The sequence below is a fragment of the Halomicrococcus pelagicus genome (assembly GCF_051917725.1).
In the GTDB taxonomy this organism is placed as follows: Archaea; Halobacteriota; Halobacteria; order Halobacteriales; family Haladaptataceae; genus Halomicrococcus.
Genome location: NZ_JBQBLX010000005.1, coordinates 326836 through 380624 on the forward strand (window position 1 = coordinate 326836; position 53789 = coordinate 380624).

The following is a 53789-nucleotide window of genomic DNA, read 5'->3' on the forward strand; positions in this document are numbered from 1 at the left end:
CGAGCGGGTCCGCGAAGCGGTCGGGGGATTTTTTGCCCCTGCCCCCGTCCGGTACCAGCATGGACGAGGGCGAGGAGGACGGTCGCTGGACGCCGTCGGGTAGCGTCGGGACGAACCCCATCGCGTCCGACGGCGGAACGGAGGGCATGAAGGCCCACGTCGAGGAGTACATGACCCGCGAGGTGGCGACCGTCTCCCCCGACGCGACCGTCGAGGAGGTCGCGCGACGCATCGCCGAGAGCGACGGACACAACGGCTTCCCGGTGTGCGACGGCCGGCGGGTCGAGGGGTTCGTGAGCGCCCGCGACCTGCTGCTAGCCGACGACCAGGAGCCGATTTTCAAGGTGATGAGCCAGGAGCTCATCGTCGCCCACCCCGAGATGGACGTCGACGACGCGGCGCGCGTCATCCTGCGGTCGGGCATCCAGAAGCTCCCGGTCGTCGACGACGCGGGCAACCTGGTGGGCATCATCAGCAACACGGACGTCATCCGGAGCCAGATAGAGCGCGTCACGCCCGGCAAGGTCAGCAAGCTGATGCGCACCCTGGAGTCCATCCACGGGACGGAGGTCTCCCAGGAGCGCCGGAAGGTGCCGCTCGCGGAACTCACGCCGACCCAGGGGAAGGTGTACGCCGACGAACTGGAGGGCCGCGTCTACGAGATGGAACGCGGCCTCGCCGAACCGCTGGTCGTCATCGAGAACGGCGACAACCTGCTCCTCGCCGACGGCCACCACCGCGCGAAGGCGGCCGACCGCCTGGACATCGGGCGGATGGACGCCTACGTCATCGTCACCGACGACCACGTCGAACTCGGGATGGCCGAGACCGCCCGCAAGGAGGGGCTGGAGACCATCGACGACATCGACGTGGTCGACTACGCGCGCCACCCGCTCGTCGAGACGACGAAGCGACTCCAGTAGCGACGCCCTCTCCGTTCTCGCGACGGCCGGTCTCCGTCGAGTAGAACCCGTGGACGGCGTTCCGCAGAAGCGTCGCCCCGAAGCCGTTCCGGACGCAGGTCGGTGCGGTGTCGCGCTGACGCCGACAGAAGGGGAGGGAACCGGTCAGCCGAACAGCTTCTTCGCCCAGTCGCTCGTCGAGAGCCCCGAGAACTTCTCGTACAGCAGGTCGCGGTACTTCGCCGGGACGAAGCGGGCGTACTCGGCGACCTGCGCGGCCGTCCCGACCGGATAGCGCGGGTCCGGGTCCTGGACGTTGGCGGCGTCGAGGATGGTGTCCGCGACCTCCTTCGGGTGGACCGCGCCGGGCATCCCCCCGTCGATGGCCCGGCGGTCCTCGTACATCTCGTAGAACCGCTCGTACGCGCCGGAGCGTTCGACGCCCTCTATCTCGTCGTTCGCCCGGTCGTAGAACTCGGTGTCGACCGGACCGGGTTCGACCAGCACGGCGTCGACGCCGTACTCCGCGACCTCGGAACGCAGCGAGTCGGTGATGCCCTCCATCGCGAACTTCGACCCGCTGTAGATGCCCATGCCGGGGACGGCGAGGCGCCCGACGGCGCTGGAGACGTTGACCACGGTGCCTTTGCCCCGCTCGCGCATGTGGGGCAGGGCCTCTCGAATCAGTCGGAGGGGGCCGTAGACGTTCACGTCGAACTGCGCGTGGACCTGCTCGCCGGGCACGTCCTCGACGGGACCGGGCTGGGCGTACCCGGCGTTGTTGACGAGACAGTCGAGGTGACCGTGTTCGTCGACGATGTTCGCGACGACGCGCTCGACGTCGTCGTCCTCGGTCACGTCCAGCGTGGCGATGTTGCACCCCTTCTCGCCCAGCGTCTCCACGTCGGCGGGGTTGCGCGCCGTCGCGTACACCTCCCAACCGTCCGCGAGGAACGACAGCGCGGTCTCTCTCCCGATTCCCGACGAACAGCCCGTAATCAGCACCGTTTCGACCATGGAATTGCTTTCGAAGCCGCCCGGCTAAGAACCAACGGTTTCCGACTCTCACCCGTCCGACCGAACGCGCGCTTTCACCTCGTCGGCGTAGGCGTCGGCGCGCCGCGTGGGCTCAGGTAGCTTGTACCCCGCCGATAGCTGCCAGGCGAGGTCGGCCGCCGTCTCCGCGCCGACGCGATGGCCGGGACTCACGTAGAGGGGGTTGACGTGGCGCTTCTCGGGGTTGTCGTACTGGCGGGACTGGAGCGCGTAGCCGATGACGGTCCCGTCCGGCGCGGTCACGTTCCCGTCGGCGACGACCGGCGCGCGCTCGCCCGCCGCCATGTACCCCTCCGGTTCGTCGCGCAGGTGGCCACAGAGCAGGTTCTTCGCGACGCCGACCGTCGGCAGGTCGAGCATCACGCCGACGTGCGTGGCGATGCCGGCCTCGCGGAAGTGGATGCGACCGCTGCCGTCGACGAGCGCGAGGTCCGGGTCGACCGACAGCTCCTCGAACGCCCGCAGGATGGCGGTCCCCTCGCGGAACGAGAGCAGGCCGGGAATGTACGGTATCTCGGTGTCGGCGACGGCGTGAACGCGCTCTACCACCTCGCCGTCCCGGAGCGCGACGATAGCGCTGACCGCCCGGTCGTCGACGAACGCCTGGTCGACGCCCGCGACGACCGGGGCCGCCTCGTTCGCGCTCCCGTCGCCCGACGCCTCGCCCAGTTCGGTCTGGGCGTCGTCGGCCGACGTCGCCCGGACCGTCCCGGGGTCGACCGGCAGGTCGTCCGCGAAGGCGGCGAGGTCGGCGAGGTCGCGCTGGAGGGTCTCCATCTCCTCGCGCGACAGCGACGCGTCCGGCGCGAACTCGGGGTGGACGACCTCCATCAGAAGCGACCCCGACCGGGACCGCCCATCCGGCCGCCACCGCCGCCGCCGAGCTGGAGCTCCTTGGGCGCGCTCTCGCCGTCCTTCCGCAGCTTCGCGCCGTACAGCAGGCCGAGTCCCAGGCCGGTGAGGTGGGCCAGCTGGGCGACGCCGCCTGCGCCGACGCCGCCGGCGACGCTGACGAACGCCGAGTAGACGGCGAAGGCGAGCGTCGCGACCCACAGCGGCATCGGGATGATGAAGTAGAGGTAGATGCGCAGGTTGGGGTTCAGCACCGTCAGCACGCCCATGATGGCGGCGATGGCACCGCTCGCGCCGAGCACCGGGACCAACGTGCCCGGTTCGGTCAGTATGGTCGCGCCGACCTGCGCGAGCCCGGCAATGGCGCCGGAGAGGATGAACAGCGCGGCGAACTTCTTGCTCCCGATGCGCCGTTCGACCACCGGGCCGAAGAAGTACAGCACGATGCTGTTCAGGAAGATGTGGGCCGGCCCGCCGTGGGAGAACACGGAGGTGACCCACGTCCAGACGTAGAGCGGATTGGCTGTGTTCAGCGTGAAGATGTTAAGCCACGTCGGCGAGTACTTAGGGTAGCCGACGGTGGGCAAGATGAGGAACTGGAACGCGAACGTAATCCACATCAGCGCGAGGAAGACGTACGTCATGTTCCCGCGGAAGTAGCCGAGTGGGCCGCCGGGACCGGTGCCGATGCTGAAGCTCCGGCCCTCGTTCTCGACGCTGTCGTCGAAGCCGCTGTCGAAGACGCCGTCCGGGTCGTTCCACTCGTTCAGTCCCGGACACGAGTGGCTCTCCGGCAGACGGTGTTCCGCACAGTAGGTGCCGTTGCAGCGCCGGCACTGGTACGGCATGTTCTCTTCTTTGCCACACACGTCACAGTTCGCCATTGGTGCGCTCTTTGGCCCGGCACCTGAAAGGGGTTTGGGTGATTCGCCGCGCGAACGCGGCGTAGACGCCGCCGAGCGCGTTTCAACCGGTCTGCGGTACTCGCGAGCGGTGCGTCGGGACATCCGTCGTGGAACCGGCACCCGACGCGCGGACGGTGACGCCGTCGGCCGCGAACGCGGACCCGTTGCCGGACGCCGCGAAACGAACCGTTACCGGCGGGGAGTACGCCTTTACCCCCGGCGCACCTACGCCCGACCCATGCGAGTCGCCGTACTCGGTGCTGGCTACGCCGGCCTGACGCTCGCCCGAAAGCTACAACGAGACCTCCCCGACGACGCGGACCTCGTCGTCGTCGAGCGGACGGGCGAACATCTCGTCCAGCACGAACTCCACCGGCTCGTCCGCCGGCCGTCCCTCGACGACGAGGTCCGGATTCCGCTGGCGGACGTGCTGGACTGCGAGATTCGAGAGACCAGCGTCGAATCCGTGGTCCCCGAGGAGACCCGCGTCGAACTGGCGGACGGGGACCTGACGTACGACTACGCGGCCGTCTGTCTCGGCGCGGAGACGGCGTTCTACGACCTGCCGGGGGTCGAGGAGCGCGCGACGCCGCTGAAGCGGGTCGAGGACGCCCGCGAGATACGGTCGGACTTCCGGACGCTGCTCGACGGACGGGGCGACGGGAGTGCGTCGGCCGGCGGTCGCGTCGTCGTCGGCGGTGCGGGGCTGTCGGGGGTCCAGGTAGCTGGCGAACTCGTGGCGATGGCCCGCGAGGAGGGGGGTGACCCCGACGCCGGTCGTCCCGGAGTCGTCCTGCTCGAACAGATGGACAGGGTCGCCCCGTCGTTTCCTCGAACCTTCCAGGACGCGGTGCGCGACCAGCTGGAGAAGCGAGGCGTCGAGGTACGGACGGGGACGGCGGTCGAGCGCGCGACGGACGAGGCGGTCGAACTCGAAGACGGAACGGAACTCGGCTACGACCAGTTCGTCTGGACGGGCGGTATCCGCGGGCCGGCGGCGTTGGGCGGCGACCGCCCGGAGGTGAGGGGGAACCTCCGACTCGACGGCGACACCTTCGTCGTCGGCGACGCGGCGCGCGTGGTCGACGCCGAGGGCGAGGCGGTGCCGGCGAGCGCGCAGGCGGCGGTCCGGGAGGCCCGCGTCGCGGCCACGAACCTGCTCCGACTCGTCGAGCACGACCGCGACGGGTCGGGCGTGTTCGAACCGCGACTCGACCCGTTCACCTTCGACTCGCCGGGGTGGCTCGTCTCGGTGGGCGACGGCGCGGTCGCGCAGGTCGGCCCCACCGTCCTCACGGGCCGGGCGGCGAAGGCGCTGAAGACGACGGTCGGAGCGGGATACCTCTCCTCGGTCGGCGCGGTGCGGAACGCGGTCGACCTGGTGGGAGAAGAGGTCGGGTGGGAGGATTAGACCGCGGGGATGCCCAGCGCGTCGAAGGTGACGACGCCGAGCACCGCGAGGACGTACAGCACGACGACGACGGCTATCCACGCGATGAATCCGATGGCGATGGCGTTGCCCCAGCCGCCGGGGTAGCGGACGTTGATGACCCATATCCACGCGACGAGCGCGAGTAGACCGCCGATCAGCGGTATCCAGCCGACCAGTACTGCGACGATCCACCAGACGAGCGAGCCGACGATTGCGGTGATGACCGCGTATCCGTAGTCGTCGGTGTCCGTGACGACCCGTGCGCCGACGTAGATGCCGAGCGCACCGATGAGCAGGCTGACGATGAACCCGACGACAGAACCGATGATGGATGCCATACGTAGTCGTCTACGTCAGAGATGTTTTTATAAGAACTGGTTGCAAACGCGTCGAACCGTCCGACCCAGACGGGGTGACCGATTCCCGTCGTCACGGAGAGAACAAGTTTAATATACCTAACTTTGCACCATCTTTAAGTTACTGGCCTATCCTTGGCTGTCCATGGCACGCGAGACTACATTTGACAGAATGTTTATGGGGGCGGTCGGAATCGGCGCAGCGGCCGCCGTCGGGACTCGTGCACTCGAATACTACCGGGAACGCAGCCGGCAGAACGGAGCACGTATCATCTGCACAGACTGTGGGGAGTCGATGCCCGTCGACGACGTTCTCGACCCGGTCGTGACCTGTTCCTGCGTCCCGGGCGTGCGCACCGAGTAACGAACGCCGAACGGGAGAGGCCCCGGCCGCAGTACTCACACCGGGAGCGTCTACTCCCCGAGTCCGCGTCTGGTGACGAACCACCGGACCGCGAGGTATCCCGCGACGGCGGAGAGCGCGTAGACGGCGACCATGGCGTGGGTGAACCGCGTCGGCGTGCCGATGGCCAGTTTCGCCACGGTGTTCGCGGGCGACTCGGGGAGCAGGTAGGTGGCGCTGAAGACGACCAGCAGCCCCAGCGAGAACAGCAACTGGGCTCGCTTGCGGTCGCGGAACCCGAGCGCGAGCGTCGCGGCGAGCGCGACGACCGCGAGCGCGAACGCCGTCACGAGCAGCAGTATCTCGACGGGGTTCGCGACGCTCGTCCCGTTGAACGACAACAGCGCCAGCCACGCGCCGGCCTGGAGTGGAGCGAGGACGCCCATCGCGAGCAGCTTTCCGTCGACGATGTCGATGCCCGAGAGCGGCGTCACCCTGAGCAGTTCCAGCGTCCCGCGGTCGTACTCCTCGGTTATCGCGTCGACGGCGACGCTCCCGCTGATGAACACCGGCAGGAACGTGAGCAGGGGGACGAGCACGGTGTACGTGAACCCGAAGTAGGGGCTCGAACGCGTCTCCGGCGGCAGTTCGACGGGCTGGCGTTCGAGCCGCGAGGCGAGCCGCCCGCGCTCCTGGCTCTCGAAGGCGTCCAGCAGCTCGCGGAGCTGGGTGACGACGAGCGTCGTCCGGACGTTGCCGTCGGGCGCGACCGCCGTCACCTGCGCGCGGTCGTCCGGCCCGCGCTCGACCCGGACCACCGCGTGCACCTGCCCACGCCGGAAGTCGTCCATCGCGGCCTCGAAGCTCGGGTACCGGACCGCCTCCCAGCCGTCCTCGTGCTCGACGACCGGCGCGAGGTCGTCGCCGGCCTCGCCGGTCACGGCGAACTCGACCGTGAACTGGTTGCCTGCCGCACCGGGGTCGTACAGCGAGACCAGTCCGACCGCGAGGAACGACGAGAACGCCGCGACGAACAGCTGGATGAGGACGGCGAGCACGATGGTCTTCTCGCTGCGGAGCGACGCGAGTTCGCGCCGGGCGACGACGAGGCGCTTATCCAAGACTGCTCACCACCGTTACGTTGTACGCGGCGTGAACCAGCGTCGCGGTGACGAGCGTTCCGAGGTACCACTCGCGGCCCTCCCGTGCGCCGTAGGCCGTCACGGTCGCCGTGGCGGTGTGGAGCGCGAGCGGCGCGAACAGGAGGCCGACGAGGACGAGCGGCGACGCCTCGACGCCGAGCCCGGTCGCGGTGCCGAACGCGGCCTTCCCGAGTTCGAGGTTCGGCAGGCCGACGAGTTGCGCCACGGCGGTCGCCTTCTCGCCGAGGAAGAACCCGAGTCCCGAGAGCGCGCCCAGGACGCCGACCGTCGACGGCGAGCTATCGAACCGCCCGTGGGCGTACCCCGCGTAGACGTGGACGCTCTTCGCGACCTCCTCGATGCCGGCGATGGCGACCAACAGGACGGGCACGGAGACGTCGACGGGGAGCGCGAACAGCAGCGCGACGGCGAGCAGTTCGCCGATGAAGACGAACGGGATGGAGAGCGCGCTCAGCTTCGCGACGCTGCGACGGCCCGATATCTGTCCGTCGAGCGCGTCGAGGAACTTCAGCGGCACGGAGCGCTGGGTGAACATGTCCTCCTCGCGGTAGACGCCCAGACCGAGCGCGAACAGGACGCCCGCCGAGAGGACGAGCGGGAGCGTCGAGAACGCGTAGTCGGCCAGCGGGACGGCGTCGCCCCGGAGCGCCCTGACGACCAGCGTCAGCGGCGAGATGGCCGCGACGGGATGCACGTCGGTGAAGATGGCGGGGACGAACGCGTACGCGGTCAGGAAGACGGACAGCGACACGGTCACGAACGTCAGTTCCTTGAACGACCGGGCGAACATCCCGCCGACGAACGCACAGGCGAGAAAGAGCAGGGCGATGGGAGCGACCGCCGCGACGGCTGTGGTCGCGGTCGCCGCGACGGACAGCGCTCCCGACCCGCCCGCGCCGGTCAGCCCGACGATGCCGACCGCGGTCGCGGACGCGATGGCGACCATGCCCGCGAAGTACGGCAGCGTCTTCCCGGCGACGACGTCGACGCGGGAGACGGGCGAGACGAGCAGGAGTTCGCCCCGCCGGTTGATGCGCTCGTCGAGGACGGAACTGGCGTACGCCTGGATGACGAAGTTCATCGGCAGGACGAACGCGAACGCCAGCACCAGCGACTCGAAGGGGAACGGCGGCGTGATGTCCGAGGGCGTCCCCCGGCGCTGGTCGCTCCCGAACAGCGACGACCCGCCGCCGACGGCCGGCGGTTCGACCGCGCCGCCCGTCTCCCCGCCGGAACCGCTCCCGGCGTCCCCTTCGGGCGCGTCGCCGGCGCTGCCGCCGGTACCGCCGCCGAGGCGCTTCTCGCCCGCCGCCGTCGTCCGGGTGGTGAACCGGTCGACCGTGCGGTCGCCGTCGCTCGCGCCCGGTCCGACTCCCGTCCGGTTCTGCTCGGCGTAGAGCAGCGTGACGTTGACCGGGAACGCGGCGGCGCGGTCCGGTTCCTCGGCCATCGCGCGGTCGTTGTACGCCCGGACCGTCGCGCGGAGTTCCGCGAGCGCGGCCCGCCCCTTCGGGTCGTCGTCCCACGCTATCTCGCCGGGCGGGCAGGCCGCGAGTCCCTCGGGGCAGACGAACACCTCCACACGGTCGGTGCGGTAGTTCGACGCGGTCGGTTCGACGACGACGAACTTCGACTCGGGGTCCTCGACGGCCGGTTCGTAGTACGGGCTGTCCTCCGGGATGGCGACCCGGTAGATGCCGTCGTCGACGGTGTTGCCCTGGCTGGCGACCATCGGGGCGAGCGCCCCGATCAGCAGGACGACGGCGGCGAGGACGGCCAGGGTCCGGCGGTCCAGTCGACCGGCGTTCGAGCGGGCCTCCCAGCGCGCGATGCGCAGCGTCTTCCGGAGCTTCACGGCCGCCCCTCCACGCCCGGCGACTCCGTCGCGATGTCGAGGAAGATGTCCTCGAGGCTCGGCGTCTTCGTCTCGATGTCGGCGACCTCGCCGCCCGCGGCGGTCGCGAGTTCCCGGGTCTCCTCGACGGCGTCCATGCTCTCGACGACCCGGCGGTAGACGCCGCCGGCGTCGGCGGTCGCTCCGGCGGCGGCCCGGACGGTCGCCCTGGCGTCGTCCACCGGGACCGCCCCGGCAACGTCGACCGTCGTGTAGACGTGGTACTCCGTCCGGCCGTACTCCTCGCGGATGGCCTCGACGCTCCCGCGGGCGACGATGCGGCCGTCGTTCATCACGGCGACGCGGTCGCAGACGCTCTCGACGTGGAAGAGGTTGTGTGCGCTGAAGACGACGGTCTTGCCGGACTCGGCCAGGTCGCGCGTGAACTCGACGATGTAGTTCGTCGTCAGCGGGTCCAGGCCGCTCGCGGGTTCGTCGTAGACGAGCACGTCCGGGTCGTTGACCAGCGAGCGGGCGATGGCGACCTTCCGTTTCATCCCCTTCGACACGTCGCCGAGGGGCCGGTCGCGGTGGTCGAGGTCGAGTTCGTCGAGCGTGTCGTGGATGCGTCGCTCGGCAGTCTCGTCGGGAACGTCGTAGAGGTCCGCGAAGAAGTGGAGGTAGGACGTGGCAGTCATGTCCTCGTACAGCGGGGACTCCTCGGGGAGGAAACCGAGGTGCTCGCGCATCTCGGCGTCCCGGGCGTCGTAACCGGCGACGCGGGCCGACCCGCTCGTCGGTTCGACGAGGCCCGCGAGCATCTTCAGGGTCGTCGTCTTCCCCGCGCCGTTCGGGCCGACGATGCCGAACACCTCGCCCTCCGGGACGGTGAAGTCGCTCCCCTCGACGGCGACGAAGCCGCCGTATTCTTTTCGCAGGTTTTCTACTTCGATCATCGAGATATACGTCACTCGACACTGGGAGGACTTCAGAGTATGGGGACGACTCCGACACCCTCCGTCGGTTTTCGCTCCGAGGCGGCTGCGGACGACGGATAGCTACTTGGACGGTGCGGACGTAGGATGGTACCATGCAACTGCCAGACGTGAAGTCCGCGCTCGCCAGATCGCTCGGTGCGACAGCACTGCTCGGGGCGGCGTGGGTCGGGTGGGGCCTCTACGTCCGGACGACCACCGAATCGGTGCCGTACGACACGGTCGTCACGCTGGACGGCGTCGAAGTGCGGCGCTATCCGGAGACGGTCGTCGCGACGACGACGGCCGGCAGTCCGAACGAGGCGTTCGGTCGCCTGTTCCGGTACATCGAGGGCGAGAACCGCGCAGACGAGGATATAGCGATGACCGCGCCGGTCGCCACGCGCCCCGACGCGGTCCTCGCCAGGCCCGAGTCGATTCCCATGACCACGCCGGTCGCCACCGAGAGCGCCAACGGCGAGACGGAGATGGCCTTCTTCCTCCCGACGGAGTACGTGGTCGAGTCGGCGCCCGCGCCGACCGACCCGGAGGTACGGGTCGAACGGCTCCCCGAGCGAACGCTGGCGGTGTTGCCGTTCTCGTGGTACGTCACCGACGAACGCGTCGACCGCCTCGAACGCCGCTTGCTCGACGTCCTCGACGACCACGGCGTGCCCGCCGTCGGCGACACGTTCCTCATGCGCTACGACCCGCCGCTGACCCCGCCGTTCATGCGCCGCAACGAAGTCGCCGTCGAGGTAGCGCCGACGTAGGTCGACCCCCCGTCGCACGCTGACCTTTAAATCCGGAGGCGCGACCAGGCCCGGCCATGTGGAACCCCCTCTCGCAGCTCCGCGGAGACGACGCCGACGTCTGCGCCTGCTCACCGACGTTCGCGGACGGCGCGCTGGTCGTGGACGGGGACGACTGCCCCGGCGACGGCGATCTCGTCGACTCGCCCGCCTGCCGCGCGACGGTCGTCGACGCACTAGCCGACCGCGAGGCCGACCGCGTCGTCACCCGCTCGGACGGCGTCGAACGGGCGTACGAGGGCGACGCGGCCGCGCTGCTCGTCGCCGCCGGACGGTTCGCCGAGCGCGCCGCCTTCCGCGACGCCGACCTCGCCGTGCGAGCGCGACGCGACCCGCTCCGGGCGGCCGTCGACGCCACGGGACGCGCCGGTCCGGTGGCTGACGCGGCGGCCGAAGCGGGGCTCGCCGAGGGCGCGCGCCGCATCGCTGACTACGACGAACTCCGGCCGTTCGTCGGCCCGACCGTCGCACGCTCCCGGGTCGCCGCCCGTCCCCCGGACGACGCGAGACTCGACGACCGTCGGACGCTCTCGACCGGCGCGACCGTTCGCGTCTACGCCCGGCCGGACGACGGACTCCGGACCTACCACCTCGAACCGGTCGAACACGGCCTCGACCGCGCGACGTGGGCGACGCTCTCCCGTGCGCGCGACCTGCTCGCAGACGGTGGCGTCGCGGGCGGGCGCTCGGCACCGGGGCGGGCGGTCCGTCGCGTCGCTGCCGACGACGCCCCCGTCGCCGACCTCGCGGCCGCGCTCCGAAAGCACACCCGGGGGTTCGGCGTCCTCGAAGACTGCTTCGCCGACCCTCTCGTCTCGGACGTGTTCGCCACCGCGCCGGTCACAGAGACGCGACTGCGCGCGACGGTCGACGGCGAGCGGATGCGGACGAACGTCAGGCTCACCCGCGACGGCGCGGACGCTCTCGCCTCCCGATTCCGGCGGACGAGCGGTCGGTCGTTCTCCCGCGCCAGTCCGACCCTGGACGCGACGGCCGACATCGGCGGGACCCCGGTCCGCGTCGCGGGCGTCACCGACCCCGTGAGCGACGGCGTCGCGTTCGCGTTCCGCGCCGGCGGCGACGACGTCCTGCGACTCCCCGTGCTCGTGGACAACGGCACGCTACCGGCGGACGCCGCGGCGCTCCTCTCGGTGGCCGTCGAGCGGGCCGCGGCCGGCCTGATCGCCGGCGCTCGCGGCGCCGGAAAGACGACGATGCTCGGCGCGCTCCTGTGGGAACTCCCCGAACCGACGCGGGCCGTCGTCCTCGAGGACACGCCCGAACTGCCCGTCGCCGCGCTCCGGTCGGCCGGCCGCGACGTGCAGGCGCTCCGGACGAGCCTCGACGGTCCAGGCCTCTCGCCCGCGGCGGCGCTCCGCACCGCGCTCAGGCTGGGCGAGGGCGCGCTCGTCGTCGGCGAGGTGCGCGGCGACGAGGCGGGCGTCCTCTACGAGGCGATGCGCGTCGGCGCGAACGGGAGCGCCGTCCTCGGCACTATCCACGGCGACGGCGGCGAGGCGGTCCGCGAGCGCGTCGTCGCCGACCTGGGCGTCTCTCCGTCGTCGTTCGCGACGACCGACCTCCTCGTCACGCTGGAGTCACACGAGACCGACGAGGGTCGCGCCCGGCGCGTCAAGTCCGTCGAGGAGGTCGTCGGCACCGACCCGCCGTGCTTCGAGTCGCTGTTCGAACGCCGGGACGGGCCTCTCGCGTCGACCGGTCGCGTCGACCGGGGGAACAGCGTCCTCGTCGAGTCGCTCGCCCGCCCCGCGGAGTCGTACGCCGACGTGCTCGCGCTGCTGGACGACCGCGAAACGGCCATCGCGTCGGCGGCCACGGGCGCGCCGGGCGTCACCGTCGAGCGGCGGGAGAGGTCGTGATGCTCGCGAAACTGGCGGCGCTCGGCCGTCGCTGGCCCGTCGACGCGCCCGCCGACCCCGACGTCGAGCGCGCGCTCTCGTTCATCGGCGCCGATGCCGACGCCGAAACCGCGGTCCGGACGGGCTACGGCGCGGCGACGGTCCTCGCCGTTCTGGCCGTGCCCGTCGTCGTGCTGGCCCCGCCGCCCGTCCGGGTTCCGCTCGCCGCGCTCGCCCTCGCCGGAGTGCTCTCCCCGCCCGCGGTCGCCCGGCAGACCTCGCTCGCGCTCGCCGCGGCACGGCGGACGCGGGCGCTCGGCGCGGCCCCGGACCTCGTCGCCCGGGCGGTACTCCGGATGCGCATCGAACCGACGGCCGAGCGCGCCGCCGCGTTCGCCGCCGAGACGGGCGACGGCCCGCTTGCGGCGAGTCTCGGCGAGCACGTCCGGCGCGCGGCCGGCACGCCGGGAGCGGGGTTCACCTCGTTCGCCGCGGAGTGGGCCGACTGGAACCCGTCGCTCCGCCGGGCGGTCCTGCTGGTCGCGGCCGCGGCGGACGCCCCCGCCGGCGAGCGCGAACGGACCCTGGACCGCGCGCTGGCGGCCGTCCTCTCGGGCACCCGCGACCGGATGGCCGAGTTCGTCGCCGCGATTCGGGGGCCGACGACGGCCATCTACGCCTTCGGCGTCCTCCTCCCGCTGGCGCTCGTCGCGGTGCTGCCCGCGGGCCGCGCCGCCGGTCTCCCCGTCTCTCCCGCCGCGCTGGTCGTCGTCTACGACCTGCTGCTACCGGCGGGCCTGCTCGGCGCGAGCGCGTGGCTGCTCGCGCGCCGACCCGTCGCCTTCCCGCCGCCCGCTGTCACTCGCGCGCACCCCGACGTGCCCGACGGACGCTGGCGCGTCGCCGCGGGCGCGCTCGCGGTCGGCGCGACCGCGTTTCTCGCCGCGCCCGTGCTGCTCCCGGCGTGGACGCGCTGGGTGGCCGCCGCCGGTAGCCTGGCCGGGACCGCACTGGTCGGGTGGACCCGGCCCGTCGTCGCGGTCCGGGAGCGCGTCCGGGCGGTCGAGACCCACCTCGCGGACGCGCTCTACCTCGTCGGTCGCCGGGTGAAGGAGGGCACGGCCGTCGAGGACGCCGTCGCCGCCGCGGCCGAGGAGGTGGCCGGCGAGACGGGCGACGTGCTCGCCGCCGCCGCGCGCAACCAGCGACTGCTCCGGGCGGGCGTCCGCGAGGCGTTCCTCGGCGAGCACGGCGCGCTCGCGGACGTCCCCAGTCCGCGCGCCAGGAGCGCCGCCGCCCTGCTCGCGCTGGCCGCCCGGGAGGGGCGGCCCGCCGGGTCCGCGATCGTCTCGATGGCCGACCACCTGGACGACCTCCGCGAGGTCGAGCGCGAGGCCCGCCGCGAGCTCGGACAGGTGACGGGCACGCTGAGGAGCACCGCCGCCGCGTTCGGCCCGCTGGTCGCCGGTGCGACCGTCGCGCTCGCCCGGGGGATGGCCGGCACCGGCGAGTTCGGCGGCGCCGTCCCCACGGCCGCGCTCGGCCTCGCGGTCGGGACCTACGTCCTCCTGCTCGCCGGCGTCGTGACAGCGCTCGCGACCGGGCTCGAACGCGGGGTCGACCGGACCCTCGTCGGCTACCGCGTCGGCCTCTCGCTCCTGTCCGCCACCGCAGTCTACCTCGCGGCGTTCGCCGGGGCGAGCGCGCTCACGTAGGTTCAAGTACGGAGACGGGACCAGACGGGGCCATGCTCGACGCACCAGTCGACGCGTGGTACGTCTGGATCGGCGTCGCCGCCGCGAGCGCCGCGGCGTTCGGCGTCGCAGCCTCGTTCCCGACCGCACCCCCGCCCGACGCCGCCGGAGTGGCCAGCACCGTCGATTCGGTCGCGGACTGCGAGTACGCCGCGACCGCCGAACATCCCCTCTCGGCCGACGAGATACGGATCGGCGCGCACCGCCTCGGACTCCGCGGCGACGGGGGGACCGCCCACGCGACGTTCGCGTACGGCCCCGTCGCACCCGTCGCAGCGGGGACCGGCCTCGACGCCGTCGCCCACGGCGCGTCGCCCGAGACGGCGTTCGACTCGCCGGCCGTCTTCCGGACCGCGGTCCAGGACGCTCGCGACCGCCGACCGGAGTGGCGTCCCGCCGCCGACCGACTGCTCGTCCGCTGTGTCTCCTGGGAGGGGTTCGATGCGACGCTGGTCGCCGGATAGGGGCCAGACCGAGCCGCTCGTCGCGCTCGTCGCCGTCTTCGCCGTCGCCGTCGGTCTCGCGACCTACGCCGGGACGCTGTCCAGCGCGCTCCCGGAGGCGGAACGGAATCACGCGAGAGACGTACTTCCCGAGGTCGAGGCGGCCGCGACGACGAACGGCGTGGTCGACCCCGCGACTCTCCGGAGCGCGCTCGCCGCGGGACCGGACGGTCCCTCCCTCGCGGTGACCCTGTCGACGGCCGGCGAGCGGTGGCACGCCGGTCCCGAGGCCCCGCCGGACGCGGAGACGGCGTCGACCACCGTGAGCGTCCGCGTCGCCCCCGGCGCGGTCCGACCAGGCCGACTCCAGGTGGCGGTGTGGCGATGAGGGCCGTCAGCACCGCACTCGACGCGACGCTCTGTCTGCTGCTCGTGAGCGCCGCAGCGCTGACGCTCGTCCACGCCGACGCGCCCGACCGCGCCGCACCGGACCCCGCCGAATCGGTCGCCACGACGCTGACGACCGCGACGGCGCAGGTGAACTACACGCTCTCGACCGCGGACGGGCGGAGGTACCGCCGAAGCGCCCACGACACGGTCGCCGGCCTCGCGGCCGCCTGCGCGGCTGGCGACGTCGCAGTGGCGGACGCCGAACGCGCTCGCCGGACCGGCGGCTTCGAGCGCGCGCTCGACCGGAAACTCCGACGGTTCGATGTCGCCAGCGACCGGACCCGGCGCGTGCAGGTCGTCGCACGCTGGGAACCGTACCCGGACGCCAGCGTCGCCGGTCGCTGCGTGCTCGGTCCGTCGCCACCGCCGGACGCCGACGTCCACGCCGCGAGCGTCACCCTCCCGAGCGGGATGGCCCCCGCCGAGAACGCCGGACGTCCCGAAGGCTGGCGGACGTACGGCGGCGTCGCCGACGCCGTCGCGCGAAGCGTCGTCCGCGGTCTCTTCCCGCCGGGTCGACTCGGAGTCGCGCTCCGGAATCGCCGGACCACACCGCTGGCGCTCCCGCGCCTCCGTCGTCTCGCGGCACTGACCGACGCCGACGTCGACGGCGAACTCGCTGCGGGCGACGCCGCCGGCGTTCGCCGCGAACTCGTCGACGCGCTCGCAGCGACCGTCGAATCCGAACTGCGGGCCCGTTACGCATCGCCGGACCGCGCGGCCGCGTCCACCGCCGTCGCTCGCGTCGAGGTCGTCGTCAGGGTGTGGTCGGCGTGAGACTCGCCGACGACACGCGCGCCCGGGTGCCGTTCGCGCTCGTCGGCGTCCTGCTGCTCGTCGGCAGCGCGACCCTCTCGGCGACCATCGTCTCTCGACCGCCACCGACCGTCGACCGGGACGCGGACGAGGCCGTCGAGCGTGCCGTGGCGAGTTCGCGGACGGCGCTCCGGGACGCCGTACAGCACGCCGGCCGAGACGCCGCCGCTCGGCCCGTGGTCGAGCCTGCGAACACCAGCACCGGACGCGTCCTGAACGCTTCCGCCCCCTTCCGGGACTATCTCCGCCTGCGGATCTACGTGACCGCGCGCCGCGAACTGCGAACCGTGGCGACCCGGGTCGGCGACGCCCGCGCGTCGGTGACGCTGTCGCCGACGCCGAACGCGAGCACGCTCCGGCGGGCCAAGCGGGACGTGACGGTCGAACCGGTCGGCGCGCCGGCCGAGAGCGGCCTCCGCGTCCGCGTCGAGAACCTCTCCGTCCGGGTCGAACGAGGCGGACGGGAGGTGGCGCGGGAGTCCCGGACGGTCACGCTCACGGTGGCGACGCCCGTGCTCGCCCTCCACCGCCGCGTCGCCCGGTTCGAGCGACGGCTGAGCCGCGGGCCGCTGAAACCGGGCCTCGGACGGCGGCTCACCGCCCGGCTGTATCCCGTCGTCTGGGCGCGCGGCTACGCCCAGCACGGCGGCGCACCCATCGAGAACGTGCTGGCGAACCGCCACGTCGAACTGATGACGAACGGTGCGCTCCTGGGCGAACAGCGGGCGGCGTTCGGTCACAGCGACCCGGCCGGCCGGTCGGCGCTCCGCCGCGCGACCGCTCGCGTCGGCCTGACCGACCTCCTCGCTCCCATCGAGCGCCGGGGCGGCCCCTGGGTCGACTACCTCCTGGAGCGGACGGACCGCCGCGCTCCGACCGGACTCCCCGGCGTCGGCGGCGGGGCTCGCTCACCGGAGACGTCGACCACCGTCGCGGTCGACGGGACGGCGGACCGGGCGCTGTACGACTTCATCGGCGGGCGGTCGGACGACGAACTGGACGCCGCGCTGGCCGACGCCTACGGCGTGAGGGCGCGTCTGGTGGCCTCGGTCCGACCGGTTCGCCAGGAGTCGAAGCCGGCTCCAGAGCGGCCGGGGAAGAACTGGACGCTCGCGAACGAGACCGAACGAACCCGCGTCTCGGTCACGACGGCGAGCACGGAGACGCCGGAGACGCCCGCCGGCTGGCATCTCCTCTGGGACTCGGGACGGCGCGTCGTCCGCCGGCACGCCGTCGTCCGCACCTGGCGGAACGGCGACCGGACGAGACGAACCGTGGCGCGCTGGCGGGAGGTCGTCGACGTCGCACTCGGCGTGGCCGGTGACCACCGCTCCGGAACGCCGGCCCCGCCGCGACCCGTCGCGTCGGTCCACGAGCAGGGTGGTCCGCTCGGCGGGCCGAACCTCGCCGACGTCGAGGAGGCGGCCGTCTCGGAACTGGTCGAAGACCGGGGCGGCACGGACCGACTGGCGCGGCGAGCGGCGAGACGCGCCGTCGACACCCGACCGGTGACGGTCCAGGGGGAGCGCCCCGACGGACTGCGCGACCGGACGTACCGCGACCTGGCGTCGGTGCGCGACCGGGTCCGGAACGTCTCGGTGTCGATGCCACGCGGGCGACTCGCCGGGTGGACGAACCCGGCGGCGAAACTGGCGAAGCGGCTTCGCGAGCGCCGGAGCGAACTGCTTGGAGCGCCGTCCAGATACGACCACGCCGTCGAACGAGCGCGGTTCGCCGCCCGGGCAGCGTACCTCGACCGCGTCCTCACGCGACTCGACGAACGGGCCGACCGCTCGAAGGAGGCTCGCCGTCGGCTGGGCGACGTCGTCGGCGACGCGACCGGCGTCTCGCTGGGGAAGATTCAGCGCATCCTCCGGGCACGGCGGAGCGTCGACGCACCGGAGCGTCGGCAGGTGTCGGCCGCCGGCCCCGGGTCCGCGGTCGACCTCGACGTCACCGGCGCACCGCCGTACCTCACCCTCGCCGCGGTCGAGCACCGACAGGTCCCGGCGGTCCCGTCCGGGAGGTCCGTCCACCCGATGGCCGCCCGGAACGTCAACGTGTTCACGGCACCCTACGGTGACGCCGCCGACGCCGTCGTCGGGAACCTCCCCGGCGGCCGCGGGGAGTCTCGGGTCGACGTGCGGACGGCGGCCCTGACGCTGCGCGCGGCGAATCGGACGCTCGCGTCCGCGTCCAACGCGACGCTCCGGACCCGTCGGAACGAGCTACGGTCGTCGCTCGCGTCGTCGCTCGACGGCGTCGAGCGGAGAGTCCGGTCGCGTCTCCGGCGAACGCCGCCCGGCGTCTCGGGACTCGACGACGGGACGGTCCGGCGAGGCGTCGCCCGCGGACTGGCGCGCTGGAAGACGACCGACGAGCGAGCGATGGCGGTCGTGAACGGCTCCGCAGCGCGGACGATAACGACTGCGCTCGCGACCGAACGCCGCGGCTCCTGGTCGGCCGTCGAGCGCGGCCGGGTTCGACTCGCGACGCGAATCGCGCTCGACGCCGCACGGCGGAACGTCAGCCGGCCGAAACAGGAGTCGGTGAACGGGACGCTGTCGCAGACCCGGGACGTGGTGAGAGCCGAACTGAAACGCGTCGCGGGAGCCGCCGTGGACAACCTCAGCGAGTACGCCCAGAAGCGCCGGTTCGACGAGGTGATCTCCGACGTGCCGGCCGGCCTCCCCGTCGCCCCGGTTCCGGGCTACTGGTACGCGACGGTCAACGTCTGGCAGGTCGACGTACGGGGCGGCTACGAGCGGTTCGTCGTCCGAGCACCCAACGGGACGCCCGACGTGCCCGGCGGGACGACCTACGTCCGGGAGGCCGGGACTGTCCGAGTGGACGTGGACGACGACGGGCAACGAGAGACGGTGGGACGGACGACGCCGGTGTCGTTCCGGACCTGGACCACCGTCGCCGTCGTCGTCCCGCCGAACCGTCGCGGCGTCGGCGACGTGAACGGCGACGCCGACGAGCGCTCGCCCGGCTGGTCCGCCCGGAGTGACAACCCCTTTCACTCGCGCTCTCCACTGGTCGACCATGCTCTACGACGAGATATCGGAGCCTGGAGAGCTGACGCCCGAGGAACTGCGGGAGCAGTACGAGGCTGAACTCGCCGAAACCGTCGAGACGGTGGGCGTCGACGCCGTCGTCGAACGGACGGACGTGGACCGCGAGGTCGTCGCCGGACTCGCGGACGGCGCCGCTCCCGAGTTGACCGTCGAGGACGCCGCAGCCATCCTGGCGACCGCCGAGGACGCGCCGGCGAAGGACGCCATCGTCGCGGAGGTGCGCGACCACCTGCTGATGGGGATGACGACGGCGGTCCTGGACGTGGATTCGCTCGCCGCGGAACTCGACGAGGACGTCGAGGCGCGGACGGTCCAGCAGATGGTGGAAGGTCGCCGGGAGATGACGCTGGCGGAGTACGCCCGAATCCATCACGCCATCGCCGAGCAGAACGCCGCGTAGGACGACCGGTTTTTTCCGGAGACGACCCCAAGAGTTGGTATGAACGTCGCAATCCTGGGCTGTGGGTACGTCGGTCTCGAACTCGGCCGGCAGCTCGCCGCCGGCGGTCACCGCGTCGTCGGCGTCCGTCGCTCCGCGGGGGGGATTCGCGCCATCGAGGACGCCGGTTTCGACGCGGTCAGGGCGGACGTGACGGAGTCGGACGACCTCGCCGCCGTCCCCGACGTCGACGCGGTGGTCTACGCGGCCAGCGCGGGCGGGCGCGACGTCGAGTCGGCGCGGACCGCGTACGTCGACGGTCTGGGCACGGCGGTCGAGACGTTCGCGAATCGGGCTGACCCGCCGGACAGGTTCGTCTACACGTCGAGTACGGGCGTGTACGGCGACCGGGACGGCGCGTGGGTGGACGAGCGGACGCCCCTGAATCCGACGACCGAGCGCGAGGAGGTACTGGTCGAGGCGGAGCGCATCGCCCGCCAGGAGACGGGGGCGATGGACGGCACTGTCGCGCGGTTCGCTGGACTCTACGGCCCGGACCGCTACCGGATAGAACGGTATCTCGACGGGCCGGTGGCCGAGGGCTACCTGAACCTCGTCCACCGCGACGACGCCGCGGGGGCGGTCCGGTTCCTGCTGACGGAGGATTACGCGCGCGACGACGTCGTGCTCGTCGTCGACGACGAGCCGGTGAAACGACCCACGCTCGCCAGGTGGCTTGCGGACGAGTGCGGCGTCGAACGCCCCGAGGTTCGGCCCGCGGGACAGTCCGAGCGCGCGCGGACGAGCAAGCGCTGCTCGAACGAGAAACTCCGGGAACTCGGGTACGAGTTCGAGTACCCGACGTTCCGCGAGGGGTATCGCCCGGCGATATCGGAGTTCTGTTAGCGTCTGACACCTGTAATCATCGCGAAAAATTCTTGTTTTCTCGTATCGTCCAGGGAATATGGAGTTTCCGGGCGGCGGGTCGGCACCGACTGCACGAAGCCTGGTCCGGGAGGTCGAGGCCTACAGCGCTACGAATCCGGTCCTCGTCGCCGTGGCGGTGCTCGGCGTCGTCGTGGTCGCCGTCTCGCTGTGGCTCGTCGTGCGCTGGATTCGCCGGCCGATGGGCGCCCGACTTCGGCGGGCGCTGGCGAAACGCGACGAGATAGTCGTTTTGATGCATCCAAACCCCGATCCGGACGCGATGGCCTGCGCCGTCGGCGTCGCTCACCTCGCCGAAGCGGTCGACACGGACGCGACGCTGCAGTACTCCGGCCAGATACGCCACCAGGAGAACCGAGCGTTCCGGACCGTCCTCGACCTCGATCTCGAATCGGTCGACGACGTCACCGACCTCACCGCGTCCACCATCGTGCTCGTCGACCACAACACGCCCCGGGGCTTCGACGGGGCGGAGCGCATCGAACCGTACGCCGTCATCGACCACCATCCCGGTAACGGCACCGGCGAGGTGTTCACCGACAAGCGGACGAGCTACGGCGCGTGCTCGACCATCGTCGCCGAGTACTTCCGCGACCTCGGCGCGGACCCCATCGGTCCCGACGCTGTCCCGCCCGAGAACGACCTCGCACTCCCCTCGCTGGTCGCGACAGGTCTCATATACGGCATCCAGTCGGACACGAAACACCTGACCAACGGTTGCTCGGAGGCGGAGTTCGACGCGAGCGCCTTCCTCTACCGCGGCATCGACGAACATCGCCTCGACCGCATCGCCAACCCGCAGGTCAGCGCGGAGGTGCTCGAGGTGAAATCGCGGGCAATCACGGACCGGGAGGTGCGAGGTTCGTTCGCGGTCAGCAACGTCGGCGAACTGTCGAACGCCGACGCCATCCCGCAGGCCGCCGACGAACTGATGCAGCTCGAAGGCATCACGGCGGTCGTCGTCTACGGGCGGCGCGAGGACGCCCTCCACCTCTCGGGGCGTTCGCGCGACGACCGGGTTCACATGGGTCGGGCGCTCCAGGAAGCCGTCGACGACATTCCGGGTGCGAACGCCGGCGGACACGCCCGGATGGGCGGCGGGCGGGTGCCGGTGGAGTCCGCCATCGTCGCTGGCGGCTCCGAGGTCGGCCTCTGGTCCGAACAGCAGTTCACCGACGACGTGTTCGACGCGCTCAGCGGGAACGTCTGAGTACGGCGGTCCTTCGTCCGCCCCGCGTACGGGGTGGCTCGCACGACCGACTCGGGCGGCTCGTCGCGACGTCGCTGCCGGACCACGCGTTTATGTCGAACGACCGCCAAGCGTGCGTATGGGTCTCTCGCTCGACGCGACGCAACTCGACCGCTACTCCCGGCACATCATCATGGACGAGGTGGGCACGGACGGCCAGGCGGCGCTGCTGGACGCGTCGGTGCTGGTCGTCGGCGCCGGCGGTCTCGGCTCGCCGGCCATCCAGTATCTCGCCGCCGCGGGCGTCGGGACGCTCGGCGTCGCCGACGACGACGTCGTCGAGCGGAGCAACCTCCAGCGCCAGGTCGTCCACGGCGACGACGACGTCGGCCGGCCGAAGGTCGACAGCGCCGCCGAGTTCGTCGCCGACCTGAACCCCGACGTGACCGTCGAGCGCCACCAGACGCGGGTCGAACCGGGGAACGTCGAGGAACTAGTCGACGGCTACGACTTCGTCGTGGACGCGACGGACAACTTCCAGACGCGCTACCTCGTCAACGACGCCTGCACGCTCGCCGACGTCCCCTTCTCCCACGGAGCCATCTACAAGTTCGAGGGGCAGGTCACCACCGTCACGCCCGGCGGCCCCTGCTACCGCTGCCTGTTCCCCGAAGCGCCTCCGGAGGGGATGGTCGCCGACTGCGCGAGCACGGGCGTCCTCGGCGTCCTCCCCGGGACCGTCGGCTGCGTGCAGGCCACCGAGGCGGTCAAGGCCGTCGTCGGCGTCGGCGACCTCCTCGAAGGGCGGATGCTGTTCTACGACGCGATGGCCATGAGCTTCGAGGAGGTCGAGTACCGACAGAATCCGGACTGTCCCGTCTGCGGCGAGGACCCCATCGACTCCGTCGCCGACGTGGACTACGCCGACGACTCCTGTGCGGTGAACGCGGACTGACCGTCGGCGCGCCGTCGCGGTACGCGCAAGGCGGTCGGGATCCCCGACGGTCGTCAGCAGCAGAAGATGAACGGGTACATGAGCGCGACCCGGTCGCCGTCGCGCAGTTCGGTGTCCAGTCCGTCCAGGTGCTCGTTGAACCGGCCGTCGACCGTCACGCGGGCGTACGTGCGGGTCTGTTCGCCCTCGGGGTTCTTCCGCCACGTCCCCGGGAGGTCGCTCACCTCGGCCCAGCCACGGGTCGTCGCGTCCGCCTCCGTCTCGGCGATGATGAGGTCGGCGACGTCGTACTCCTCGAAGAAGGCGTCGAGGAACTCCCTGAGCGTCGAGCCCTCGAAGCTGAACTCCAGGCGGGACTCGCCGATGGCGGTCCTGACGTGACCCGTACAGCGCACCGTCACGGTCGTCGCCGTTTCGTCGCCCGGGTCGTCCGCGGTAGCGACGGTCGTGCTGTCGTTCATGCGACCCGGTACGTCTCGCCGGCACCTACCTCGACTGCCGAACATGTTCGTCCGTTCCCAGTCGTCGGGAACCGGAGCCATCGTCTTTTGTACGGCCTCGAAAGTCGAAAGCGAGTGATACAGATGCGATCAGATCGACGCACGTACCTGAAGACCCTCGGTATCGCGGCGACGAGCACGAGCCTGCTGGCCGGCTGTCTGGGGGGCCAGACGGACGGCGACGGCGGCGGAACGACCACCGACAGCGGTGAAGGCGCAACGACCACCGACGGCGGCGACCAGTCCTCGTCGTCTGAGTTCGGCGGCTGGTTCGACGGCGTGACCAACTTCGACGGCGTAACCGACGAAACGGGCTCGAAGAAGGTGACGGTGAAGGTCGGGACGAAGGGTAACAGCGGTAACAACGCCTTCTCTCCGGCGGCGGTGAAGGTCTCGAAGGGCACTACGGTCGTCTGGAAGTGGACCGGTAAGGGCAGCATGCACAACGTCGTGGCGAAGAACGGCGACTTCGAGAGCGACATGATGTCCGAGGAGGGCGCGACGTTCGAACAGACCTTCGACAGTGCGGGAACGCACAAGTACTACTGCAACCCCCACAAGGCGATGGGGATGAAAGGCGCTATCGTCGTCGAGTGAGACGACCGACGGGGTGGCGGCGGGGAAGCCGGTCGGTTCACCCGTCGGAGCTCACCCGTGGTCGGCCGACGCACGGACGGGAGACGAGCGACGCCGAATCACGACGAGACGCACCGTCGAAACGGCCGAGGGGCGGGCTCGTTCTCACGGGGCGGGAACGGTTCCAGTGTCGTGAGAACGACTCTCTACTTATATGCAATCTTCCGTCCAAGATGTACCTGTAAGGTGACCGACGATGGCAACTAACGAAATCGAGACTGGAGCGAACACGTTCGAGAGCAAGCTGGGCGGCCTGACGGTCCGCGGCCAGGCGCACAGCCTGAGCGCGTGGTTCGTCCTCGCGCTCCGGCTGATGATGGGCTACGCGTTCCTCCACTCGGGGTGGACGAAGATCGCGGCGGCCGAACCGTTCGACGCGGCGGGCTACCTGACCAACGTCCCGGCGGCCAGCCCCGCGACCGGGCTGTTCAACTGGATGGGCACGACCCCCTGGTTCGTGGACTTCGTGAACGTCGCGGTCCCGTGGGGCGAGTTCCTCATCGGACTGGGCCTGCTCGTGGGCGCGTTCGTCCGCCTCGCGGCGTTCTTCGGCGCGTTCATGATGCTCACGTTCTACCTCGGGAACTGGAGCGTCGAACACGGGTTCATCAACGGCGACTTCGCCTACATGCTCGTGTTCCTCGCCGTCGCGGCGTTCGGCGCTGGCCACATCCTCGGGCTGGACAGCATCATCGAGGAGTACGAGGTCGACGGCGAAGCCCTGGTCGAGCGCTACCCGGCGCTGCGGTACGTGCTCGGATGAGCGCGGCCCGCACCCTCGCCGACTGATTTTCGCGGTCCCGACGTGGACCGGAGCGTTCTCTTCCCGCGTGACGCGGAGCCTCGCCTCCCCGCGTCGGCAGGAGTTCTATTATCGTCGACCGTGTAGGTCCGTATCATGGGCGACCCGCCGGGCAGGGAGACGCGACCAGCGCGGAGCGCCCGCCGTAGCTCCTGGTACGGCCTCGGGAAGACGACGACCGTCGAGAAGGACGGCGTCGGCCGCTTCATCGACGACCTCGTGTACGCGTTCGCCGACGTCTCGCTCACCGGTCTCCCCGTGCTCTGGCACGTCGCGACGACGGCGACCAACCGGTACGCGGGCGTCAAGACCGCCGCCCTCGTCGCCTGGACGACGATGGTCGTCGGTGCCGCCGCGATTCGCGGCGGCTGGGTCACCCCGCTCGGCACCTCGGTTCCCGGCTGGGTGTCGGTGACCCCGCTCCTGGTCGTCTTCCGCGTCTTCTACTTCGGCGTGGCGCTGGCGGTGGCCGCCTACGGCGGCGGCGCGCTCGCCGTGGAGTTCGCCCTCCCGCTGGAGTCGGTGGCGTTCGCGGCGACCGTCGCGGCGCTCGCCGTCGGCGCGTTTCCGCGGTTCGCCGAGGAGTACTACCGGGTCGCGTCTGCGTACGTCGACGCCTGGAAGGCGAGGCCCCGATAGCGACCCCGCCGTACCCGGACCGGCCGCCGCCGGAGCGCCCCGGACGCGAGACCGTCACTCGACGAATCCGGAGTTTACATGCCCGTCCGACCGCAACGCCCAGGCATGAGAACCGCATCGATACGGGGACTACTTCTCTCCGCGCTCGGCGGGCTGACGGCCCTCTCCGGCGTCGCCGCGGCCCACGGCGGCGGTCACCCCCGACCGTACCCCCAGTGGCTCGCACTGGCCGTGCTGGTCGCAGGGGTAGTCGTCGTCGCCGGCAGCGTCTTCCTGGGTCGAGGCGACGTGCCGCGAAGCTCCGCGCTCGGCGGCGTCTTCCTCGGTCTCGTGGTCGCCGCCGGGGGCGCGGTCGGTCTCGTCCAACTGTCGCCGGTCGAGACGCTGCGGGCCTCCCAGATGCCCATCGCTCGCGCGTGGTACGGCCCGCTGACGCTCGCAGTCGGCGTCGGTATCGCGCTCGTCAGCCTCGTCGCCGGTCGGCTGAAGTACCCCGACCGCCCGCGGTTCGCCATGCTCGGCGCGCTGCTGGGGATGTGGGTCGCCTACCCCATGCTCGGCAGTCGGACGAACCCCGCGGGCTACCTGCTCGTCGTCGCCCTGCCACTGGCCGTGGGGTACGTCCTCTACCGGGACGCCCGCGAGCCCCTCGCGCGAGTCCTCCGCGACGGCGCGGCTCGCCGGTTCGGCATCGGAACGGGCGTGCTCGCCGGCCTCTTCTTCATGTTCTCGATGGGGATGATCACCTTCGTCCCCGAGCACGGCGTCAACATGCCGACCCACCGGTTCGTGACCGTCGCGCCGGTAGCGAACCCGCTCGTCTACTGGTCGGCGGTCGAGTTCTACTTCCCCTCCGTCCCGACCAGCGGCGTCGTCTCGCTCGGGATGGCGATACAGGTCGGCGTCGTGGCGGTGCTCGTCGGTCTGAACGGAGCCGTCGTCGCACGGCAGTGGCTCGCCGACGCGAGCGCCGGGACGACCGAGGCGACGACGGGCACCGCCGCCGTCGCCGCGCCGAACGCCTGCTGTTGCTGCGGTCCTATCGTCTCGGAACTCGCGGTCGTCGCGGTCGGCCCGTCCGCCGCCGCGCCGCTGTACTGGCTGTTCGTCGACCTCGCCTCGCCCGTCGGCGCGCTCTTCTTCGTCGGCAGCGTCGCGCTGCTCGCGGGCAACCTCGCCTACTTCGGCGTCGAGAGCGCGTAGCGACCCCTCTGTGGGGTGGCGACCGACTCCGTCGCCCGGTCGTGACTCACCGACCCGGCGAACGGCGGCGGCGGTACTCCCAGTCGTTCCGCGCCGCCGTCCACACCGCCCGTCGAACGGCGGGCACCGCGAACAGTCGCGCGGCCAGCACGGGACGACGCAGGAGCCGCGACAGCGCCTTCCGTGCCCGACGGTCGACCTCCTCGATGTCGATGCCCGACGCGGCGTCGAGCATCGCCGCGAGCAGGTCGGACCGGCCCGCCGCGATCACCGACGTCGCCAGCGACGAGAGGAGGTACTCCGCGCGCATCGAGCGGTGGAGTCGCCGCGGATAGTCGGCGACCCGGCCCGCGGCGACGCAGTCGGCGAGCAGCCGGGCCGAGTGAATCGCCTGCGAGATGCCCTTGCCCGTGAAGCGGTTGGCGATTCCGGCGGCGTCGCCCACGCGGACCGCGTTCAGTTCCGGCAGGTGGAGACGTTCCGGGTCGAGACTCGGCCCGCGCGGGATGACGTCGACGTTGGTCGCGGCGCGGTCGGGGACGGGCCACCCGTTGCGCTCGCAGGCCGACCGGAGGGCGGCGAAGTAGTCTTCCGGCGGATCGTGCCACCCGACGCCGACGTTGGCGCGCGTCTCGCTCTTCGGGAACGCCCACGCGTATCCGAGATACCCCTCGAAGACGATGCGGGCGCGAGGATGGAGGTCGGCGAAGTCGCCGGTCGCGTCGGCATTGAGCGCGACCATCCACCCGGCGTACTCGTCGGTCGCGCTCCGGACCTTGCTCGCCAGCGACGGCTGACCGGTGGCGTCGACCACCAGGTCGTGTTCGCGGCCCAGTTCCCGGAACTCGTCCTTCGTCACGCCGCGGCCCGCCTCGACCGCGACGCCTCGCGCCGAGAGCCGCTCGGCCCACGCGCGCTCCACGGCGTTCCTGTCGGTGACGAACCCGTCCTCGGCGGGGAAGGTTCCGGTGCCGAGGTGGCGGCCGTCGACGCGAACGCTCACCTCGAACGCCGGGACGGGATTGAGGAAGCCGTTCTCCGGCGTCTTCGCCAGCGGGACGGCCGAGGCGGCCGTCATCGCCTCCCCGCAGTTGACTCGCTTCTCGTCGTAGCGCTGGCGCTCGTACAGGGTCACCTCGCGGCCCCGGGCCGCGAGGTGGTGGGCCGCGGCCAGTCCGCCCATCGCGCCGCCGACGACGGCGACGCTCTCGCTGGACCCCATCCGGGAACGGTACGCGACCTCGACGGAAATATTACTCGGCCAACAGGTCGTCGACGAGGCGGGTGAACCGGTCGACCATGCGCTCCGGCAGCGACGGTTCGATTGCGGCGAGCAGGCGCGTCGTCCGCTCGGGATGCGTCGGGACGAGCGTCACCCGGTTGCGGTCGTCCCGGCGCTTCTCGACGAGGTCCTGTTCCTGGAGGTGACCGACGTGCCACTCCACCGTACTCCGGGCGACGTCGAGTTCCTCGGCGAGGTCCGCGGGCCGCGCTCGTTCGCGCTCCAGCAGCGTGAGAAGGAGGTCCCGGACTGTCTCGCGCCGCAGCAGCGCCAGCGCGGCACGCTCCCAGTCGTCGTACTCCGGCGGGTAGTAGTGGGTCTTGCCGTACAGTTGCTCGCGGACGACCCTGTCGTCGGCGAGCAGGCCCCGAAGGTGGTACTGGACCTGCCCGGGCGCGAGGTCCAGCCCCCTGACGAGCGCGTTGAAGTGGACGCCGGGTTTCGAATCGACGCGACGTCGGATGCGCGTTCCCTGGTCGGTCATAGCTCTCGCTCCACCGTCCGTGCGTAGTACACCGCGCCGACGAGCAGGCCGACCACGGCGACGTCGAGCCCGTGCTCCGCGAGGTGGTGGGTCGACGGCCCGAGGTGGCCGGTCATCGTCAGCGCGCCGACGAGTGCCCGGGCCGAGAGCGCCGCGAACGCCAGGGCGACGAGGGCGTACGGCAACGAGCGCCGGCGTCGCAGCGCCGCCAGCGCGAGCGCGAGCACGAGCACGGACCCGAGCGCCGCCAGCGCGAGCAGCGCCGACAGGGTCGGGCCGCTCGCCGGCACCGCGTGCAGGGGCGTCGACGCGACGAGCAGTACCATCTACGTCGGCCTACGCACCGGACCAACGTCAGGGGCTCGGTTCCGGTTCCGTCGTTCCGACCGCCGGTTCGAGCGACGGCGTGGCGTCTCAGGCGTCCGACCCCTCGACGAGCCGCCGGAGCTGCTCCGGCGGGATGGCACCGCTCGCGGCGTGCTCGTCGGCGGCGAACGTCGGAACGCCGCGGACGCCCGCTCGCCGCGCCGCGTCGAAGCGCTCCCGGAGTTCGGCGTCGAGTCCGTCGTCGTCGACCGCGTCGCGAATCTCGTCGGGGTCGAGGCCGACGTCCTCGGCGAGGTCCGCCAGCACGTCCGGGTCGCCGATGTCGCGGGCGTCCTGCCAGAGCGCGTCGAAGACGGCGTGGTGGAACGCGCGAGCGTCGTCGGCGTCGTGGGTCTGTCGGAGGTGGACGGCGGCCTTGTTCGCGTTCCACGAGTCCACGTCGCGCGAGAGGTCTATCGACATCTCCACGTCGTAGCGCTCCTGCAGGCGTTCGACGTTCTGCCGGGCCTGCTCGTAGTACTCCTCGTCCTTGCCGTCGTCGGCGTCGTGGTCTATCTCCCCGTCGTCGTCGCGCTTGCCGCCCCGGAGGTCGAAGACGCGCCACTCCACGTCCAGCGGGTCGTCGCGTTGCTCCCGGTACCGTTCGAGCGACGCCCTGCCGAGGTAACAGAACGGGCAGACGTAATCGCTGTAGACGACGAGCGTGTCGGTCGCGGTTTGCTGGCTCATCGTCGGTCGTAGCCGCTACAGGGTGAAAAGTCGCGGGGCAGGGGAAACGCGCGCCGGCTCTGCTCCGAGACGGGCCCGGGCACCGCGGGCGGGCGTGCTCCCCGGGCGACGACCGCCTCCGCTCGTTATTTGAGGCGCGGTCACGCAGTAGCGGTATGGACGAACTTCTCGAGGCCGCACGCGAGGTGCAGGCGAACGCACACGTCCCCTACTCGGACTACCCGGTCGGGGCGGCGCTCCGGACCGCGGACGGCACGGTGTACGTCGGCTGTAACATCGAGAACGCGAACTACAGCAACTCCCTGCACGCCGAGGAGGTCGCCGTCGCGGAGGCGGTCAAGGAGGGCCACCGGGAGTTCGACCGACTGGCCGTCAGTTCCGCCCGCCGGGACGGCGTCACCCCCTGCGGGATGTGCCGGCAGACGCTCGCGGAGTTCTGCGACGACGACTTCCCCGTCGTCTGCGACGAAGGCGACGGTACGAGCGAGTACGCGCTCGGCGAACTCCTGCCGAACACCATCACCGAGGAGATGCTCGGGTAGGGACGCCGGACGAACGCGACTGGCTCGCGACGACTCCGGCCGCGCCGTAGACGGAAGAACATATTTCGGCCGGGAGCGATGGGCCGGCATGGACGACAGCGAGGACCCCAACGACGACGTGCAGTACCACCTCGAAGTCGGCGAAGGCGACGTCGCCGACGCCGTGTTGCTCCCCGGCAACCCCGAGCGAGTCGACAAGATAACGCAGTTCTGGGACGAGGCCGAGGAGGTCGCTCGCCACCGCGAGTACCGCACGGTCACCGGCGAGTACGACGGCGCGCCCGTCTCCGTGACCTCGACGGGTATCGGCGGTCCGTCCGCCGCCATCGCCGTCGAGGAACTCGCCCGCGTCGGCGCGGACACCTTCCTCCGCGTCGGCTCCTGCGGCGCGATACAGCCGGAGATGGACGTCGGCGACCTCGTCATCACGACCGGCGGCGTCCGCCAGGAGGGAACCAGCGACGAGTACGTCCGGGAAGACTACCCCGCCGTCGCCGACTACGAGGTGGTCGCGGCGCTCGTCGCCGCCGCCGAACGACTGGACTACGACTACCACGCGGGCGTGACGATGAGCGCCGACAGCTTCTACGCCGGTCAGGGGCGGCCCGGATTCGAAGGGTTCCGCGCCGAGGGCAGCGAGGAACTCGTCGAACACCTGAAGGAAGCGAACGTGAAGAACATCGAGATGGAGGCGAGCGCCATCATGACCATCGCCAGCGTCTACGGCCTCCGGGCGGGCGCGGTCTGTTCCGTGTACGCCAACCGCGAAACCGGCGAGTTCCGGACGGAAGGCGAACACCGGGCGGCCGAGACGGCGAGTCTCGCCGTGAAGTTGCTCTCGCGCATGGACGACGTCAAGGCCGACGCCGGCGTCGACCGCTGGCATCCCGGCCTCTCGCTGGAGTAGCGGGACGTCCGCTCCGCTCGCGCCGTCGAGGACCGTACGGGCGATTCGGACGGTCGGCAGAGAACGAGACGATTCGCCGCAGCAGAAGAGGAGACGGAGACGCGGGACGTTCGTCGGTCGTTACGCGTACTCTTCGCGGGCCTTCTGGAACGCCGGGATGACCACCCAGAACAGGAGCATCCCGAAGATGGCGAGCCAGAAGAACACTTCCCGCAGGACGATCGCGAGGTTGCCGTACAGGCCGAGCCCCTCCGGAACCTCGCCGATGAGTTGCGTGTCCTCGAACCCCGGCGTCGTGTACCAGCCCGAGATGACCATCCAGGCCAGGCCCGCCGTCGTGGCGATCCCGAGCCCCTTGGCGAATTCGTCAGCCATTGTTCGACTGTTCGTTGGAGTCGTCTTTAGGCTTTCCCATTCCCTCGGCCCGGAACCGGGTCGAGAAGGCGTACACCACCGAGCCGGCGACGATGAGCGCCAGTCCGGCCAACGCCAGCGGGACGTTCATCTCCTCGAAGCTCGCTCGCGCCCGGTTCGTCGCCACGTCGAGTACGATGAACCCGCCGACGACCGTCGCGACCGCGAACAGCGTCGAGAACACAGTCACCGCCTTGTACACCCGGAGCGGGACGACGACTTCGCGCGCGACGATGCCGTCGTCGGTCTCCCGAACGATGGAGTCGTCGGAGACGCTCCTCTCGGACTCGTCGTCGTCTGCGCCGGAAGCAGGCATGAGAGAAGAGGGTTATTTCGGCGGCCGGAGTCGGTAGTACCGCCGGTTCAGGCTGAACATGTACCCCTCGCGCATCGCCTTCAGCACCGCGTAGCTGATGAAGCCGGCGACGAACGGCAGCAGGAACGTCAGGTCGAACGCGAGGTGAGAGTCGATCGGCAGCAGGTTCTTGATGGACAGTCCGCTGATGGTGAGAGCGAACGTGATACCGAAGACGCCGACGGCCGCCCAGAACGGCTGTTCGACGGGCCGTCGGGCGCTCCCCTTGTTCAGGAAGGGGACGATGGCGATGATGCCGACGACGACGACGTTCGCGACGACGCCGTACGTGCGGTCCGCCATCAGCTTCTCGCCACCGAGGATGGCGAGCTCGGGGTTGAGCGGGCCGAGTTTCAGCAGGCCGAACGACCAGTAGAGATACCAGTCCGGCAGGATGATGGCCGGCGTGGAACTCGGGTCCGCGGGCGCGCCGAGGTGGGGCGGGAGCGTCGCGGAGAGGAACAGGATCATCCCCACGAAGAAGCTCGTGATGGAGAGGTTCCTGATCATCTCGTGGGGCCACGTCGGGAACGCCAGCACGTCGCGCTCGACGTAGCTGGACTCCTGTCGGAGGTCCTGGTCCTCGCGACGGGCCCGCTCGAAGTACTCGTACGTCAGCCGGGAGAGCCCCTGCGTGCGCTGCTTGCGCTCCAGCCACGAGGGGGTCTCGTCGTCCGGCGGGACGATGCCGGTGCCGCTTCCGTCGGTCTGCGGTTCGTTGTCGTCGGTCATGGTTAGTGTGGTTCAGCGATGCCCTGCATCCAGACGATGCCGATGTGGACCGCGATGAGCGTGGTCACGACGAACGGGAGCAGGAACACGTGCATGATGTACATCCGTTGTAGCGTGGGCTGTCCCGGGCTGAACCCGCCGAATATCAGCTGGGCGACCCACTCGCCTATCAGCGGGATGGAGAGGCTCATCTCGACGCCGATCTGGCCGGCCCAGTACGCCAGCTGGTCCCACGTCAGGAGGTAGCCGGTGTACCCGAACACCATCGTCAGGCTGATGAGCACGATGCCCAGTATCCAGTTGAGCTCGCGGGGTTCCTTGTACGCGCCCGTGAAGTAGACGCGGAGCATGTGCAGGAACACCGCGGCGACCATCACCTGCGCGGACCAGCGGTGGAGGCTCCGGAGCATGAACCCGAAGTTCAGCTCGGTCATGATGAAGGTTAGCTGGTTGTACGCGGCCGATGGGTCCCCTGCCGTCGACGGCGAGTAGTAGAACCCGAGCAACGCACCGCTGATGGCGGCCACCACGTACGCGAGTGTCGAGAAGCTCCCCAGCGCGTAGAGGGGGTACCAGTACCAGAACTTGTTGTCCAGCCCGTACTGTTCCGTGTGGCTCTTCGGCATCTGGAGGTTGACCCGGTAGTACAGCGTCTCCAGCAGTTCCAGGTAGTCCACGATGCGGAACCGCCGGTCCATCCAGATCAGCGTCGTGAGGAACGTCGACTCTATCGGCGTCAGGTCCTTCTCCTTGAGCCACTCGCCGTGGTCGTGTTCGTCTTTTGGTTCCAGGCTCATGTCACTCGTCCCCCGGGCGGGGTAGCGCCGTGAACGATAGTTCGACGATCGAGTACGGGTCGTAGACCGACTGGTGGCACGGGCAGTATATCATGTTCTCCGCGCCGAACTTGGCGGAGCCAGGGATGCCCTTGAACGACGGGACACAGCAGAAGTGGGTGCACTTGTTCAGGTTGGCGATGAACCCCTTCTCCGTGCTCTCCTTGAGCCACTTGCTCTCGCCGGACATCTTCTCGACCCGCTTGCTCCGGATGATCTGCACCGTTATCGTATCGCTCGCAGGAACGTCCTGGGACCGCCAGGTGACCATCGCCGGCTTGCCGAGGCCGGACTTCCCGATGCCGTTCCCCCAGCTCTCGTAGTCGCTGAAGTCGTCGACGTGGACCTTGTCGCCCGCGCTGACTTCCTGGCTCTGCCAGTCGAACTTGGCACCTTCCTTGTACCGGAAGTAGTTGTCCTGATCTGCCTCCGGGTCGATGCCCTTGTACGTCTGGACGCCGCAGTACTGGAACCACTTGGGCGAGTAGGTGATGCCGCCGATCTCCTTCTCGGCGACGGTCACTTCCCGTCCCTGGACCTCCTTGGTCTTCGGTTCCGGCATCATGCCCTTGAGGTAACCCTCGTCGTCGATCTCGATCGGGACCTGGGGCATCCCGCGGGGAGCGGGACCGTCGGTGTTCTCCATCCCCATGAACTTCGTGATACCGCCACCTTCGCCGGTCGGGGCGGTCGTCGCCTTCAACGCTGTCGCCCCGGTGACGCCGGCGGCAGCGAGCGTCCCGCTGCCGACGACGCCTTTGACGAAACGACGGCGACCTGTACTCTCTGGATATTTGTCCTCTTCTGCCATTTTTATCGTTTGTAGTAGGGGTAGACTGCTTTCTTGAACTGCTCCCACGCGTCACCGACCGACTCGGTACCGTACTGCTGCCCTTCGCGCACGTAGAGGTCCTCCCACTTGCGACGACGCTTCTTGACGATCATCACGTCGGGGAGGAACTCCTTGCGGTACAGCATCAGGATGAACGCGAGGTCGATGAACACGACCGCGAGGATACCGCCGAGATACATGTTGCCGACCTCCGACAGCCCCCAGCCGTTGAGGAGGCCGTAGGTGAACAGGCCGACGAACACGACCTCGATGATCGTCAACAGGACGATGGCGATAGCTGCCGTCGTGCTCTCGCGAGCCGGTTCGTAGCGGTGGATGTCGCCGTAACTGTTACCTGTCGATGACATTTACTGTCCACCTCCGCTCGTGTGTGCGGATTCGCCGTACTTCAGGAAGAAGAACGTGTAGATGAGCGAGACTATCATCATCAGAATCGTCGCGATGCCGACGTAGTGGGCCTGGAACGCGACGCCCATCTCCTCGGGGTCGGCCTCCTCCTCGGCTCCGCCGCCACCGCCGCCGCCGCTTCCGACGGTGATGGTGCCCGTCATTCCCAGTGCCTTGTGGGGGGCACAGTAGTACTCGTAGGACCCGGTGGCCTCGAACGTGTGCTCGTGGGTGTGGCCCGAGTCGTACAGCTTCGACTCGCCGCCTTCCGTCCCCTGCCAGTTGGAACCGCTGGGCTGGTTCTGGACGACGATGTTGTGGCCGTTCCCTTCCCAGACCCACTTCACCGTCGTGCCGGGAGTGACGGAAATCTCCTGGGGCTCGAACGCGTTGTCGACGACCTTCACCGTCTTCGTCGGACCGCCACCGCCTCCGCCACCCCCTTCCGACTGGTTACCGCTGGAGTTGTTCCCGCTGGTACCGTTGCCGCCGGTCTGGTTACCACCAGTCGTCCCGTTGCCGCCCGACTGGTTACCACCTCCCGACGTCGTCGTCTCCTGGGCGGCAGCGGACGCAGTCGCGGCTGTTCCGCCGGCCACGCCGCTGGCCGCCAGTAGAAAGTCCCGCCTCTTCATACAGTCCGAACTCAGGATGGGAATTGCTTAAAGCCACCGATGCCGTCGGACTGACGGCGATTTCGCCGTCAATCGTCCGCGTCCGTCTCGGCGTCATCGTCGTCTATCGGCAGGAAGTCGGGGCGTTCGCCCGACTCCACGCCGGCGTTCCGAAGTCGGTTGCGGTACTCCTCCGAACGGAAGCGGTCGGAGAGCCGCGCGTTCGCGACCAGCAGAAGGACGAACAGGCCGAAGAGGAGGAATCCGCCACCGACCACCGCCAGCAGCGCCGACGCCTGGCGGATGTTCCGGGACACGTCGAGAATGCCGAGACTCACCACCACCCACGCGACGAGCATCCCGATGCCCGCGACGACGTGGATGCCGGCGATGATTCCCATCAGCTTGTTCCCCAGTTCGCCGCTGCCCTCCGGCACCTCGTCGGGGTCCGGCAGGGCCTCGTCGGGGGCGTCGGGCACGTCGTACTCCTCCATCGACGCCAGGGCGATGGTCGGCTTCACGTCCCGGAGCACGGTCCCGCTCCCCTCGACGCTCCCGTCCGGGTAGACGATAGCGTACCCCTCGTCGGAGTAGGCGAGCAACTGGGACTGGCCGTCCCGGGTGACGCGTTCGAGAACCGCGAACACGTCCCGGTTCGCTATCCGATTCCGGAGGTCGGCCTCGACCCTGTCGAGCAGGCGGTCGCCCGTGATCCACGAGTCGGGGTCGAACGCGGCCTCCCACTCCTCGAGGTCCATCTCCGCCATGTCCTCGGGGCCGAAATCGTCGAAGTCGTACTTCCCTTCGACCTCGCGGCGGAGTTCCTCGCGGGACTCGTCGTCGGCATCCCCTGCCTGCGTCCCACTGTCGGAGTCAGCCATCGTGCTGACCTTACGGTTCGACGGCTAAACGTCTTCTGACATCAGGGAGCCGGGAGCGGCGACCGGGGCGTTCGCACGCCGAAATCCGGGCGTCGCGCCCCGGATTCGTCCGGCGGCGTTCCGCACAGTTTAACGCCGCTCGGTCCAACCCCCTCGCATGGTGAGCGACGCGGCGGTGGCGACGGTGGTCGCGCTGGTAGTCACCGCGAGCTTCCCGTTCTACCTCTACGGCGCGTGGATAATCGTCGACGCCGAGGTCGTCACCTGGGACGTGCTCACCCACCACCTCCGGTTCATCGTCGTCGGACTCCTGCTGACGACGGTGCCGGTCCTCGGCTGGATGCTCCCCCGCTTCGTCTCACAGCTCGGCGGCCTCGCGGCGGTCCACGCCTTCCTCGGACTGCAGGCGTACGCGATGCTCGTGTTCGCGCTCACCGGCATCGTCCGCATCTTCCAGGTCAAGCGCACCCACGACATGTACGACGCGCCCGACCGCGACGTCGACATCGACGAACTACACGAGGACATGTCCTCGTGGCGCTGGCGGCTCCGCGCCGGCGTCGCGGGCTACGTCGTCTTCTGGCTCCTGGCGTGGGTGCTGGGGATCGGCCGCTACGTCATCAAGTACGTCGCGTTCTGAACGCCGCGAGGACCTAGCGCTCGTCCCACGGCTCGCCGCTGGCGAGGTCGACGTCGTTGTCGAGCTTCGACGACGGACAGAGGTCCTCAAGCACGCAGTCGCCGCAGTCGGGGTTGCGCGCGGTGCAGGTCTCGCGGCCGTGGCTGATGAACAGGTGCGTGTACTGCTGCCAGTCCTTTTCGGGGACGACGGACATCAGGTCCTGCTCCATGGCCTTCGGGCGTTCCTCCTCCGTGATGGCGAGGCGTCGCGAGATGCGCTGGACGTGGGTGTCGACGACGATGCCCTCCACCACGTCGTGACCGTGCTGGAGGACGACGTTCGCCGTCTTGCGCCCGACGCCTTTCAACTCGGTCAGTTCGTCCATCGTGTCCGGGACCTCGCCGTCGTGCTCCTCCAGCATGGTCCGGGCGGAGCTGACGATGTAGTCGGCCTTGCTGTTGTGGTAGGTGATGGAGCCGATGTCCTCCGATAGCTCGTCCACGTCTGCGTTCGCGTAGTCCTCGACCGTCTCGTACTTCTCGAAGAGGTCCGCCGTCTCCTCGTTGACGCGTTCGTCCGTGCACTGCGCCGAGAGCACGACCGCGATGAGCAGTTCGAGCCGGGTCGAGAAGTTCAGCGAGATGGTCGAGTCGGGGTACGCCTCGTAGAGCCTGTCGAGCACTTCAGCTACCTGTTCCTCGCGTGGTTCGCGCGGTTCGCCCATACCCGCGTGGTTGGCAACCGCGGATTTGAGTGGTTCGGTCTCCGAAGCGCGCCGACCGGACGAAGCGGCGACGTCGACGCTGGTGGGCGAGAGACGAGAAAATCGAGAAGAGCGACGGGAGTAGTCCTGCGCCGGTCAGGCGAACAGCGCCGCCGCGGCGGCGAACGCCTCCTTGGTGGCGGGACCGAACATCGGCAGCAGCGCCACCGTCATGATGGCGGCGGCGACGATGGCGGCGTAGAGTCCGACCGGGCGGCTCTCCATCTCGAACTCGCCCGACGGGTCCTCTATCCACATCGCCTTCACGACGCGGCTGTAGTAGAACAGCGACAGCGCGCTGTTGGCCGCGCCGAGGGCGGCGAGCCACCAGAAGCCGGCACCGACCGCGCCCGCGAAGAGGACGTACTTGCTCATGAAGCCCGCGAACGGCGGCAGGCCGGCGAGGCTGAACATGAACGCCGTCATGGCGACGCAGGCGACGGGCGCCTGCTTGGCCAGACCGTTGTAGTCCTCGAAGGTGCGGCCGAGTTCCCAGTGCTCGACCAGGCCGATGAACAGGAACGCGCCCGTGTTCATGAAGCCGTAGACGAGCAGGTGGACCATCGCACCGCCCATCACCCACTCGTTGTTCGCGTTCGGGCCGTACAGCGCCGCCAGCCCGATGAGTGCGTAGCCCGCGTGCCCGATGGACGAGTACGCCAGCATGCGCTTGACCTTGTCCTGGGTCGCGGCGGCGAGGTTACCGAGCGTCATCGTCACGACCGCGAGTATCTGGAACACCAGCACCCAGTCGACCGTCGCGGCGACGGCCTCGAAGGGGAACGCGGTGGTGAACACGCGGAACATGACGGCGAACCCGGCGGCCTTCGAGGCCGACGAGAGGAACGCCGAGATGGGCGCGGGTGCGCCCTCGTACGCCTCGGGCGCCCAGAAGTGGAACGGCACCGAGGCGGTCTTGAACGCGAACCCGCCGAGCACCATCAGCACGCCGACGCCGAGCACGCCCGAGACGCCGTCCCAGCCGCTGCCGGCGAGCACCGACGCCACCTGGGACAGCCGCAGCGACCCGGTGACGCCGTAGACGAGGCTGATGCCGTAGGCGAAGATGGCCGACGACAGCGCGCCGATGAGGAAGTACTTCAGACCCGCCTCGACGCTACCGCGGTTCTGCTTGAGGATGGCGACCAGCGCGTACGACGGCAGGCTGGCGAGTTCGAGGCTGACGAACACGACGGCGAGGCTGTTGGCGCTCGCCATCAGCGTCATGCCCGTCGCGGCCAGCACGACCAGCGCGTAGTACTCCGCCTGATAGGAGTGGTCACGCAGGTAGTCGTAGCTCGCCACCGTCACCAGCGCGGTGACGCTGGTGAAGATGAGCACGAAGAACAGGCTCATCGTGTCGACGACCAGCGCGCCGTTGTACAGCGTGATGGCCTCCTCGCCCGTGCCGGCGCTGAGGAACCAGCCGGTGATGCCGAGCGCGACGACCGACCCGACGGTCGCGATGCCGGACAGCAGCCCCCGGTTCGTCGAGTCGGGCGAGATGCTGTCCACGACGAACAGCAGCATGGCGGTCAGGCCGAGGACGAGCGTGGGCGCTATCGCGGACCACGTCGGCCACTGGAACGCCATCAGTGACCACCTCCCGTCGCCGCGGCCTGGGCAACGGTGGGGATGTCACGGACCGCGTCCTGGATCATCGTGTAGAAGATGTTCGGGTCGACCCCGAGCAGGATGACCAGCAGGACGAGCACCACGAGAGGCGCGACGTCGTGGAACGCCGCGCGGCCGACCTCGTAGTCGGTCTCGACCTCGAACGGCCCGAACAGCGTCTGCTGCATCGCCATCAGCAGGTAGCCGGCGACGATGACGATGCCGAACATCGCTATCGCCGTGATGATGGCGAGACCGTTCGTCCCCAGCACGGTGCCGGCGAGCACGGTCGACTCGAACGCGCCGACGAAGATGAAGAACTCCGCGGCGAAACCGGCCATCAGCGGCAGACCCATGTAGCCGAACGCGCCCGCGACGAACACCGCGACGGTGATGGGCATCCGGTCGGCGAGCCCGGACATGTCCGAGACCATCCGGGTGTGGGTCGTGTTGTAGATGACGCCGACCGCCATGAACATCAGACCCGAGATGAGCCCGTGGGCGACCATCTGGAAGGTCGCACCGCCGACGCCGTACATCGTGTACGCGACGAGTCCGAGGATGACGTACCCCATCGAGGACACCGAGGAGTACGCGACGATGCGCTTGAGGTCCGTCTGGGCGAGCGCCAGCATCGCGCCGTAGATGACGCTCACGACGGCGAACAGGGCGATGAGCAGCGCGTAGTCGCGCGCCACGCCCGGTAGCATCGTGAAGTTGAACCGCAACAGCGCGTACGTCCCCATCTTCAGCAGGACGCCGGCCAGCATGATGGAGACCGGCGTCGGGGCCTCGACGTGGGCGTCCGGCAGCCACGTGTGGAACGGGACGACCGGGACCTTCACCGCGAACCCGAGGAACATGGCGAAGAACGCCAGTACCTTCAGGGTGTTCGCGCCCACGCCGGCGAACCCTGTCATGCCGCCGTCGTTGAGCGCCTGGGCGATGGCCGGCATGTCCATCGACGTCACCGAGTCGCCCAGTCCGAACACGAGCGCGATGAACCCGATGAACATCACCAGCGAGGCGACGTTCGTGTACACGAAGAACTTGATCGCCGCGTACTTGCGGCGCGGGCCGCCCCAGACGCCGATGAGCAGGTACATCGGCACCAGGACCATCTCCCAGAAGACGAACCAGACGAAGAAGTCGAGCGCCGCGAAGACGCCGAGCAGGCTCGTCTCCATGAACAGCATCAGGCCGTAGAACTGGCTCTGGCGCTCGTCGATGGGCGTCCACGCCGCCAGGATAGCGAGCGGGGTGAGCACCGTCGTCAGTACGAGCAGCGGCATGCTGATGCCGTCGAGGCCGACGTGCCAGTTCAGCGAGTACGGCCCGAGTGCGAGCCAGTTGGCGTTCGTCTCGAAGGCGAGGCTACCGCCCAGCAGGGCGTTGCCCTCCGCGCCGGTCGAGCCGAACCGACTGTACATCCAGATGCTCCCGGCCGTCGGGAGCAGGCTCAGCGCGAACGCGAGCTTCCCCGCGACCCGATTGGGGGCGACGAAGACGACGAACGCGCTGACCAGCGTAGTCGCGATTAGCGCTTCGATCCACATTTCAGAACCAACCTCCCGTGAAGCCGATGACGACGAGCAGGACGACGAAGCTCAACGCGAGCAGGAGGGCGTAGTTCGTCACGACGCCGCTCTGGACGCGCTTGACGCGACTCCCACCGAAGAGGCTCACGCTGGAGACGCCGTTGACGACGCCGTCGATGACGCCCTGGTCGAACTTGTCGGCGGCCCGCGCGAGCGGGAGCGTGACGCCCTCGGCCAGCCAGACCTGGTACTCGTCCTGGTAGTAGTTGTTGAACAGTACGGTCTTCGCGCTGCCGAGCTTGTCCGTGTGCGGCTCGGGCGAGTCCTCGTTGTAGAGCGCCCACGCCAGTCCGGCGCCCGCCAGCGCGAGGGCGAGGCTCACCGCGCCCGGCACGAGCGGCGACACGTTCTCCGCCGCCTCGTAGCCGGCGACCTCGGAGAGCAGGTCGCCGTAGTGGTGGGCGCTGGTCGCCTCCACCGGACCGTTGAGCCACGCGTGGAGGTACTCGATGTGCGCGCCGGTCAGCTCCGCGACCGGCACCATGTTGACGAACCCGGCTGTCGCCGCGAGGATACCGAGCACGACGAGCGGTCCCTTCACGTTCCAGCGGACGCCGTGGGGGTCACGAGCGGTGTCGGTCCGGGGTTCGCCGTGGAAGGTGAGGAACACCATCCGGAACGTGTAGAACCCGGTGAAGAACACCGCGAGCAGCCCCATGGCGTACGCCGCGAGCAGAATCTCGTTCTCCATGCCGTGGACGAGCGCCTCGTACAGCACCTCGTCCTTCGACCAGAAGCCCGCGAACGGGACGATGCCCGCCAGGGCGAGCGACCCCGAGAGGAAGGTGTAGTACGTCACCTTCATGTGGTTCTTCAGGCCGCCCATGTCCCACATGTCCTCGTTGTGGTGCATGGCGATGATGACGGACCCGGCACCGAGGAACAGCAGGGCCTTGAAGAACGCGTGGGTCATCAGGTGGAAGGTCGCCGCGACGTAGCCGCCGGCGCCCAGCCCGAGCATCATGTACCCGTACTGGGAGATGGTCGAGTACGCCAGCACCTGCTTTATCTCGTCCTTGACGACGCCCATCGTCGCCGCGAACAGCGCGGTGAATCCGCCGACGAACGCGATGATGGCGAGCACCGTCGGCAGCAGGGCGTAGAACCCGTACATCCGGGCGACGAGGTAGACGCCGGCCGCGACCATCGTCGCAGCGTGGATGAGCGCGGAGACGGGGGTCGGACCCTCCATCGCGTCGGGCAGCCACGTGTGCAGCGGGAACTGCGCCGACTTGCCGATGACGCCGCCCAGCACGAGCAGTCCGAGCACGGCGAACCACGCCTGCGGGTCCAGACCGAAGAACGTGGTCACCTCGCCCGCACCGCCCTCGGCGAGCGCCTGCTCGGCCGCGTGGACGAACGAGTTGTCGCCGACGAAGGTCGCCGTACCGAACGTGGCGAACACGCCGACGACGCCGATGAGGAAGAAGTAGTCACCGAAGCGGGTGACGAGGAACGCCTTCTTCGCCGCGCTCGGCGGCGCCGGCTCGCGGAACCAGAATCCGATGAGCAGGTACGAGCACAGCCCGACCAGCTCGAAGAACATGAACGCCATCAGCAGGTTGTCGGCGAACACGAACGCGAGCATGCTGAAGCTGAACAGGCCGAGCCCGGCGTAGTACCGCGGCAGCCCTATCTCGTCCTCGTCGTTCATGTAACCGAGACTGAAGATGTGGACGAGGAACGAGACGAGCGAGACGATGACGAGCATCATCGCCGACAGCGGGTCGACGAAGACGCCGAAGTGCAGGTCGAAGGTGCCGTTACCGACGACCCACGTGATCTGTCGGTGGTACGTCTGGCCGCCCGCGACCGTCAGGGCCGCCCACCCCGACAGCAGGAGCGACCCGCCCATAGCGATGATACCGGGCAGCGCCCCGCCCTTCGGGAGCATCTTCCTGGCGAACTCGCCGCCGAAGAGCGCGATCAGGAACGATACGAACGGCAGCAGTGCGATAACCGGAACCAGTTCGAATGCAGTTGCCGCCATTGTTACCACCTCATCGTTGTCGCCTGGGTCACGTCGACGTCCTTGAAGTTACGATACAGCACGAGGATGATGCCGATACCCACTGCGACCTCGGCTGCGGCCAGCGCCAGCGTGAACAGGCTGAACGTCTGGCCGGTGACGTTGCCGTGGTAGTGGGAGAACGCGACGAGGTTGATGTTCGCGGCGTTCAGCATCAGCTCGACGCTGATGAGGAACATCAGCGCGTTTTCGCGCGTGAGGATACCGAACAGTCCGATACAGAACACGGCCGCCGAGAGCAGCAGGTAGTTCTCGACCGGAACCGCCATCACTCGTCACCTCCGTCGGTCGTCGTCTCGTCCGGTTCGCCGCCGTCAGTGCGGAGCGGCGTCATGATTGCGCCGGCCTCCTCGCGACGCGCCAGCATCACGGCCGCCGCCAGCGCAGCGACGAGCACCAGGTCGATTATCTCGAACGCGACGAGGAACCCCTCGCTCTCGACGATCTGTTCCCCGCCGATGCCGAACAGGTTGAACATCGCGTAGCCGATGCTGGCGGTGATGTTCGCGCCGTTCGGGAACCCGGTCGCGTCACCGAAGGACGCGCCGAGGAACACGACGGCGAAAACGACGAACAGCGCCACGGCGACGACGCCGCGGAGCATGGTCGACGGACTCCGTAGCCGCGGACGCGAGGTCATGCGTTGGTCACCTCCTCTGTACTACTCTGTTGACGTGTGAGCATCACTGCGAACGTGATGAGTACCAGCACGCCGCCGACGTACACCAGAATCTGCATCGCCGCGACGAACTCCGCCTGTAACATCACGTAGTGGACGGCGAAGCTCAGCAGCGACACGCCGAGCAGCAGCGCGGAGTGCCACACGTCCCGCACCAGGACAGCGCCCAGACTGCTCGCTACCGTTACCAGGGCGAACAGACCAAACGCAATCATCTCGTATGCCATTTCAGTCACCTTGTTGATTCGTAGAAACGCCCTTTCAACATTTCGAGACGGGCGTGATTACTGATAGTCGACCTCGCCTTCGCCTTCGCCGATCCACGCACCGCGGTCGGGCTCTCGCGATTCGAGCGGGTCGATGTCCTTGTACCACGGTACGTTCTTCAGCTGTTCCTTGTTGTACACCAGTTCGTCCCGGGTGTCGCCCGTGAACTCGAAGTTCTGGGTGAGCAGGATGGCGTCGACGGGACAGACCTCCTCGCACAGTCGGCAGTAGATACACTGTCCGATGTGGAGGTTGTACTGCTCGCCGTTGCGCTGGTCGTCCTGAACGATCTGAATCGTGTCGTTCGGACAGACGTTCTCGCACTGGCGACACCAGATGCAGCGCTCCTGGCTGAACTTGTGGACCCCGCGGAACCGCGGGCTTACTTCGGGTGCCACGTCCGGATACTCGACCGTGAACGTGGACCCGTCCAGTGCGTGCTTCATCGTTGTTGCCATTGATTTCAGGACTCCGATCATTAGAGCATCACCCCTACGATGACGGCCGTGAGGACGAGATTGGCGAAGCTAAGGACGAGCATGCCCTTCCAGCCTATCTCGATGAGCTGGTCGATGCGGAGGCGCGGCACGGCCGACCGCGCCCACTGCGTGAACAGGAAGAACGCCCAGATCTTGATGACGAACCAGATGAAGCCCGGCAGTATCGGGCCGTCCGGACCGCCGAGGAAGACGGTTGCGATTATCGCACCGCCGAGGAAGATGTGCAGGAACTCGCCGAGGTAGAACAGGACGAAGTAGACGCTGGAGTACTCCGTCTGGTACCCGGCGACGATTTCCGTCGGCGCTTCCGGGATGTCGAACGGGTTACGTCCGATTTCCGCCAGGTTCGCCACCAGGAACAGCACGAACGCGAACGGGTTGACGAACGCGAACCAGGCCGGAATCGCCAGTCCGCCGATGTTGAGGAGCGTCTCCTGCTGCTGGGCGACGATCTGGCTCGTCTGGAGCGTCCCCGTGAAGATGACCACCGACGCTGCGGTGATGACGAGGGGAATCTCGTACGCGATGTTCTGTGCGACCGCCCGGAGCGCCCCGAGCATCGAGTACTTGTTGTTCGACGCGTAGCCGCCCATCGTCACGCCGAGCGTCGCGATGGACGCCACCGCGAACACGTACGCGAGCCCCGTCTCGGGGTCGGCCAGTTGCACGTTGACGCCGAAGATAGAGCCCATCGGGATGACGGCGAACCCGAGCAGCGCCGACCCGGCCATCACGACCGGTGCGGCGTCGAACGCCGGGCGGTCAGCGCCGTCGGGGATGATGAGCTCCTTGCTCAGCAGGCGGACGGCGTCGGCGACGATGATGAGCAGGCCGAACGGACCGACCCGGTTGACCGCGATGCGGTCCGTGAACGACGCCGTTATCTTCCGTTTGGCCCACGGTCCGGCGACGCCCGTCATCGCCAGCATGATATTGCCGATGATGAACGCGCCGAGGAACGCCGCTACCAGTTCCTGCCACGCGGCCATCTGGCTGCCGAACAGCCACTGGCCGATGGTCTCGGGGAGCATCTTCTTGCCGCCGCCCTGCTGAAGCGGTAGGAGGACGTTCATCGGTCGACCTCCCCGAGAATCACGTCGAGGCTACCGAGCGTGGCGACGAGGTCCGGAATGTACTCGCCGTTGGACATCTCGTGGAGCGCCGAGAGGTTACAGAAGCACGGACTCCGGATCTTGAACCGCGCCGGTTTGTCGGTCCCGTCGGCGCGGATGTAGATGCCGAGTTCGCCCTTCGCACCCTCGACCGCCCGGTACACCTCGGTGTCCGCGTCCGGCTTGAGCGTGCGCGGCACGTTGGCCTGTATCTCGCGTTCCTCTTCGGGCCAGTCTTCGAGCAGGTCGACGCACTGCTCGATGATCTTCGCGGACTCCTCGACCTCGCGCATGCGCACGAGCAGTCGCGAGAAGTTGTCGCAGCCGTCCTCGGTGACGACGTTCCAGTCGAGTTCGTCGTAGTAGCCGTAGGAGTCGTCGCGGCGCAGGTCGTAGTCGATGCCCGACGCCCGGGCGACGGGACCCGTCGCGCCGTACTGCTTGGCGGTCTCGGGTTCGAGGATGCCCGTGCCGACCGTCCGGGTCTGGAATATCTCGTTGCTGGTGATGAGGTCGTGGTACTCCTCGAGTGCTCCCGGCAGGTCGTCGAGGAAGTCCCGGACCTTCCCGAAGAACTCGTCGCGCGGTTCGGGAATGTCCCAGACGACCCCGCCCAGTCGGAAGTAGTTGAACATCATCCGCTGGCCGGTGAGGTCTTCGAGGATGTTCTGGGCCTTCTCGCGGTCCCGCATCGCGTACATGAAGATGGCCGTGAAGTCGCCGTACACGTCGAGACAGAACGTCCCGAGCGCGAGCATGTGCGACGCGATGCGACAGATCTCCGCACCCATCGTGCGGATTATCTGGGCGTACTCCGGTACGTCGATGTCCGCGAGGTCCTCCGCGACGCGAGCGTAGGCCCACTCGTTGAGCAGGCCCGCCGACGCGTAGTCCCAGCGGTCCGGGTACGGCATGATCTGGTGCCGGTAGGTCCCGTTCTGGGCCATCTGCTCCTCGCAACGGTGGAGGTAGCCGATGTCCGGCTCCACGTCGGCGACCTGCTCGCCGTCGAGGGTCGTCTTGAGGTGGAGCACCCCGTGGGTCGCGGGGTGGTGCGGACCGATGTTGAGGAACATCGTGTCCGACTCCTCGTCGTGGTGGCTCCCCTGAAGCGGGTTCTGGTGCTCCTGGAGGGGGACGAGCTGGGGCCGGTCCTGGTCGTAGTTCGAACTCATCGGGTGGCCCTGCCACGTCTCGGGCAGGAGGATGCGCCGCAGGTCCGGGTGGCCCTCGTACTCGACGCCGACGAGGTCGTACGCCTCGCGCTCCTGCCAGTCGGCGGTGCGGTAGACCGGTTCCGCCGTCTCGCTGACCGGGTCCTCCCTCGACGTCGGGACGACGACGCTCACTTCCTGCGTGCGGTCGTCGTACTTCGTGAGGTGGTAGATGCTCTCGTAGCGGTCCTCGTAGTCCTGTGCGGTGACCATCGAGAGGTGGTCGAACCCGGCCTCGTCGCGCAGCGTGAACAGCGCGTCCTGCACCTCGTCGGGCCGGACGACGAACGCCGGCGCGTTCTTGTGGTCCTCGCGGCCGATAGCCAGGTCGCCGAGCAGGTCCGCGAGCGCCTCCGCGTCGGTCCCCTCGACCGTTCCGGAGATCTCTTCCTGCTTGCTCATGGCGAATCAGCCCAGTTGTAGCGCATGATGAGCGTCTCCTCGTCGATCTGGTCGGCGAGTTTCTCGACCATCTCGTCCTGTTCGAGGTCGCCGAACTGCTCCAGTTCGTACGGTTTGACCGTCACGGGGCTCGTCTCGCCGTTGGCGATGCGCTCCTGAAGCTTGACGACGCCGTACACGAGCGCCTCGGGGCGAGGCGGACAGCCCGGCACGTGGATGTCGACCGGGATGATCTCTTCCGCGCCCTTGACGACGTTGTACCCTTCCTGGAAGGGTCCGCCGCTGATGGAGCACGAGCCCATGTTGACGACGAACTTCGGCTCGGGCATCTGGTCGTAGACGCGCTTCATGCGCGGGCCGAACTTCGAGACGATGGTCCCCGGGACGATCATCACGTCGGCCTGGCGCGGCGACGCCCGCGGCACTCCCGACCCGAAGCGGTCGAGGTCGTGTTTGACCGCGTAGGTGTGCATCATCTCGATGCTACAGCAGGCGATACCGAACTGCAGCATGAACATCGACGACCCCCGGACCCAGTTCATGAACTTGTCGAACTTCGTGAGGATGAACGGCGACGATCCGAACGCCTCCCGAAGCTTCGAGTTGAACCGGTTGTCGGTTCCCCCACCCATTCGGGCCTCGCGGGTCTTCGTCTGTGCGTCTGTACTCGATTGTATGTACTCGCGTGGCTCGTTGCTCATTGTTCCACTCTCCGTTGCCGATCACGGGGGGTGCGAACCCACCGTACTGCGCCGTTGCGCCAGGCCCACACGAGCCCGACGACGAGAACGCCGACGAACACCAGCATCGGGACGAGCGCCTTCCACAGTCCGACCCCGCTGTCGAGGGCGGACTGGTAGATGACGGTCCAGGGGAAGATGAGGACCGTCTCGATGTCGAAGACGACGAACAGCAACGCCACCATGTAGTACTGGATGTTGAAGCGGATACGCGTCGTCCCCGTTGGGACCTCGCCGCTCTCGTACACGGCCGTCTTTCCTTTTTCGGGCACAGTTGGCCTGAGGAGGCTCGAAACCGCCATCATCCCGAACGGAATGAGGAGCCCCACCAGTGCCAGCGCGCCAATGGCTACCCATGGATTCATACCGGAGTCTCCTAGCAGCGGTGTTTTGTGAGCGCACCCCTATAAGCGTTGATTCTTGCGATTCATCGGTTTCAGCCCCGCTCGTGGGTAGATACGACAATCGACGCTTTCTCTCGCGTAACGCTACATTTCCGGCGAGCGACTCGACGGGACGAGCGCTCGGACGGTCGCAAAAAAGACCGAGACGCCGGCGATTACTCTCGGTCCCGAAACGCCGGCGTGCCGCGTTCGTGTAACTCCCGAGAGACGTCCCCGACGCTCTCCTGGAGGTCGTCGTGGTACGCGACGAGTCGCTCCCGGAGATCGTCGTGTTCGCGAGCGAGAATCTGGGCCGCCGACAACGCGGCGTTGAACGACTTGCCGGCGTCCACCGCGACGATGGGGGCGCCGGTCGGCATCCCCACGACGGAGGGCAGCGACTTCTCCTGGACGGGCACGCCGACGACGGGCACCGGGTAGGCGAGCGACGCGGTCATGTTCGGCAGGTCGGCCGACTTGCCGCCGGCCCCGGCGATTATCACGTCCAGTCCTCGCGCTTCCGCCGTCTCGGCGTACGCGTACATCAGTTCGGGCGTCCGGTGAGCCGAGACGACGTACGTCTCGAAGGTGAACCGCGCCTCGGGCGGGTCCTCGTAGTCCGTGACCTCCTCGAAGCCGAGTTCCGTGAGGGCGTCGTACGCGCCCGGCGACGCGTCGGTGCCGGCCATCACGTCGAGGTCCGAGTCGCTGCCCATGATTACCCCCACGTCGGGGGTCGTCTCGGGCGAGCGGTCGCGCTCCGCCTCGGCTTCGAACTGTTCGATCAGGTCCTGGACTGAGTCTGCTGTGGTCATGTGTTACGGTCAGCGGAAGGTCAGCGCGTCGGTGCAGTCGCGGGCTTCGGCCAGCAGGTCGCTGGCGGACGGTTCGCCGACGAGGGTGACGTGGCCCATCTTCCGGAGCGGCCGCACCTCGTCTTTGCCGTACCAGTGGAGATTCGCGCCGCGCGTGGCGAGCACCTCGTCGACCCCGGCCAGTTCCGCGGGGCGGGGCTCCTCGACGTCGCCCAGCACGTTCGACATCGCCACCGGGCCGCGGAGGTCGGTCGCTCCCAGGGGGTAGCCCAGCACGCCGCGGACGTGCTGTTCGAACTGCGAGGTGAGCGCCCCCTCGATGGTGAAGTGGCCGGAGTTGTGCGGCCGGGGCGCTATCTCGTTGACGAGGATTTCGTCGCTCCGGGACGCCTGCGGCGTCTCGCCCGTCTCGAACAGTTCGATACCGTACACGCCCCGCCCCGACATCGCGTCCAGCACGTCCCGGGCGACCGCCTCGGCACGTTCGAGGGTGTCCTCGGAGGTGCGCGCCGGGACGACCGTCTCCCGGAGTATCTCTTCCTCGTGGACGTTCTCGCCGACGGGGAACGTCGCCACCTCGTCGTCGCCCTTCACGGCGATGACCGACAGTTCGCGTTCGAACGGGACGAACGCCTCGACCATCAGGTCGCCCGACACGGCAGCGAGCGCGTCGTCGACGTCCTCGGCGCTCTCGACGGGGACGTTCCCCCGGCCGTCGTAGCCGCCGCGCCGGGCCTTCAGCATCATCGGGTAGCCGAGTTCCTCGCCCGCCGCGAGCAGGTCCTCCCGGTCCTCGACGGGCCGGAACTCCGGCACCGGAACGCCCCGCTCTCGCAGGCGGCGCTTCTGTACCAGCTTGTCCTGTATCGTCCGGAGCGTGGCCGGGTCGGGGTGGACAGGGACGCCGCGTTCCTCGCCGACCCGCTCCAGCAGGTCGGGGTCGGCGAGCTCTATCTCGAACGTCAGCGCGTCCGAGCGCGCCGCCAGTTCGTCGAGGGCGTCGGCGTCGTCGAAGTCGCCGACTATCTGCTCGCGGACGACGGGTGCTGCCGGACAGTCCGGAGTCGGGTCCAGCACGACCAGTTCGACGCCGAGCGGGGACGCGGCCTCGGCCAGCATCCGGCCGAGCTGTCCGCCCCCGACGACGCCGAGCGTCGGCGGTTCGCCGAGCGTGCGCATCGTACCCCGCAGTTATCGTCGCCCCTGCATAAGATTTGCCAACTTCCTCGACCGATATACACGTTCTCGCACATCAGAGGGGTCGGGACGGCTCACGCCGAGTCGCTTCTCGCCTCCCGGAGCGCGCGCTTCTCGATGAAGACGGTCGTCTCGCTCCCCCAGAGCGTGAGTTCCTCGTCGTACGCCCGGTAGCCCTCCAGGCGGGCCGAGACGAGGTCTCTCTTCGACGAGCGCGTGATGACGACGGGCGGCAGGTCGCCCTCCAGGTCCTGCTGGTCCATCGTGCTCTCGACCTCCGCGTCGGCGAGTTCCGTGTACCAGGGCAGCGGCAGACGGTTGTACCAGCCGCTCGCGGCCGGGATGCGGTCGTTGTCGCCCTCGTCGCGCACGTAGAAGATGTAATCGCCGTTCTCGTTTACGTGCCCGTAGTAGAGCACGTCGGTCCCCTCGTTCGTCCGGGCGACGGCCTGCATCTTCTCCAGGGTCGGGCGGATGCCGTCCGCGGGCTGGCCGAACTGGACGATGTGGTTGTCCGTCTGCTCGCCCAGCGGCGGAGTCATCGTGTCGTCCTGCGGGTGGACGTACACCGCGCCGACCATGGGGACCGCTATCTGCCACGCGACGACGAGGACGACGACGCCGGCCGCGAGCGTCGCGCTCGAATCGTCGTGCTCGTACGCCTCCCGTCCCCAGCGGTACAGCAGGCCCGCGCCGACCGCCGCCGGGATGGCGAGTGGCGCGACGGCGTGGACCGTCGCCCACGGGGCCTGGATGTCCGTCGCGAGGGGGTAGCCGAGGACGCCGACCGCACCCCAGTAGAAGGCGAAGGAGACGAGGTCCCGCGGGCGCTCGTCGACGTAGCGCGCGGCCACGAAGCCGACCACGGCGAACGCGACCAGCGGGAGCGCGCCCTGTTCGAGCACCGTCACGTAGTGTTCGAAGTACGGAAGGTACGGGTGACCCTGGCTGCCGAGCCACGTGTTCGTGAACTCGTTCCACGACCCGAGGGTCGCTTCCCCGACGACCGCCGGCCAGAGCGTCGGGTCCGTGACCGCGTCGACGATGCCGGTGCCCGGACCGGGTCTGCGCGGCGCGTAGAAGTAGACGACGATGGCGAAGAACTCGACGAGCGCGACCAGGAGGTGGGGCGCCCACGACGCCAGACTACGCCCGAGGTCCCCGAGCGCGTCCGCGAGCACGCCGGTCCACTCGCGCTCCTCGTTGCGCGCGAGGAAGAGGCGGTGGTCGAGCAGGAGGACGGCCGCGCCGAGCCACGACAGCAGGTACAGCAGGACGTTCTCCTTCGTCGTGAACGCCAGCGCGAGCGACGCGGTCCCGGCGTAGAGATACAGCGGTCGCCCGGTCGCGTGCGCGCGAAGGAAGAATCCGAGGGCGAACAGCGCGAACGCGGCGAGCAGCACGTCGTTGCGCATGAACCGGGAGTAGTACAGCAGGATGGGGTTGACGGCGAACAGGAGGCCGAGCGCGACCATCTCCGAATCCCGGAGGTGGTCGCGGTACAGCCACGCCGCGAGCGGGAGCAGGCCGGTGACGACCGCGACCGGGAGGCGAGCCACGAAGTCGCTCGCGCCGAACAGTTCGAAGAGGACGCGGTTCACGATGCCGAAGAAGGGACCGTGGATGCCGGCGCTGTACTCCCAGAACCCGTTCTCCTGGTAGCGAAGAATCCAGTAGCCGACGCGAGCCTCGTCCCAGTGGGCGACCCGGTCGCCCAGTTCGAACAGGCGCAACGCGAGCGCCAGGACGGTGACCGCGACCACTCCCAGCGCGGTCCCGTCGCGGCGCCGCAGGCCCGCACGGAGCGATTCGGGGCGTTGGCTCGAACTCATCGGTTCTCTCAAGAAGTCAAGGGGATACAAGCTTTCCGGAGACCGACGGGAGGAGCCGTACTTGCGGAGAGCGGTAGTTCTTTTACCCGCGCTGGCCTCCCGCCACACATGGTATCCCTCGGACTCGTCGTCGCGGAGTTCAACGCGCCGATAACGGAGGAGATGGAGGAGTCGGCCCGCGAAGCGGCCGAGGACCGCGGCGCGAACGTGGTCGAGACGCTGCACGTGCCCGGTGCGTACGACACGCCGCTGGCCGCCGACCGCCTCGCTCGCCGCCCGGACGTCGAGGCGGTAGCGGTCGTCGGGACCATCGTCACCGGCGACACGGACCACGACCAGGTCATCGGCCACGCCGCCGCGGCGAAACTCAGCGACGTGAGCCTCGACCGGGACACGCCGGTCGCGCTCGGTATCACGGGACCGGGGATGTCAGCCGAAGAAGCGCGCGAACGCACCGACTACGGCGCGCGCGCCGTCGAAAGTGCAGTCGATCTCGCGGAGGAACTCTGATATGGACTTCTCACAGCGCATTCAGCGAGTCGAACCGAGCGCGACGCTCGCCATCAGCAGCCTCGCCTCGCAGCTCGAAAGCGAGGGGAAAGACGTGGTGGACCTGAGCGTCGGCGAACCGGACTTCCCGACCCCCGACAACGTCGTCGAAGCCGGGAAAGAAGCGATGGACGCCGGACACACTGGCTACACGCCCTCGAAGGGCGTCCCCGAACTCCGGGCGGCCATCGCCGAGAAGCTGCAGGACGACGGTCTCGACTACGAGGCCGACAACGTCGTCGTCACGCCCGGCGCGAAACAGGCCCTCTACGAGGCGGTCCAGTCCACGGTGGACGACGGCGACGAGGTCGTCCTGCTCGACCCGGCGTGGGTGTCCTACGAGGCGATGGTGAAACTCGCCGGGGGCGACCTGAACCGGGTCGACCTCGCGCCCCACGATTTCCAGCTCGAACCCGCGCTCGACGACCTCGGCGAGGCCGTCTCCGACGACACCGAACTGCTCGTCGTCAACTCGCCGAACAATCCGACCGGCGCGGTGTACTCGGACGCCGCGCTCGAAGGGGTGCGCGACATCGCGGTCGACCACGACGTGACAGTCATCAGCGACGAGATATACGAGCGCATCACGTACGGCGTCGACCCGACGAGTCTCGCCACCTTCGACGGCATGCGCGAGCGCACCATCACCGTCAACGGCTTCTCGAAGGCGTACTCGATGACGGGCTGGCGGCTCGGCTACCTCGCCGCGCCCGAGGAACTCGTCTCGCAGGCGTCGAAGCTCCACTCCCACTCGGTCTCCTCGGCGACGAACTTCGTCCAGCGCGCCGGCATCGAGGCGCTCGGGGGCACCGAGGCCGCGGTCGGCGAGATGGTCGAGGCGTTCCACGAGCGCCGCGACCGGCTGGCCGCCCTCCTCGAGGAGCACGACGTGGACGTGCGGATGCCCGACGGCGCGTTCTACATGATGTTGCCCGTCGCCGACGACGACCAGCAGTGGTGCGAGGACGTCCTCGAACAGGCCCACGTCGCCACGGTCCCGGGAAGCGCCTTCGGCGCGCCGGGGTACGCCCGGATGTCCTACGCCAACAGCGTCGAGCGCATCGAGGAGGCCGTCCGGCGACTGGCCGACGAAGGCTTCCTGTAGCGACCGCCCCTCGTTTTCCGACACCGTCACCGCGCGAACGCACAGCGCGACGGCTCCGTCCGGAGGCGTCGTCCGGCCGTCGACGCAGCGCCGGCGACCGCCGTCGCCGGACCGTTCGGCCGACGAGACCGCATCGGAGACCCGGAACGGCCGTCGAAGGGTGTCTTTCTTAACTGTTCGTCTCGTACGAACGACCATGACAGGCGTACGGATCGCAGGCGTCGGTCTCACGCACTTCGGGGAGCATCCCGAGCGGACGGGACGGGACCTCTTCGCGGAGGCCAGCGCGACGGCGTTCGACGACGCCGGCGTGGACCGGGACGACGTCGACTCGCTGTACTACGGGAACTTCATGGGTGAACTGTCGGAACACCAGGGCCATCAGGGGCCGCTGATGGCGGAGGCCGCCGGGATTCGAGCGCCGGCGACGCGCTACGAGAGCGCCTGCGCCTCCAGCGGCGCGGCGGTCCGGCAGGCCGTGAAGGACCTGCGCAACGGCGAGGAGGACGTGGTGCTCGTCGGCGGCGCGGAGCGGATGAACAACCTCGGCACCGCGGGAACGACGGAGGCCCTCGCCATCGCCGCCGACGACCTCTACGAGGTCCGCGCCGGGATGACGTTTCCCGGGGCGTACGCGCTGATGGCCCGGGCGTACTTCGAGCGGTACGGCGGCAGCCACGAGGACCTCGCGCACGTCGCGGTGAAGAACCACGAGCACGCGCTGCCGAACGAGTTCGCGCAGTACC

General features: G+C 69.1%; 59 protein-coding genes (1 of these 59 running past the window's edge). 24 read left to right on the forward strand and 35 right to left on the reverse strand.

Annotated elements, in window-relative coordinates:
* Positions 1–146: 146 nt before the first annotated feature.
* Entirely contained in the window at positions 147–923 is a 777-nt protein-coding gene (locus ACTF4R_RS15690; RefSeq protein ID WP_440008872.1) for a CBS domain-containing protein, read from the forward strand.
* Between the two features lie 144 nt (positions 924–1067).
* Here ACTF4R_RS15690 and ACTF4R_RS15695 read toward each other — a convergent pair whose 3' ends face one another.
* The 3 genes from ACTF4R_RS15695 to ACTF4R_RS15705 are packed head-to-tail and all read right to left on the reverse strand — an operon-like array spanning position 1068 to position 3694.
* A complete protein-coding gene (locus ACTF4R_RS15695) occupies positions 1068–1919 on the reverse strand; it encodes an SDR family oxidoreductase (RefSeq protein ID WP_440008807.1) in 852 nt (283 codons plus the stop codon).
* 48 nt (positions 1920–1967) lie between these two features.
* A complete protein-coding gene (locus ACTF4R_RS15700) occupies positions 1968–2789 on the reverse strand; it encodes an endonuclease V (RefSeq protein ID WP_440008808.1) in 822 nt (273 codons plus the stop codon).
* Positions 2789–3694, reverse strand: coding sequence for a rhomboid family intramembrane serine protease (locus ACTF4R_RS15705; RefSeq protein ID WP_440008809.1), 906 nt, complete (start codon positions 3692–3694; stop codon positions 2789–2791). The genes ACTF4R_RS15700 and ACTF4R_RS15705 overlap by 1 nt, the downstream gene beginning before the upstream one ends.
* Before the next feature lie 259 nt (positions 3695–3953).
* Between ACTF4R_RS15705 and ACTF4R_RS15710 the strand changes: the two genes are divergently transcribed.
* Positions 3954–5126, forward strand: coding sequence for an NAD(P)/FAD-dependent oxidoreductase (locus ACTF4R_RS15710; RefSeq protein WP_440008810.1), 1173 nt, complete (start codon positions 3954–3956; stop codon positions 5124–5126).
* Here the strand turns inward: ACTF4R_RS15710 and ACTF4R_RS15715 are convergent.
* On the reverse strand, positions 5123–5485 hold the full coding sequence (locus tag ACTF4R_RS15715; protein ID WP_433627972.1) for a hypothetical protein: 363 nt from the start codon (positions 5483–5485) through the stop codon (positions 5123–5125). The two genes, ACTF4R_RS15710 and ACTF4R_RS15715, sit on opposite strands and share 4 nt — an antisense overlap.
* A 163-nt stretch (positions 5486–5648) precedes the next feature.
* On the opposite strand from ACTF4R_RS15715, the gene ACTF4R_RS15720 reads away from it, so the two are divergent.
* Positions 5649–5867 (forward strand): hypothetical protein, encoded by a 219-nt coding sequence (locus tag ACTF4R_RS15720; protein WP_440008811.1) that lies wholly within the window; start codon positions 5649–5651, stop codon positions 5865–5867.
* 50 nt (positions 5868–5917) lie between these two features.
* Here ACTF4R_RS15720 and ACTF4R_RS15725 read toward each other — a convergent pair whose 3' ends face one another.
* From ACTF4R_RS15725 to ACTF4R_RS15735, 3 genes are read right to left on the reverse strand one after another with little or no spacing between them, the layout of a single operon-like run.
* Complete coding sequence (locus tag ACTF4R_RS15725; protein WP_440008812.1) at positions 5918–6967, reverse strand: ABC transporter permease; 1050 nt, start codon at positions 6965–6967, stop codon at positions 5918–5920.
* Positions 6960–8864, reverse strand: coding sequence for an ABC transporter permease subunit (locus ACTF4R_RS15730; protein ID WP_440008813.1), 1905 nt, complete (start codon positions 8862–8864; stop codon positions 6960–6962). Before ACTF4R_RS15730 ends, ACTF4R_RS15725 begins: the two co-directional genes overlap by 8 nt.
* Complete coding sequence (locus ACTF4R_RS15735) at positions 8861–9799, reverse strand: ABC transporter ATP-binding protein (RefSeq protein ID WP_440008814.1); 939 nt, start codon at positions 9797–9799, stop codon at positions 8861–8863. Before ACTF4R_RS15735 ends, ACTF4R_RS15730 begins: the two co-directional genes overlap by 4 nt.
* Positions 9800–9933: 134 nt before the next feature.
* On the opposite strand from ACTF4R_RS15735, the gene ACTF4R_RS15740 reads away from it, so the two are divergent.
* The 11 genes from ACTF4R_RS15740 (at position 9934) to ubaA (ending at position 22499) form a co-directional block, all read left to right on the forward strand.
* Positions 9934–10590 (forward strand): SOUL family heme-binding protein, encoded by a 657-nt coding sequence (locus ACTF4R_RS15740; protein ID WP_440008815.1) that lies wholly within the window; start codon positions 9934–9936, stop codon positions 10588–10590.
* A gap of 56 nt (positions 10591–10646) precedes the next feature.
* Positions 10647–12509, forward strand: coding sequence for an ATPase, T2SS/T4P/T4SS family (locus tag ACTF4R_RS15745; RefSeq protein WP_440008816.1), 1863 nt, complete (start codon positions 10647–10649; stop codon positions 12507–12509).
* Complete coding sequence (locus tag ACTF4R_RS15750; protein ID WP_440008817.1) at positions 12509–14203, forward strand: type II secretion system protein; 1695 nt, start codon at positions 12509–12511, stop codon at positions 14201–14203. Before ACTF4R_RS15745 ends, ACTF4R_RS15750 begins: the two co-directional genes overlap by 1 nt.
* Before the next feature lie 32 nt (positions 14204–14235).
* Positions 14236–14706, forward strand: coding sequence for a DUF7283 family protein (locus tag ACTF4R_RS15755; RefSeq protein WP_440008818.1), 471 nt, complete (start codon positions 14236–14238; stop codon positions 14704–14706).
* A complete protein-coding gene (locus ACTF4R_RS15760) occupies positions 14684–15073 on the forward strand; it encodes a DUF7285 family protein (RefSeq protein WP_440008819.1) in 390 nt (129 codons plus the stop codon). The genes ACTF4R_RS15755 and ACTF4R_RS15760 overlap by 23 nt, the downstream gene beginning before the upstream one ends.
* On the forward strand, positions 15070–15912 hold the full coding sequence (locus ACTF4R_RS15765) for a DUF7284 family protein (RefSeq protein ID WP_440008820.1): 843 nt from the start codon (positions 15070–15072) through the stop codon (positions 15910–15912). The genes ACTF4R_RS15760 and ACTF4R_RS15765 overlap by 4 nt, the downstream gene beginning before the upstream one ends.
* On the forward strand, positions 15900–19070 hold the full coding sequence (locus ACTF4R_RS15770) for a DUF7286 family protein (RefSeq protein WP_440008821.1): 3171 nt from the start codon (positions 15900–15902) through the stop codon (positions 19068–19070). Before ACTF4R_RS15765 ends, ACTF4R_RS15770 begins: the two co-directional genes overlap by 13 nt.
* The gene (locus ACTF4R_RS15775; RefSeq protein WP_433627948.1) at positions 19000–19431 is read left to right on the forward strand and encodes a DUF5791 family protein; all 432 of its coding nucleotides are present in this window, start codon (positions 19000–19002) and stop codon (positions 19429–19431) included. The genes ACTF4R_RS15770 and ACTF4R_RS15775 overlap by 71 nt, the downstream gene beginning before the upstream one ends.
* Positions 19432–19470: 39 nt before the next feature.
* The gene (locus ACTF4R_RS15780; RefSeq protein WP_440008822.1) at positions 19471–20316 is read left to right on the forward strand and encodes an SDR family oxidoreductase; all 846 of its coding nucleotides are present in this window, start codon (positions 19471–19473) and stop codon (positions 20314–20316) included.
* 58 nt (positions 20317–20374) lie between these two features.
* Positions 20375–21565 (forward strand): DHH family phosphoesterase, encoded by a 1191-nt coding sequence (locus tag ACTF4R_RS15785; protein ID WP_440008823.1) that lies wholly within the window; start codon positions 20375–20377, stop codon positions 21563–21565.
* Positions 21566–21683: 118 nt separating this feature from the next.
* Entirely contained in the window at positions 21684–22499 is an 816-nt protein-coding gene (gene ubaA / locus ACTF4R_RS15790; protein ID WP_440008824.1) for an SAMP-activating enzyme E1, read from the forward strand.
* 53 nt (positions 22500–22552) lie between these two features.
* On the opposite strand, the gene ACTF4R_RS15795 is transcribed toward ubaA, so the two are convergent.
* Complete coding sequence (locus ACTF4R_RS15795; RefSeq protein WP_440008825.1) at positions 22553–22960, reverse strand: MoaD/ThiS family protein; 408 nt, start codon at positions 22958–22960, stop codon at positions 22553–22555.
* Positions 22961–23083: 123 nt separating this feature from the next.
* Here ACTF4R_RS15795 and ACTF4R_RS15800 point away from each other — a divergent pair, with 123 nt between their 5' ends.
* The 4 genes from ACTF4R_RS15800 to ACTF4R_RS15815 all read left to right on the forward strand — a co-directional run bounded on the left by ACTF4R_RS15800 (position 23084) and on the right by ACTF4R_RS15815 (position 26279).
* On the forward strand, positions 23084–23596 hold the full coding sequence (locus tag ACTF4R_RS15800) for a halocyanin domain-containing protein (RefSeq protein WP_440008826.1): 513 nt from the start codon (positions 23084–23086) through the stop codon (positions 23594–23596).
* Positions 23597–23831: 235 nt separating this feature from the next.
* The gene (locus ACTF4R_RS15805; protein ID WP_440008827.1) at positions 23832–24398 is read left to right on the forward strand and encodes a DoxX family protein; all 567 of its coding nucleotides are present in this window, start codon (positions 23832–23834) and stop codon (positions 24396–24398) included.
* A gap of 135 nt (positions 24399–24533) precedes the next feature.
* Complete coding sequence (locus ACTF4R_RS15810) at positions 24534–25076, forward strand: DUF8215 family protein (protein WP_440008828.1); 543 nt, start codon at positions 24534–24536, stop codon at positions 25074–25076.
* Positions 25077–25181: 105 nt separating this feature from the next.
* Positions 25182–26279 (forward strand): hypothetical protein, encoded by a 1098-nt coding sequence (locus ACTF4R_RS15815; RefSeq protein ID WP_440008829.1) that lies wholly within the window; start codon positions 25182–25184, stop codon positions 26277–26279.
* Between the two features lie 46 nt (positions 26280–26325).
* Here the strand turns inward: ACTF4R_RS15815 and ACTF4R_RS15820 are convergent, their stop codons facing one another.
* From ACTF4R_RS15820 to ACTF4R_RS15835, 4 genes are all read right to left on the reverse strand, one after another.
* Positions 26326–27501: an NAD(P)/FAD-dependent oxidoreductase gene (locus tag ACTF4R_RS15820; RefSeq protein ID WP_440008830.1), complete on the reverse strand. Its 1176-nt coding sequence runs from the start codon at positions 27499–27501 to the stop codon at positions 26326–26328.
* A gap of 31 nt (positions 27502–27532) precedes the next feature.
* On the reverse strand, positions 27533–28045 hold the full coding sequence (locus ACTF4R_RS15825) for a winged helix-turn-helix transcriptional regulator (protein ID WP_440008831.1): 513 nt from the start codon (positions 28043–28045) through the stop codon (positions 27533–27535).
* On the reverse strand, positions 28042–28371 hold the full coding sequence (locus ACTF4R_RS15830; protein WP_440008832.1) for a DUF7471 family protein: 330 nt from the start codon (positions 28369–28371) through the stop codon (positions 28042–28044). Before ACTF4R_RS15830 ends, ACTF4R_RS15825 begins: the two co-directional genes overlap by 4 nt.
* Positions 28372–28459: 88 nt before the next feature.
* Complete coding sequence (locus ACTF4R_RS15835) at positions 28460–29101, reverse strand: DsbA family oxidoreductase (protein WP_440008833.1); 642 nt, start codon at positions 29099–29101, stop codon at positions 28460–28462.
* A 155-nt stretch (positions 29102–29256) separates the two neighbouring features.
* Here ACTF4R_RS15835 and cdd point away from each other — a divergent pair, with 155 nt between their 5' ends.
* A complete protein-coding gene (gene cdd / locus ACTF4R_RS15840) occupies positions 29257–29643 on the forward strand; it encodes a cytidine deaminase (protein ID WP_433627917.1) in 387 nt (128 codons plus the stop codon).
* An 88-nt stretch (positions 29644–29731) separates the two neighbouring features.
* On the forward strand, positions 29732–30550 hold the full coding sequence (locus ACTF4R_RS15845; protein WP_440008834.1) for a nucleoside phosphorylase: 819 nt from the start codon (positions 29732–29734) through the stop codon (positions 30548–30550).
* 120 nt (positions 30551–30670) lie between these two features.
* Here ACTF4R_RS15845 and ACTF4R_RS15850 read toward each other — a convergent pair whose 3' ends face one another.
* From ACTF4R_RS15850 to ACTF4R_RS15885, 8 genes are all read right to left on the reverse strand, one after another.
* Complete coding sequence (locus ACTF4R_RS15850; RefSeq protein WP_440008835.1) at positions 30671–30925, reverse strand: DUF7314 family protein; 255 nt, start codon at positions 30923–30925, stop codon at positions 30671–30673.
* A complete protein-coding gene (locus ACTF4R_RS15855; RefSeq protein ID WP_440008836.1) occupies positions 30918–31280 on the reverse strand; it encodes a DUF7315 family membrane protein in 363 nt (120 codons plus the stop codon). The genes ACTF4R_RS15850 and ACTF4R_RS15855 overlap by 8 nt, the downstream gene beginning before the upstream one ends.
* A 12-nt stretch (positions 31281–31292) precedes the next feature.
* On the reverse strand, positions 31293–32051 hold the full coding sequence (locus tag ACTF4R_RS15860) for a cytochrome b family protein (RefSeq protein WP_440008837.1): 759 nt from the start codon (positions 32049–32051) through the stop codon (positions 31293–31295).
* Between the two features lie 2 nt (positions 32052–32053).
* Positions 32054–32848, reverse strand: a complete 795-nt coding sequence (locus ACTF4R_RS15865) for a cytochrome b (RefSeq protein WP_440008838.1) — start codon at positions 32846–32848, stop codon at positions 32054–32056.
* Position 32849: 1 nt separating this feature from the next.
* The gene (locus tag ACTF4R_RS15870; protein ID WP_440008839.1) at positions 32850–33698 is read right to left on the reverse strand and encodes a ubiquinol-cytochrome c reductase iron-sulfur subunit; all 849 of its coding nucleotides are present in this window, start codon (positions 33696–33698) and stop codon (positions 32850–32852) included.
* Positions 33699–33700: 2 nt separating this feature from the next.
* On the reverse strand, positions 33701–34087 hold the full coding sequence (locus ACTF4R_RS15875; protein WP_433627898.1) for a DUF7318 family protein: 387 nt from the start codon (positions 34085–34087) through the stop codon (positions 33701–33703).
* Positions 34088–34762 (reverse strand): plastocyanin/azurin family copper-binding protein, encoded by a 675-nt coding sequence (locus ACTF4R_RS15880; RefSeq protein WP_440008840.1) that lies wholly within the window; start codon positions 34760–34762, stop codon positions 34088–34090.
* A 68-nt stretch (positions 34763–34830) separates the two neighbouring features.
* The gene (locus ACTF4R_RS15885) at positions 34831–35622 is read right to left on the reverse strand and encodes a DUF7319 domain-containing protein (RefSeq protein ID WP_433627894.1); all 792 of its coding nucleotides are present in this window, start codon (positions 35620–35622) and stop codon (positions 34831–34833) included.
* A 157-nt stretch (positions 35623–35779) separates the two neighbouring features.
* Here ACTF4R_RS15885 and ACTF4R_RS15890 point away from each other — a divergent pair, with 157 nt between their 5' ends.
* Positions 35780–36262 carry a DUF7321 family protein gene (locus ACTF4R_RS15890; protein WP_440008841.1) on the forward strand — a complete coding sequence of 161 codons (483 nt, stop codon included), beginning with the start codon at positions 35780–35782 and terminating at the stop codon, positions 36260–36262.
* A 13-nt stretch (positions 36263–36275) separates the two neighbouring features.
* On the opposite strand, the gene nth is transcribed toward ACTF4R_RS15890, so the two are convergent.
* The 15 genes from nth to ACTF4R_RS15965 all read right to left on the reverse strand — a co-directional run bounded on the left by nth (position 36276) and on the right by ACTF4R_RS15965 (position 51389).
* Positions 36276–36968: an endonuclease III gene (nth, locus tag ACTF4R_RS15895; RefSeq protein WP_440008842.1), complete on the reverse strand. Its 693-nt coding sequence runs from the start codon at positions 36966–36968 to the stop codon at positions 36276–36278.
* Positions 36969–37103: 135 nt separating this feature from the next.
* Positions 37104–38600, reverse strand: a complete 1497-nt coding sequence (locus ACTF4R_RS15900; RefSeq protein WP_440008843.1) for an NADH-quinone oxidoreductase subunit N — start codon at positions 38598–38600, stop codon at positions 37104–37106.
* The gene (locus tag ACTF4R_RS15905) at positions 38600–40177 is read right to left on the reverse strand and encodes a complex I subunit 4 family protein (protein ID WP_440008844.1); all 1578 of its coding nucleotides are present in this window, start codon (positions 40175–40177) and stop codon (positions 38600–38602) included. The genes ACTF4R_RS15900 and ACTF4R_RS15905 overlap by 1 nt, the downstream gene beginning before the upstream one ends.
* Before the next feature lies 1 nt (position 40178).
* Complete coding sequence (gene nuoL / locus ACTF4R_RS15910; protein WP_440008845.1) at positions 40179–42209, reverse strand: NADH-quinone oxidoreductase subunit L; 2031 nt, start codon at positions 42207–42209, stop codon at positions 40179–40181.
* Between the two features lie 2 nt (positions 42210–42211).
* Positions 42212–42517: an NADH-quinone oxidoreductase subunit NuoK gene (nuoK, locus tag ACTF4R_RS15915; RefSeq protein ID WP_113277554.1), complete on the reverse strand. Its 306-nt coding sequence runs from the start codon at positions 42515–42517 to the stop codon at positions 42212–42214.
* Positions 42517–42888, reverse strand: coding sequence for a proton-conducting membrane transporter (locus tag ACTF4R_RS15920; RefSeq protein ID WP_440008846.1), 372 nt, complete (start codon positions 42886–42888; stop codon positions 42517–42519). The genes nuoK and ACTF4R_RS15920 overlap by 1 nt, the downstream gene beginning before the upstream one ends.
* Entirely contained in the window at positions 42885–43154 is a 270-nt protein-coding gene (locus ACTF4R_RS15925) for an NADH-quinone oxidoreductase subunit J (RefSeq protein WP_113277556.1), read from the reverse strand. The genes ACTF4R_RS15920 and ACTF4R_RS15925 overlap by 4 nt, the downstream gene beginning before the upstream one ends.
* Before the next feature lie 57 nt (positions 43155–43211).
* Complete coding sequence (locus ACTF4R_RS15930; RefSeq protein ID WP_113277557.1) at positions 43212–43673, reverse strand: NuoI/complex I 23 kDa subunit family protein; 462 nt, start codon at positions 43671–43673, stop codon at positions 43212–43214.
* Positions 43673–44725 (reverse strand): complex I subunit 1/NuoH family protein, encoded by a 1053-nt coding sequence (locus ACTF4R_RS15935; protein WP_440008873.1) that lies wholly within the window; start codon positions 44723–44725, stop codon positions 43673–43675. The genes ACTF4R_RS15930 and ACTF4R_RS15935 overlap by 1 nt, the downstream gene beginning before the upstream one ends.
* Before the next feature lie 38 nt (positions 44726–44763).
* Complete coding sequence (locus tag ACTF4R_RS15940; RefSeq protein ID WP_440008847.1) at positions 44764–46422, reverse strand: NADH-quinone oxidoreductase subunit D; 1659 nt, start codon at positions 46420–46422, stop codon at positions 44764–44766.
* Positions 46419–47123, reverse strand: coding sequence for an NADH-quinone oxidoreductase subunit B (locus ACTF4R_RS15945; protein ID WP_433627871.1), 705 nt, complete (start codon positions 47121–47123; stop codon positions 46419–46421). Before ACTF4R_RS15945 ends, ACTF4R_RS15940 begins: the two co-directional genes overlap by 4 nt.
* Entirely contained in the window at positions 47120–47527 is a 408-nt protein-coding gene (locus ACTF4R_RS15950; protein WP_433627869.1) for an NADH-quinone oxidoreductase subunit A, read from the reverse strand. The genes ACTF4R_RS15945 and ACTF4R_RS15950 overlap by 4 nt, the downstream gene beginning before the upstream one ends.
* A gap of 194 nt (positions 47528–47721) precedes the next feature.
* Positions 47722–48360, reverse strand: a complete 639-nt coding sequence (purE, locus tag ACTF4R_RS15955) for a 5-(carboxyamino)imidazole ribonucleotide mutase (protein ID WP_440008848.1) — start codon at positions 48358–48360, stop codon at positions 47722–47724.
* A gap of 9 nt (positions 48361–48369) precedes the next feature.
* Positions 48370–49539 (reverse strand): 5-(carboxyamino)imidazole ribonucleotide synthase, encoded by a 1170-nt coding sequence (locus tag ACTF4R_RS15960; RefSeq protein WP_440008849.1) that lies wholly within the window; start codon positions 49537–49539, stop codon positions 48370–48372.
* 92 nt (positions 49540–49631) lie between these two features.
* Positions 49632–51389 carry a flippase activity-associated protein Agl23 gene (locus tag ACTF4R_RS15965; protein WP_440008850.1) on the reverse strand — a complete coding sequence of 586 codons (1758 nt, stop codon included), beginning with the start codon at positions 51387–51389 and terminating at the stop codon, positions 49632–49634.
* Between the two features lie 108 nt (positions 51390–51497).
* Between ACTF4R_RS15965 and ribH the strand changes: the two genes are divergently transcribed.
* The 3 genes from ribH to ACTF4R_RS15980 form a co-directional block, all read left to right on the forward strand.
* A complete protein-coding gene (gene ribH, locus ACTF4R_RS15970) occupies positions 51498–51899 on the forward strand; it encodes a 6,7-dimethyl-8-ribityllumazine synthase (RefSeq protein WP_113277565.1) in 402 nt (133 codons plus the stop codon).
* A 1-nt stretch (position 51900) separates the two neighbouring features.
* Positions 51901–53043, forward strand: a complete 1143-nt coding sequence (locus tag ACTF4R_RS15975; protein ID WP_440008851.1) for a pyridoxal phosphate-dependent aminotransferase — start codon at positions 51901–51903, stop codon at positions 53041–53043.
* 196 nt (positions 53044–53239) lie between these two features.
* Positions 53240–53789: the beginning of a thiolase domain-containing protein gene (locus ACTF4R_RS15980; protein ID WP_113277567.1), read on the forward strand. Its footprint extends 617 nt past the window's final position; the window shows 550 of its 1167 coding nt (coding positions 1–550); the start codon lies at positions 53240–53242; its stop codon lies beyond the right edge, outside the window.

Bases quoted from the DNA above. Each gene is read 5' to 3' on its own strand.
- ACTF4R_RS15690 (WP_440008872.1), top strand. From the start codon at position 147: ATGAAGGCCCACGTCGAGGAGTACATGACCCGCGAGGTGGCGACCGTC.
- ACTF4R_RS15695 (WP_440008807.1), bottom strand. From the start codon at position 1,919: ATGGTCGAAACGGTGCTGATTACGGGCTGTTCGTCGGGAATCGGGAGA.
- ACTF4R_RS15700 (WP_440008808.1), bottom strand. From the start codon at position 2,789: ATGGAGGTCGTCCACCCCGAGTTCGCGCCGGACGCGTCGCTGTCGCGC.
- ACTF4R_RS15705 (WP_440008809.1), bottom strand. From the start codon at position 3,694: ATGGCGAACTGTGACGTGTGTGGCAAAGAAGAGAACATGCCGTACCAG.
- ACTF4R_RS15710 (WP_440008810.1), top strand. From the start codon at position 3,954: ATGCGAGTCGCCGTACTCGGTGCTGGCTACGCCGGCCTGACGCTCGCC.
- ACTF4R_RS15715 (WP_433627972.1), bottom strand. From the start codon at position 5,485: ATGGCATCCATCATCGGTTCTGTCGTCGGGTTCATCGTCAGCCTGCTC.
- ACTF4R_RS15720 (WP_440008811.1), top strand. From the start codon at position 5,649: ATGGCACGCGAGACTACATTTGACAGAATGTTTATGGGGGCGGTCGGA.
- ACTF4R_RS15735 (WP_440008814.1), bottom strand. From the start codon at position 9,799: ATGATCGAAGTAGAAAACCTGCGAAAAGAATACGGCGGCTTCGTCGCC.
- ACTF4R_RS15740 (WP_440008815.1), top strand. From the start codon at position 9,934: ATGCAACTGCCAGACGTGAAGTCCGCGCTCGCCAGATCGCTCGGTGCG.
- ACTF4R_RS15745 (WP_440008816.1), top strand. From the start codon at position 10,647: ATGTGGAACCCCCTCTCGCAGCTCCGCGGAGACGACGCCGACGTCTGC.
- ACTF4R_RS15750 (WP_440008817.1), top strand. From the start codon at position 12,509: ATGCTCGCGAAACTGGCGGCGCTCGGCCGTCGCTGGCCCGTCGACGCG.
- ACTF4R_RS15755 (WP_440008818.1), top strand. From the start codon at position 14,236: ATGCTCGACGCACCAGTCGACGCGTGGTACGTCTGGATCGGCGTCGCC.
- ACTF4R_RS15760 (WP_440008819.1), top strand. From the start codon at position 14,684: ATGCGACGCTGGTCGCCGGATAGGGGCCAGACCGAGCCGCTCGTCGCG.
- ACTF4R_RS15765 (WP_440008820.1), top strand. From the start codon at position 15,070: ATGAGGGCCGTCAGCACCGCACTCGACGCGACGCTCTGTCTGCTGCTC.
- ACTF4R_RS15775 (WP_433627948.1), top strand. From the start codon at position 19,000: ATGCTCTACGACGAGATATCGGAGCCTGGAGAGCTGACGCCCGAGGAA.
- ACTF4R_RS15780 (WP_440008822.1), top strand. From the start codon at position 19,471: ATGAACGTCGCAATCCTGGGCTGTGGGTACGTCGGTCTCGAACTCGGC.
- ACTF4R_RS15785 (WP_440008823.1), top strand. From the start codon at position 20,375: ATGGAGTTTCCGGGCGGCGGGTCGGCACCGACTGCACGAAGCCTGGTC.
- ubaA (WP_440008824.1), top strand. From the start codon at position 21,684: ATGGGTCTCTCGCTCGACGCGACGCAACTCGACCGCTACTCCCGGCAC.
- ACTF4R_RS15795 (WP_440008825.1), bottom strand. From the start codon at position 22,960: ATGAACGACAGCACGACCGTCGCTACCGCGGACGACCCGGGCGACGAA.
- ACTF4R_RS15800 (WP_440008826.1), top strand. From the start codon at position 23,084: ATGCGATCAGATCGACGCACGTACCTGAAGACCCTCGGTATCGCGGCG.
- ACTF4R_RS15805 (WP_440008827.1), top strand. From the start codon at position 23,832: ATGGCAACTAACGAAATCGAGACTGGAGCGAACACGTTCGAGAGCAAG.
- ACTF4R_RS15810 (WP_440008828.1), top strand. From the start codon at position 24,534: ATGGGCGACCCGCCGGGCAGGGAGACGCGACCAGCGCGGAGCGCCCGC.
- ACTF4R_RS15815 (WP_440008829.1), top strand. From the start codon at position 25,182: ATGAGAACCGCATCGATACGGGGACTACTTCTCTCCGCGCTCGGCGGG.
- ACTF4R_RS15820 (WP_440008830.1), bottom strand. From the start codon at position 27,501: ATGGGGTCCAGCGAGAGCGTCGCCGTCGTCGGCGGCGCGATGGGCGGA.
- ACTF4R_RS15825 (WP_440008831.1), bottom strand. From the start codon at position 28,045: ATGACCGACCAGGGAACGCGCATCCGACGTCGCGTCGATTCGAAACCC.
- ACTF4R_RS15830 (WP_440008832.1), bottom strand. From the start codon at position 28,371: ATGGTACTGCTCGTCGCGTCGACGCCCCTGCACGCGGTGCCGGCGAGC.
- ACTF4R_RS15835 (WP_440008833.1), bottom strand. From the start codon at position 29,101: ATGAGCCAGCAAACCGCGACCGACACGCTCGTCGTCTACAGCGATTAC.
- cdd (WP_433627917.1), top strand. From the start codon at position 29,257: ATGGACGAACTTCTCGAGGCCGCACGCGAGGTGCAGGCGAACGCACAC.
- ACTF4R_RS15845 (WP_440008834.1), top strand. From the start codon at position 29,732: ATGGACGACAGCGAGGACCCCAACGACGACGTGCAGTACCACCTCGAA.
- ACTF4R_RS15850 (WP_440008835.1), bottom strand. From the start codon at position 30,925: ATGGCTGACGAATTCGCCAAGGGGCTCGGGATCGCCACGACGGCGGGC.
- ACTF4R_RS15855 (WP_440008836.1), bottom strand. From the start codon at position 31,280: ATGCCTGCTTCCGGCGCAGACGACGACGAGTCCGAGAGGAGCGTCTCC.
- ACTF4R_RS15860 (WP_440008837.1), bottom strand. From the start codon at position 32,051: ATGACCGACGACAACGAACCGCAGACCGACGGAAGCGGCACCGGCATC.
- ACTF4R_RS15865 (WP_440008838.1), bottom strand. From the start codon at position 32,848: ATGAGCCTGGAACCAAAAGACGAACACGACCACGGCGAGTGGCTCAAG.
- ACTF4R_RS15870 (WP_440008839.1), bottom strand. From the start codon at position 33,698: ATGGCAGAAGAGGACAAATATCCAGAGAGTACAGGTCGCCGTCGTTTC.
- ACTF4R_RS15875 (WP_433627898.1), bottom strand. From the start codon at position 34,087: ATGTCATCGACAGGTAACAGTTACGGCGACATCCACCGCTACGAACCG.
- ACTF4R_RS15880 (WP_440008840.1), bottom strand. From the start codon at position 34,762: ATGAAGAGGCGGGACTTTCTACTGGCGGCCAGCGGCGTGGCCGGCGGA.
- ACTF4R_RS15885 (WP_433627894.1), bottom strand. From the start codon at position 35,622: ATGGCTGACTCCGACAGTGGGACGCAGGCAGGGGATGCCGACGACGAG.
- ACTF4R_RS15890 (WP_440008841.1), top strand. From the start codon at position 35,780: ATGGTGAGCGACGCGGCGGTGGCGACGGTGGTCGCGCTGGTAGTCACC.
- nth (WP_440008842.1), bottom strand. From the start codon at position 36,968: ATGGGCGAACCGCGCGAACCACGCGAGGAACAGGTAGCTGAAGTGCTC.
- ACTF4R_RS15900 (WP_440008843.1), bottom strand. From the start codon at position 38,600: ATGGCGTTCCAGTGGCCGACGTGGTCCGCGATAGCGCCCACGCTCGTC.
- ACTF4R_RS15905 (WP_440008844.1), bottom strand. From the start codon at position 40,177: ATGTGGATCGAAGCGCTAATCGCGACTACGCTGGTCAGCGCGTTCGTC.
- nuoL (WP_440008845.1), bottom strand. From the start codon at position 42,209: ATGGCGGCAACTGCATTCGAACTGGTTCCGGTTATCGCACTGCTGCCG.
- nuoK (WP_113277554.1), bottom strand. From the start codon at position 42,517: ATGGCGGTTCCGGTCGAGAACTACCTGCTGCTCTCGGCGGCCGTGTTC.
- ACTF4R_RS15920 (WP_440008846.1), bottom strand. From the start codon at position 42,888: ATGACCTCGCGTCCGCGGCTACGGAGTCCGTCGACCATGCTCCGCGGC.
- ACTF4R_RS15925 (WP_113277556.1), bottom strand. From the start codon at position 43,154: ATGGCATACGAGATGATTGCGTTTGGTCTGTTCGCCCTGGTAACGGTA.
- ACTF4R_RS15930 (WP_113277557.1), bottom strand. From the start codon at position 43,673: ATGATCGGAGTCCTGAAATCAATGGCAACAACGATGAAGCACGCACTG.
- ACTF4R_RS15935 (WP_440008873.1), bottom strand. From the start codon at position 44,725: ATGCTCCCCGAGACCATCGGCCAGTGGCTGTTCGGCAGCCAGATGGCC.
- ACTF4R_RS15940 (WP_440008847.1), bottom strand. From the start codon at position 46,422: ATGAGCAAGCAGGAAGAGATCTCCGGAACGGTCGAGGGGACCGACGCG.
- ACTF4R_RS15945 (WP_433627871.1), bottom strand. From the start codon at position 47,123: ATGAGCAACGAGCCACGCGAGTACATACAATCGAGTACAGACGCACAG.
- ACTF4R_RS15950 (WP_433627869.1), bottom strand. From the start codon at position 47,527: ATGAATCCATGGGTAGCCATTGGCGCGCTGGCACTGGTGGGGCTCCTC.
- purE (WP_440008848.1), bottom strand. From the start codon at position 48,360: ATGACCACAGCAGACTCAGTCCAGGACCTGATCGAACAGTTCGAAGCC.
- ACTF4R_RS15960 (WP_440008849.1), bottom strand. From the start codon at position 49,539: ATGCGCACGCTCGGCGAACCGCCGACGCTCGGCGTCGTCGGGGGCGGA.
- ACTF4R_RS15965 (WP_440008850.1), bottom strand. From the start codon at position 51,389: ATGAGTTCGAGCCAACGCCCCGAATCGCTCCGTGCGGGCCTGCGGCGC.
- ribH (WP_113277565.1), top strand. From the start codon at position 51,498: ATGGTATCCCTCGGACTCGTCGTCGCGGAGTTCAACGCGCCGATAACG.
- ACTF4R_RS15975 (WP_440008851.1), top strand. From the start codon at position 51,901: ATGGACTTCTCACAGCGCATTCAGCGAGTCGAACCGAGCGCGACGCTC.